59 protein-coding genes and 1 pseudogene (1 of these 60 running past the window's edge) are annotated in these 54,440 nt (G+C 72.0%); 33 read left to right on the top strand and 27 right to left on the bottom strand.

Annotation, left to right across the window (positions count from 1 at the left end):
• Positions 1-17 carry the 3' portion of an N-acetyltransferase family protein gene (locus AB0O48_RS15490; RefSeq protein WP_357239633.1) on the top strand. The gene continues 481 nt to the left of window position 1, outside the view, so only the last 17 of its 498 coding nucleotides appear in the window; its start codon lies off the left edge, out of view; it ends in the stop codon at positions 15-17.
• 47 nt (positions 18-64) lie between these two features.
• The gene (locus AB0O48_RS15485; protein ID WP_357570292.1) at positions 65-1,456 is read left to right on the top strand and encodes an FAD-dependent oxidoreductase; all 1,392 of its coding nucleotides are present in this window, start codon (positions 65-67) and stop codon (positions 1,454-1,456) included.
• Positions 1,457-1,608: 152 nt separating this feature from the next.
• Here the strand turns inward: AB0O48_RS15485 and AB0O48_RS15480 are convergent, their stop codons facing one another.
• On the bottom strand, positions 1,609-1,962 hold the full coding sequence (locus AB0O48_RS15480; protein WP_357570291.1) for a TraR/DksA C4-type zinc finger protein: 354 nt from the start codon (positions 1,960-1,962) through the stop codon (positions 1,609-1,611).
• A 111-nt stretch (positions 1,963-2,073) separates the two neighbouring features.
• On the opposite strand from AB0O48_RS15480, the gene AB0O48_RS15475 reads away from it, so the two are divergent.
• On the top strand, positions 2,074-2,664 hold the full coding sequence (locus AB0O48_RS15475; RefSeq protein ID WP_357570290.1) for a TetR family transcriptional regulator: 591 nt from the start codon (positions 2,074-2,076) through the stop codon (positions 2,662-2,664).
• Between the two features lie 126 nt (positions 2,665-2,790).
• Positions 2,791-3,141, top strand: a complete 351-nt coding sequence (locus AB0O48_RS15470) for a DUF1330 domain-containing protein (RefSeq protein ID WP_357239622.1) — start codon at positions 2,791-2,793, stop codon at positions 3,139-3,141.
• A 64-nt stretch (positions 3,142-3,205) separates the two neighbouring features.
• Here AB0O48_RS15470 and AB0O48_RS15465 read toward each other — a convergent pair whose 3' ends face one another.
• From AB0O48_RS15465 to AB0O48_RS15450, 4 genes are all read right to left on the bottom strand, one after another.
• A complete protein-coding gene (locus tag AB0O48_RS15465; RefSeq protein ID WP_365066029.1) occupies positions 3,206-4,423 on the bottom strand; it encodes a ferritin-like domain-containing protein in 1,218 nt (405 codons plus the stop codon).
• The gene (locus AB0O48_RS15460) at positions 4,420-5,265 is read right to left on the bottom strand and encodes a PhnD/SsuA/transferrin family substrate-binding protein (protein WP_357570289.1); all 846 of its coding nucleotides are present in this window, start codon (positions 5,263-5,265) and stop codon (positions 4,420-4,422) included. Before AB0O48_RS15460 ends, AB0O48_RS15465 begins: the two co-directional genes overlap by 4 nt.
• Positions 5,265-6,434, bottom strand: coding sequence for an acyl-CoA dehydrogenase (locus tag AB0O48_RS15455; RefSeq protein ID WP_365066025.1), 1,170 nt, complete (start codon positions 6,432-6,434; stop codon positions 5,265-5,267). The genes AB0O48_RS15460 and AB0O48_RS15455 overlap by 1 nt, the downstream gene beginning before the upstream one ends.
• A gap of 77 nt (positions 6,435-6,511) precedes the next feature.
• On the bottom strand, positions 6,512-7,459 hold the full coding sequence (locus AB0O48_RS15450) for an ion transporter (protein WP_357239610.1): 948 nt from the start codon (positions 7,457-7,459) through the stop codon (positions 6,512-6,514).
• Positions 7,460-7,715: 256 nt separating this feature from the next.
• On the opposite strand from AB0O48_RS15450, the gene AB0O48_RS15445 reads away from it, so the two are divergent.
• Positions 7,716-8,075, top strand: coding sequence for a hypothetical protein (locus tag AB0O48_RS15445; protein WP_365066021.1), 360 nt, complete (start codon positions 7,716-7,718; stop codon positions 8,073-8,075).
• 66 nt (positions 8,076-8,141) lie between these two features.
• On the opposite strand, the gene AB0O48_RS15440 is transcribed toward AB0O48_RS15445, so the two are convergent.
• Together AB0O48_RS15440 and AB0O48_RS15435 are read right to left on the bottom strand one after the other, a co-directional pair.
• On the bottom strand, positions 8,142-8,801 hold the full coding sequence (locus AB0O48_RS15440; protein ID WP_365066018.1) for a DUF6624 domain-containing protein: 660 nt from the start codon (positions 8,799-8,801) through the stop codon (positions 8,142-8,144).
• A 51-nt stretch (positions 8,802-8,852) separates the two neighbouring features.
• The gene (locus tag AB0O48_RS15435; RefSeq protein ID WP_365066015.1) at positions 8,853-9,815 is read right to left on the bottom strand and encodes an AraC family transcriptional regulator; all 963 of its coding nucleotides are present in this window, start codon (positions 9,813-9,815) and stop codon (positions 8,853-8,855) included.
• 428 nt (positions 9,816-10,243) lie between these two features.
• Between AB0O48_RS15435 and AB0O48_RS15430 the strand changes: the two genes are divergently transcribed.
• From AB0O48_RS15430 to AB0O48_RS15420, 3 genes are all read left to right on the top strand, one after another.
• Positions 10,244-10,906 carry a hypothetical protein gene (locus AB0O48_RS15430; RefSeq protein ID WP_365066013.1) on the top strand — a complete coding sequence of 221 codons (663 nt, stop codon included), beginning with the start codon at positions 10,244-10,246 and terminating at the stop codon, positions 10,904-10,906.
• 128 nt (positions 10,907-11,034) lie between these two features.
• The gene (locus tag AB0O48_RS15425; RefSeq protein ID WP_365066011.1) at positions 11,035-13,032 is read left to right on the top strand and encodes a Xaa-Pro dipeptidyl-peptidase; all 1,998 of its coding nucleotides are present in this window, start codon (positions 11,035-11,037) and stop codon (positions 13,030-13,032) included.
• 184 nt (positions 13,033-13,216) lie between these two features.
• Positions 13,217-14,725 carry a phosphoesterase gene (locus AB0O48_RS15420; protein WP_357570281.1) on the top strand — a complete coding sequence of 503 codons (1,509 nt, stop codon included), beginning with the start codon at positions 13,217-13,219 and terminating at the stop codon, positions 14,723-14,725.
• A gap of 108 nt (positions 14,726-14,833) precedes the next feature.
• Here the strand turns inward: AB0O48_RS15420 and AB0O48_RS15415 are convergent, their stop codons facing one another.
• Entirely contained in the window at positions 14,834-15,412 is a 579-nt protein-coding gene (locus tag AB0O48_RS15415) for a MarR family winged helix-turn-helix transcriptional regulator (protein ID WP_365066008.1), read from the bottom strand.
• 114 nt (positions 15,413-15,526) lie between these two features.
• On the opposite strand from AB0O48_RS15415, the gene AB0O48_RS15410 reads away from it, so the two are divergent.
• The 3 genes from AB0O48_RS15410 (at position 15,527) to AB0O48_RS15400 (ending at position 19,188) form a co-directional block, all read left to right on the top strand.
• Complete coding sequence (locus tag AB0O48_RS15410; protein ID WP_357570280.1) at positions 15,527-17,176, top strand: LLM class flavin-dependent oxidoreductase; 1,650 nt, start codon at positions 15,527-15,529, stop codon at positions 17,174-17,176.
• A 93-nt stretch (positions 17,177-17,269) separates the two neighbouring features.
• Positions 17,270-17,887, top strand: a complete 618-nt coding sequence (locus AB0O48_RS15405) for a helix-turn-helix domain-containing protein (RefSeq protein ID WP_365066005.1) — start codon at positions 17,270-17,272, stop codon at positions 17,885-17,887.
• The gene (locus AB0O48_RS15400; RefSeq protein WP_365066002.1) at positions 17,884-19,188 is read left to right on the top strand and encodes an MFS transporter; all 1,305 of its coding nucleotides are present in this window, start codon (positions 17,884-17,886) and stop codon (positions 19,186-19,188) included. The genes AB0O48_RS15405 and AB0O48_RS15400 overlap by 4 nt, the downstream gene beginning before the upstream one ends.
• Positions 19,189-19,258: 70 nt before the next feature.
• On the opposite strand, the gene AB0O48_RS15395 is transcribed toward AB0O48_RS15400, so the two are convergent.
• The 4 genes from AB0O48_RS15395 to AB0O48_RS15380 all read right to left on the bottom strand — a co-directional run bounded on the left by AB0O48_RS15395 (position 19,259) and on the right by AB0O48_RS15380 (position 21,609).
• Positions 19,259-19,954: an alpha/beta hydrolase gene (locus AB0O48_RS15395; protein WP_357239577.1), complete on the bottom strand. Its 696-nt coding sequence runs from the start codon at positions 19,952-19,954 to the stop codon at positions 19,259-19,261.
• A gap of 37 nt (positions 19,955-19,991) precedes the next feature.
• Complete coding sequence (locus AB0O48_RS15390) at positions 19,992-20,372, bottom strand: VOC family protein (protein ID WP_357239573.1); 381 nt, start codon at positions 20,370-20,372, stop codon at positions 19,992-19,994.
• A 78-nt stretch (positions 20,373-20,450) separates the two neighbouring features.
• On the bottom strand, positions 20,451-21,050 hold the full coding sequence (locus tag AB0O48_RS15385) for a DUF4291 domain-containing protein (protein WP_357239570.1): 600 nt from the start codon (positions 21,048-21,050) through the stop codon (positions 20,451-20,453).
• A gap of 136 nt (positions 21,051-21,186) precedes the next feature.
• Positions 21,187-21,609, bottom strand: a complete 423-nt coding sequence (locus tag AB0O48_RS15380; RefSeq protein ID WP_357239567.1) for an MmcQ/YjbR family DNA-binding protein — start codon at positions 21,607-21,609, stop codon at positions 21,187-21,189.
• A gap of 154 nt (positions 21,610-21,763) precedes the next feature.
• Between AB0O48_RS15380 and AB0O48_RS15375 the strand changes: the two genes are divergently transcribed.
• A complete protein-coding gene (locus tag AB0O48_RS15375; protein WP_357239564.1) occupies positions 21,764-23,566 on the top strand; it encodes an acyl-CoA dehydrogenase in 1,803 nt (600 codons plus the stop codon).
• Between the two features lie 12 nt (positions 23,567-23,578).
• Here the strand turns inward: AB0O48_RS15375 and AB0O48_RS15370 are convergent, their stop codons facing one another.
• Both AB0O48_RS15370 and AB0O48_RS15365 read right to left on the bottom strand, forming a co-directional pair.
• On the bottom strand, positions 23,579-23,755 hold the full coding sequence (locus AB0O48_RS15370; protein WP_238644885.1) for a hypothetical protein: 177 nt from the start codon (positions 23,753-23,755) through the stop codon (positions 23,579-23,581).
• Positions 23,756-23,971: 216 nt separating this feature from the next.
• Positions 23,972-24,691, bottom strand: a complete 720-nt coding sequence (locus tag AB0O48_RS15365; protein WP_357570276.1) for a spermidine synthase — start codon at positions 24,689-24,691, stop codon at positions 23,972-23,974.
• 126 nt (positions 24,692-24,817) lie between these two features.
• On the opposite strand from AB0O48_RS15365, the gene eccB reads away from it, so the two are divergent.
• Positions 24,818-26,194 (top strand): type VII secretion protein EccB, encoded by a 1,377-nt coding sequence (gene eccB / locus AB0O48_RS15360; protein ID WP_365065994.1) that lies wholly within the window; start codon positions 24,818-24,820, stop codon positions 26,192-26,194.
• Between the two features lie 123 nt (positions 26,195-26,317).
• Here eccB and AB0O48_RS15355 read toward each other — a convergent pair whose 3' ends face one another.
• From AB0O48_RS15355 to AB0O48_RS15340, 4 genes are read right to left on the bottom strand one after another with little or no spacing between them, the layout of a single operon-like run.
• Positions 26,318-26,923, bottom strand: coding sequence for a class I SAM-dependent methyltransferase (locus AB0O48_RS15355; RefSeq protein WP_357239555.1), 606 nt, complete (start codon positions 26,921-26,923; stop codon positions 26,318-26,320).
• A gap of 54 nt (positions 26,924-26,977) precedes the next feature.
• Positions 26,978-27,844: a carbohydrate ABC transporter permease gene (locus AB0O48_RS15350; protein ID WP_357239552.1), complete on the bottom strand. Its 867-nt coding sequence runs from the start codon at positions 27,842-27,844 to the stop codon at positions 26,978-26,980.
• Positions 27,844-28,803 carry a sugar ABC transporter permease gene (locus AB0O48_RS15345; RefSeq protein WP_365065989.1) on the bottom strand — a complete coding sequence of 320 codons (960 nt, stop codon included), beginning with the start codon at positions 28,801-28,803 and terminating at the stop codon, positions 27,844-27,846. The genes AB0O48_RS15350 and AB0O48_RS15345 overlap by 1 nt, the downstream gene beginning before the upstream one ends.
• Positions 28,800-30,194: an extracellular solute-binding protein gene (locus AB0O48_RS15340; RefSeq protein WP_357570273.1), complete on the bottom strand. Its 1,395-nt coding sequence runs from the start codon at positions 30,192-30,194 to the stop codon at positions 28,800-28,802. The genes AB0O48_RS15345 and AB0O48_RS15340 overlap by 4 nt, the downstream gene beginning before the upstream one ends.
• Positions 30,195-30,309: 115 nt before the next feature.
• On the opposite strand from AB0O48_RS15340, the gene AB0O48_RS15335 reads away from it, so the two are divergent.
• From AB0O48_RS15335 to AB0O48_RS15310, 6 genes are all read left to right on the top strand, one after another.
• Entirely contained in the window at positions 30,310-31,347 is a 1,038-nt protein-coding gene (locus tag AB0O48_RS15335) for a zinc-binding dehydrogenase (RefSeq protein WP_357239544.1), read from the top strand.
• Complete coding sequence (locus AB0O48_RS15330; RefSeq protein ID WP_357239541.1) at positions 31,348-32,169, top strand: sugar phosphate isomerase/epimerase family protein; 822 nt, start codon at positions 31,348-31,350, stop codon at positions 32,167-32,169.
• Positions 32,170-32,234: 65 nt separating this feature from the next.
• Positions 32,235-33,521 carry a hypothetical protein gene (locus AB0O48_RS15325; protein WP_365066679.1) on the top strand — a complete coding sequence of 429 codons (1,287 nt, stop codon included), beginning with the start codon at positions 32,235-32,237 and terminating at the stop codon, positions 33,519-33,521.
• Positions 33,522-33,576: 55 nt separating this feature from the next.
• Positions 33,577-33,975 carry an NUDIX domain-containing protein gene (locus AB0O48_RS15320; protein WP_357239538.1) on the top strand — a complete coding sequence of 133 codons (399 nt, stop codon included), beginning with the start codon at positions 33,577-33,579 and terminating at the stop codon, positions 33,973-33,975.
• Between the two features lie 42 nt (positions 33,976-34,017).
• Positions 34,018-34,533, top strand: coding sequence for a DUF2267 domain-containing protein (locus AB0O48_RS15315; protein WP_357239535.1), 516 nt, complete (start codon positions 34,018-34,020; stop codon positions 34,531-34,533).
• A 180-nt stretch (positions 34,534-34,713) separates the two neighbouring features.
• Positions 34,714-35,913, top strand: coding sequence for an FUSC family protein (locus AB0O48_RS15310; RefSeq protein ID WP_357239532.1), 1,200 nt, complete (start codon positions 34,714-34,716; stop codon positions 35,911-35,913).
• Here AB0O48_RS15310 and AB0O48_RS15305 read toward each other — a convergent pair whose 3' ends face one another.
• Positions 35,914-36,564, bottom strand: coding sequence for a helix-turn-helix domain-containing protein (locus tag AB0O48_RS15305; RefSeq protein ID WP_365065981.1), 651 nt, complete (start codon positions 36,562-36,564; stop codon positions 35,914-35,916).
• A 68-nt stretch (positions 36,565-36,632) separates the two neighbouring features.
• Here AB0O48_RS15305 and AB0O48_RS15300 point away from each other — a divergent pair, with 68 nt between their 5' ends.
• Positions 36,633-37,397 carry an SDR family oxidoreductase gene (locus AB0O48_RS15300; protein WP_365065978.1) on the top strand — a complete coding sequence of 255 codons (765 nt, stop codon included), beginning with the start codon at positions 36,633-36,635 and terminating at the stop codon, positions 37,395-37,397.
• A gap of 9 nt (positions 37,398-37,406) precedes the next feature.
• On the opposite strand, the gene AB0O48_RS15295 is transcribed toward AB0O48_RS15300, so the two are convergent.
• Together AB0O48_RS15295 and AB0O48_RS15290 are read right to left on the bottom strand one after the other, a co-directional pair.
• On the bottom strand, positions 37,407-38,636 hold the full coding sequence (locus tag AB0O48_RS15295; protein ID WP_365065976.1) for a hypothetical protein: 1,230 nt from the start codon (positions 38,634-38,636) through the stop codon (positions 37,407-37,409).
• Positions 38,637-38,662: 26 nt separating this feature from the next.
• Positions 38,663-39,178 (bottom strand): NUDIX domain-containing protein, encoded by a 516-nt coding sequence (locus AB0O48_RS15290; protein WP_365065973.1) that lies wholly within the window; start codon positions 39,176-39,178, stop codon positions 38,663-38,665.
• 65 nt (positions 39,179-39,243) lie between these two features.
• Here AB0O48_RS15290 and AB0O48_RS15285 point away from each other — a divergent pair, with 65 nt between their 5' ends.
• Positions 39,244-39,735: a type II toxin-antitoxin system PemK/MazF family toxin gene (locus AB0O48_RS15285; protein ID WP_357239517.1), complete on the top strand. Its 492-nt coding sequence runs from the start codon at positions 39,244-39,246 to the stop codon at positions 39,733-39,735.
• Positions 39,736-39,792: 57 nt separating this feature from the next.
• Here AB0O48_RS15285 and AB0O48_RS15280 read toward each other — a convergent pair whose 3' ends face one another.
• Positions 39,793-40,443, bottom strand: a complete 651-nt coding sequence (locus AB0O48_RS15280) for an NAD(P)H-dependent oxidoreductase (RefSeq protein WP_357239514.1) — start codon at positions 40,441-40,443, stop codon at positions 39,793-39,795.
• 158 nt (positions 40,444-40,601) lie between these two features.
• On the opposite strand from AB0O48_RS15280, the gene AB0O48_RS15275 reads away from it, so the two are divergent.
• From AB0O48_RS15275 to AB0O48_RS15265, 3 genes are read left to right on the top strand one after another with little or no spacing between them, the layout of a single operon-like run.
• On the top strand, positions 40,602-40,946 hold the full coding sequence (locus AB0O48_RS15275) for a metalloregulator ArsR/SmtB family transcription factor (RefSeq protein ID WP_365065969.1): 345 nt from the start codon (positions 40,602-40,604) through the stop codon (positions 40,944-40,946).
• Positions 40,930-41,403: an SRPBCC family protein gene (locus tag AB0O48_RS15270; protein ID WP_365065966.1), complete on the top strand. Its 474-nt coding sequence runs from the start codon at positions 40,930-40,932 to the stop codon at positions 41,401-41,403. Before AB0O48_RS15275 ends, AB0O48_RS15270 begins: the two co-directional genes overlap by 17 nt.
• A 55-nt stretch (positions 41,404-41,458) precedes the next feature.
• Positions 41,459-42,502 carry a phosphotransferase gene (locus AB0O48_RS15265; protein WP_365065963.1) on the top strand — a complete coding sequence of 348 codons (1,044 nt, stop codon included), beginning with the start codon at positions 41,459-41,461 and terminating at the stop codon, positions 42,500-42,502.
• 6 nt (positions 42,503-42,508) lie between these two features.
• Here the strand turns inward: AB0O48_RS15265 and AB0O48_RS15260 are convergent.
• Positions 42,509-43,141 (bottom strand): annotated as a pseudogene (locus AB0O48_RS15260) (GGDEF domain-containing protein); the annotation flags it as partial.
• A 266-nt stretch (positions 43,142-43,407) separates the two neighbouring features.
• Here AB0O48_RS15260 and AB0O48_RS15255 point away from each other — a divergent pair.
• The 8 genes from AB0O48_RS15255 to AB0O48_RS15220 all read left to right on the top strand — a co-directional run bounded on the left by AB0O48_RS15255 (position 43,408) and on the right by AB0O48_RS15220 (position 50,287).
• Positions 43,408-43,647, top strand: a complete 240-nt coding sequence (locus tag AB0O48_RS15255; protein WP_355031495.1) for a DUF397 domain-containing protein — start codon at positions 43,408-43,410, stop codon at positions 43,645-43,647.
• 143 nt (positions 43,648-43,790) lie between these two features.
• Positions 43,791-44,678: a helix-turn-helix transcriptional regulator gene (locus AB0O48_RS15250; protein WP_357239501.1), complete on the top strand. Its 888-nt coding sequence runs from the start codon at positions 43,791-43,793 to the stop codon at positions 44,676-44,678.
• Positions 44,679-44,764: 86 nt separating this feature from the next.
• Positions 44,765-45,625 carry an SAM-dependent methyltransferase gene (locus AB0O48_RS15245; RefSeq protein ID WP_357239498.1) on the top strand — a complete coding sequence of 287 codons (861 nt, stop codon included), beginning with the start codon at positions 44,765-44,767 and terminating at the stop codon, positions 45,623-45,625.
• A gap of 182 nt (positions 45,626-45,807) precedes the next feature.
• Positions 45,808-46,872 carry a LacI family DNA-binding transcriptional regulator gene (locus AB0O48_RS15240; RefSeq protein ID WP_365065958.1) on the top strand — a complete coding sequence of 355 codons (1,065 nt, stop codon included), beginning with the start codon at positions 45,808-45,810 and terminating at the stop codon, positions 46,870-46,872.
• 2 nt (positions 46,873-46,874) lie between these two features.
• Positions 46,875-47,078 (top strand): hypothetical protein, encoded by a 204-nt coding sequence (locus AB0O48_RS15235; RefSeq protein ID WP_357239492.1) that lies wholly within the window; start codon positions 46,875-46,877, stop codon positions 47,076-47,078.
• A gap of 98 nt (positions 47,079-47,176) precedes the next feature.
• Positions 47,177-48,631 carry a serine/threonine-protein kinase gene (locus AB0O48_RS15230; RefSeq protein WP_357239489.1) on the top strand — a complete coding sequence of 485 codons (1,455 nt, stop codon included), beginning with the start codon at positions 47,177-47,179 and terminating at the stop codon, positions 48,629-48,631.
• Positions 48,632-48,664: 33 nt separating this feature from the next.
• Entirely contained in the window at positions 48,665-49,306 is a 642-nt protein-coding gene (locus AB0O48_RS15225; RefSeq protein WP_365065955.1) for a histidine phosphatase family protein, read from the top strand.
• 105 nt (positions 49,307-49,411) lie between these two features.
• A complete protein-coding gene (locus AB0O48_RS15220) occupies positions 49,412-50,287 on the top strand; it encodes an alpha/beta hydrolase (protein WP_365065952.1) in 876 nt (291 codons plus the stop codon).
• Positions 50,288-50,296: 9 nt separating this feature from the next.
• Here the strand turns inward: AB0O48_RS15220 and AB0O48_RS15215 are convergent, their stop codons facing one another.
• The 4 genes from AB0O48_RS15215 to AB0O48_RS15200 form a co-directional block, all read right to left on the bottom strand.
• Positions 50,297-50,797: a DinB family protein gene (locus AB0O48_RS15215; protein WP_357239480.1), complete on the bottom strand. Its 501-nt coding sequence runs from the start codon at positions 50,795-50,797 to the stop codon at positions 50,297-50,299.
• 45 nt (positions 50,798-50,842) lie between these two features.
• Positions 50,843-51,283, bottom strand: coding sequence for a VOC family protein (locus AB0O48_RS15210; protein WP_357570264.1), 441 nt, complete (start codon positions 51,281-51,283; stop codon positions 50,843-50,845).
• 39 nt (positions 51,284-51,322) lie between these two features.
• Positions 51,323-52,126, bottom strand: a complete 804-nt coding sequence (locus tag AB0O48_RS15205; RefSeq protein ID WP_365065947.1) for an alpha/beta hydrolase — start codon at positions 52,124-52,126, stop codon at positions 51,323-51,325.
• A 65-nt stretch (positions 52,127-52,191) separates the two neighbouring features.
• Positions 52,192-52,872, bottom strand: coding sequence for a carbon-nitrogen hydrolase family protein (locus tag AB0O48_RS15200; protein WP_365066676.1), 681 nt, complete (start codon positions 52,870-52,872; stop codon positions 52,192-52,194).
• Between the two features lie 100 nt (positions 52,873-52,972).
• Between AB0O48_RS15200 and AB0O48_RS15195 the strand changes: the two genes are divergently transcribed.
• Positions 52,973-53,767: a DedA family protein gene (locus AB0O48_RS15195; RefSeq protein WP_357239469.1), complete on the top strand. Its 795-nt coding sequence runs from the start codon at positions 52,973-52,975 to the stop codon at positions 53,765-53,767.
• The last annotated feature ends 673 nt before the right edge of the window (positions 53,768-54,440 follow it).

Raw genomic sequence — 54,440 nt, 5'->3', positions numbered from 1 at the left:
GCCCCGTCATCACCTGATGAGCCCACGCCGCTCCGACCCGACCACCACCACGAGGAGTCACCTGATGAACGCCCTGGACGGCCTTCCCGTCGTCGTCATCGGCGCCGGCCCGACCGGCCTCGCCGCCGCCGCGCACCTGCACGAGCGGGGCCTGACCTTCGTCGTCCTCGAAGCCGGCGACGCCCCCGGTGCCGCCGTCGCGCAGTGGGGGCACGTACGCGTCTTCTCACCCTGGCGGTACAACATCGACCCGGCCGCCCGTCGGCTCCTCGACGCGGCCGGTTGGGTCGCCCCCGACCTGGATGACCTGCCCACCGGCGCGGAGCTGGTCGGCGACTACCTACGACCCCTCGCGGAGCTGCCGCAGCTCAGGCCGCACGTCCGCTACGGGGCACACGTCGAGGCGATCAGCCGGCTCGGCCTCGACCGGCTGCGCACCGCCGGCCGCGACACCACACCGTTCCTGCTCCGCCTCGCCGACGGCGAGGAACTGTGCGCCCGCGCCGTCATCGACGCCTCGGGCACCTGGCGTACGCCAAACGTCCTCGGTGCGTCAGGCCTGCCCGCGCGGGGCGAAGCCGACGCGACGGCGTACCTGGAACACGCCCTGCCGGACGTGCTCGGCGTCGACCGGGACCGGTTCGTCGGTCGGCACACCCTGGTGGTGGGCGCCGGTCACTCGGCCGCGAACACCCTGCTGTCCCTGGCGGAACTGGCCGCCGCCGAGCCCGGCACCGAGGTGACCTGGGCCATCCGGGCCGCCTCGCCGACGCGTACCTACGGCGGCGGGACCGCCGACGCCCTCCCGGCGCGGGGCGCGCTCGGCTCGCGGCTGCGCGCGCACGTCGACGCCGGCCGGATCCGGCTGCTCACCGGGTTCTCCGTGCAGGCGCTCACCGCGGCGGACGGCCGCGTGAGCGTGGTCGTGCGCGACGCCGCCGGCGCCGACGAGTCGATCACCGTCGACCGCGTTGTCGCCGCCACCGGCTTCCGCCCCGACCACACCATCGCCGCCGAGCTGCGGCTGGACCTGGACCCGATCATGGGAGCCACCCGCGCCCTGGCCCCGCTGATCGACCCCAACGAGCACTCCTGCGGCACCGTTCCACCACACGGCGTGGACGAGCTCGCTCACCCGGAGCGCGGCTACTACGCCGTCGGCATGAAGTCCTACGGTCGGGCGCCGACGTTCCTCATGGCCACCGGCTACGAGCAGGTCCGCTCCGTGGTCGCCGCTCTCGCCGGGGACTGGGCGGCGGCTCGGGACGTCCAGCTCGACCTGCCGGAGACCGGTGTGTGCAACAGCAGCCCCGCCGACGCGGTGAACGGCGACAACTGCTGCGGGCCGGACCCGACGGGGCGTGGAGAGTCCACCGGCATCTCCGCAGGGCTGCGGTCCGCACCGATCAGCCTCATCGCCCTCGCGGCCGTGCCCGCAGGAGACTGTTGCAGCTGATCAACCGGGTACGACGGTGCCCGGCGCGGGCGCGGCTCCCGGAGTCATCAGGGCGAGGCGCCGGGCAGCCGGGGCAGAACGGCCCCGGACGTGAGCCTTCCTCCGGCCGGGGCATCGTGGGGCGGACCACCGCCCCGGCCGGCGGGCACCCGTCACCGCCGGCTGGCGCAGGCGACACACGTCCGCGCCGACGGGCGGGCGAGGAGTCGTTCGGCGGGAATCGGTCGGGAGCATCGTTCGCAGATGCCGTAGCTGCCGTCGTCGATCCCCCGGAGCGCGACGTCCAGCTCGGCCAGCCGTCGGCGGGTGGCGTCCAGGACGGCGGTGAGCTGGGCGCGTTCGAAGGCGATAGTGCTGCCCTCCGGGTCGTGCTCGTCGTCGGCGTTCGACGACCGGGACGCCTCGAAGAGGCTGCGCAGGTCGCCCTCCAGGGCGGCGGCCTGGGAATCGGTCTGCTCACGCAGCCGCAGCAGTGCCTCGCGGGTCGTGCTGGGGTCGCTGGTCATGGTCCTCCACGGTACTGCCGGGATGACCGTGGTCACATCACTGGCATTCCGAGACGACCGGTCATATTGTGGTGGACGTCAGCCAGCACCCGAGCGAAGGAGCGTCACGACATGCCACGACCCAAGTCGCCGGCCTCCGCCGGGACCAGGCAGCGGTTGTCCGACGCCGCGCTGGATCTGTTCCATCTGCGCGGCTACAACGGGACGAGCGTTCAGGACATCGTCGCCGCCGCCGGCGCGCCGAAGGGCACCTTCTACAACCACTTCGCCAGCAAGGAGGATCTCGCCCTCGACTCGGTGGCGAGATACTCGGCGGCGATGGGGCTGGAGATGCTGGACGAGAAGCGGGGCGGGACGCCGCGCGAGCGGATCGTCAACCACCTCCGTTACATCACCGGCCTCGGCGACACCATGGGGGATCGGGGCTGTCTGCTCGGCAACTTCGCCAGTGAGATCCCGGCGCACAGCGACGTTCTGCGCACCGCCGTCGACGCCGGCTTCGGCCGCTGGGTCGCCGCGCTCGCCGTGACGATCGAGCAGGCACGTGCCGCCGGTGAGCTGCACGGTGACGAGCCTGCCGCTGACCTGGCCGGCTTCATCGTCTCCAGCTACGAGGGCGCGGCAGCGCGGGCGAAGGCCTCCGGTGACCTGACCGCCCTCCACGAGTTCCTCACGATCACCCTGACGCGGATCCTCGCCTGATCCACGTCGGTCCCCACCCGCGTTGACGTGCGCGTCAGGCCAGCTGCCGCGGCGTCCACCGGTTCCAAGACGACCGGTCGTACTTATGCGACCGGAGAACCCAACACCCACGTTGAGGAGTGCGACATGAGCACCTACCTGATCAACCACCTGCGTATCCCCGGCGGTGTGCCGACCGAGGAGTCCCTGCGTTACCTGGAGCAGGTGCAGGCCACCACCGAGCCGTACGGCGCCAAGTGGCTCGTCCTGGACGCCGAGGTGCAGGTCATCGAGGGCAGTTGGCCCGGCTCGGTCGTGCTGATCGAGTTCCCGGACGCGGACACCGCCAGGACCTGGTACAACTCGCCCGAATACCAGGCCATCCTGTCGCTGCGCGTCGCGCACACCATCAACGACCTGATCCTGGTGGACTCCGTCGGCCCGGACTTCACGGTGGCCGGCTACGCGGGTCAGATCCGGACCCTGCTCGGCCAGTGACCAGCGCTGCCTGACCTGCCGTACCCCGATCCCCGCGCACGCCGTGGCCGTGCGCGGGGATCGCCTACATGAAGTTGCGGGTGTGCAGGGCGGAGAGGGCGGCGGCCTCGTCGGGCCGGAAGCCCAGCCGTACCAGCCGGCGTTGGCGGCCCTGATCCATCGCGTGTTGCAGGGCCTGCACCCGGTCGTGGCCGGCGGACACCTCGTCCGGGTGCCAGCCACCCGAGGCGAGCACCACGAGCGCGTCGAAGACGTCCGCGTTGAGGCCGGCGGTGTCGACGAGCGCGTCGTGGCGGCGGTGGATGGCCGCCCGCAGTCGATCTCGCAGCAGCGGGTCGAGCTGTGCCTGATGCTCCAGGTGCGCCATGCCGAACACCACGTGCCGGCGTTCGTCCTGCCGGGCGAGCCAACAGATCCGACGTGTCACAGGGTCCGGGGCGTTCTCGTGCAGGAACGAGAGCAGATCCACGAAGCTGCCCTCGCCGAGCACGGAGAGCAGGAAGGACGCCAGGGCGAAGTCCGACTCCGCGACGAGCGTGAACAGCGACTGCCGACCGCCAGCGGAGGACGTACCCAGGTCGGCCCCCCGCAGCAGCGCCCGCCGGCTGAAGACCTCCATGTGCCGGGCCTCGTCGGCCATCTGCACGGCCAGCAGCTGCACCACCTCCCGGAAGTGCGGGTGGATGCGCCCCACGAACCGGGCCGGTACGACGAGCGCGGCCTGCTCGTTCTCCACCAGGTAGGTCATCACCTGCACCACCGCGGCCTCGACGTCGGCCGGCAGCACGAACGGGTCGTCCCACGGCACCGCGGCCTGCGGGTCCCACTGTCGGGCGGCGGCCTGCGCGTACAGGTGGGGGGCGATGTCGGCCCACACCAGGTCGCGGTCGTCCAGGTCGAACCGGGCCTCCGGACCACCGGCTTCGAGGAGGGCGCCCCGGGCGCCGAGCCCCCACCGCGCCGGTGGACGGCTGCTGAGCGCCGACGGGAGGGCCGGCCCGGCCCGCTCCGCGCCGAACCAGCGGTCGTCATCCGCCGATCCGCGGACCACCACCGCGACGAGGCCGCTCCGGTCACCCGGATCCGGCCACTCGACCCGATGACCCCGGCCACGGCACCAGACCGGCAGGTGTACGCGCAGCGCCGGATCACGGCCGTGCACCGCCACCCGGCCTCCCGGTGGCAGGCCGGCCAGAGCACGTTGCACCAGCAGGTGCGCGCCCCGGCCGAAGCCCAGGTCGCCGAGGTGGGCCTCGACGTCGGCGGCCGGTGCTCCGCTCACGGCCGGTAGTCCGTGGCCGTCACCCGCCCGTCGGGAGAGTAGAACCCGCTGACGTCGACCGCCCTGGCGAGCAGCGTGTACCCGATCGTGCGGCCGTCCTTCCAGGCCGTCAGCCCCTCCAGGTCGAGCAGCGGACGCACCTGCGGATCGGCGTACGACATGCCGAGCAGCAGCGTGCCGAAAAGCTGGACCCCGGCGGACTCCGGCCCGCGGACCGTCATGTTGCAGTGGTCGTAGCGCGCGGTCTGCCCGACGATCCGGGTGCCCTCGGGAGGCAGCGTGCCCTCCCGCACGAACGCCAGATGGTTGGCGTCGATCATGCAGACGGCGTCGACCTCCCCGGCCACCAGGGCGCGGGCTGCGTCGCGCTCCCCGCCGATGTGGTCGCCGTGCAGGCCGACACCGACGTCGAACCGGCGCACGTCGACCTCGACGCCGGCGCTCGCGAGGTGCTCCAGCGGAATCAGGGTCGCCTGCGGACTGTCGACCGCGCCGACAGCCACCCGTTTTCCGGCGAGATCCTCGACCTGCCGCACCGGTGAGTCGGCGCGCACCACCACGACCGAGGTGAGGTCCTGGTCGGTGTCGCGCATGGTCAGCGCGTGGACGGCGGTGCCGGTGGCCGCCGCCAGGCGTTCGGCCCGCAACCAGGCCAGGGGCGAGTTCCAGGCCGCGTCGATCCGGCCGGCGACGAGATCCTCGACCTGCCGCTCGTAGTGCGAGTAGAGGACGAAGTCGAAGTCCAGGCCGCGCCCGCGCAGCCAGGCCCGGAAGCCCTCCCAGATGGTCACCACCTTGGGGTCGTACGCGACCGCGCCCATCAGGACGGCCGGCGCCGGCATCAGCGGTTGGCCCCGTCGAAGAGGGGCAGCCCGGTGGCGACCCGACCGACGAAGTCGAGCAGGGCGTCGGTGGTCGGTGCCATCACCCGGGCCGCGCGCGCGTCGCGGAAACGGCGCTCGAGGCCCAACTCCCTGCGGAACGCGCTGCCGCCGCAGAGCTGCATCGCGCCGTCGGTCACGTCGGCGACGGTCTCGCCGGCGAGGGCTTTGACCTGGAGCACCCGCAGCATGGCGTCGTCGCGGCCGGTCTCCAGCGCGGAGACGGTGTCACCCAGGAAGGCACGCAGGGCATCGGTGCGGATCATCAGTCGGGCGAGGTCGCGGCGGGTGACGGGCGCGTCGCGCAGGGCGGCGCCGGTGTGGGTGAGCGTCGTCGCGGTGAGATGTCGGCCAGCCTCGGCGACCGCGCTGTCGGCGAGACCGAGACAGAACGCGGCATTGAGCACCAGGAACCAGGGCAGCCCCGCGCCCAGCGCGGTGTCCAGCCCCGCGCCGTCGGTCGCCATCATCGCTGTCGACGGGACGCGGAGCCCCTCGGCGGTCATCGGTCGGGAGCCGTTGCCGCGCAGGCCCAGCCCGTCGAAATCGCCGGTCACGGTCAGGCCGGGACTGTCGGCGGGAACGAGCCAGAGCGTCATCGGGCCGGCGTCGGGGGCCACCGGGAGGCTCGACCAGACGTAGCTGTTGGCCTCGCCGGCCGAGGTGACCCAGCTCTTGCGGGCGTCGAGGCGGATCGTGCCGTCGTCGGTGGTGCGCGCGGTGCCGGTCGGCGACCAGAAGTGGCTGCGGGAGCCGTACTCGGAGAAGGCCAACGTGGCGAGATGACCGCCGGTGGCGATGGCCGCGCGGACCTCGCGCGGGCCGTGCGCCTCGATGACGGCGGTCGCCGCGTAGTGCATCAGCACCACCATCGCGGTGGACCCGCACTCGGCGGCCAGCCGCTCGACGACCTCGGCGACCACGCGCATGCCGTGACCGCCGCCACCGACCTCGGTCGAGGAGGCAAGGCCGAGCAGGCCGGCCGCGGCGAGGGCGTCGACACCCGAGCGGGGGAAGGTCCCCTCCCGGTCGACGATCGTCGCCTGCGGTCGGATCACGTCGTCGATGACGGTGCCGAGGGTGCTCGCGACGTCGGTGCGGGAATGGGCATTGTCGACAGTGCTCGCCATGCTGGTGCCCCTTCGGCCGAAGCGGTGGGACCGTCGTCGACACTATCCGAACGGGAGCACGTAGCGCGAGCGTCGGATCACCGTCTGGCGCGGGCGCCGTCCCGGTGCGGCCGGCCGTGCCCGTCGTCCCGGTCGATCCGCAACTCGCGCTCCAACTCGGCGATGACCGCCCGCAGGTCGTCCAGCCGTTGGGTGAGCGCGATGCGGTCCACCTCGTCCGGTACGCCGTCGCCGTCCTCGTCGTAGTCGGGGGCCAGTCGTTCGGTCATCTCCAACCGGCGGGCCTCCTCCATCGAGTTGACGATGACGGCGATGAGGATGTTGAGCAGCAGGTTGACGGTGATGACCACATAGCTGACGTAGTAGAGCAGCGTCCACGGCGAGATGGCCATGCCCTGCTCGATGAGGTCCGGCAGCGTCTCCAGCGACAACAGCACGAACAACGTGAGCAGCGACTTGCCGATGTCGCCGTACTCCTCCGGATAGCGGTTACCGAAGATCAGCCAGCCGGCCATGCCGTAGACGTAGAGGGTCACCACGGCCAGGGCGAGGAAGCCGGTGACGCCCGGGAGGCTGCGCCACAGCGCGGAGACGATGGTCCGCAGGCCCGGCGAGAACCGCACCAACCGGACCATCCGGGCGACCCGCACGACGCGCAGCAGCGCGGGGTCGCCGTGCAGGCCCGGTATGAAGATCGCCGCGATCACCACGAAGTCGAAGACGTTCCAGCCGTGTCGGAAGAAGTCCTGGGGACGCCTGCCGTACGCCGCCAGCCGGACGCCGATCTCGACGACGAAGACGGCCCGGAAGAGCAGCTCCAGCCAGTGCAGTGCGGTGCCCGCCGGCGTCAGGTCGTCGTACGTCTCCAGGCCGAGGACGACCCCGTTGGCGAGGATGACCACCACAATGACGATCTCGAAGGGGCGTGACCCGGCGAGTCGGGCACACTGCTCGACCCAACGGGACCGGGGCTGATCGGGTGGGGTCGACTCACGCCGCTGGGCCGGCACCGATGCGCCACTCACTGGTCCGCCGGCTCGATCGTGGATGCCACGACCACCGTCTGACCCCGTCCCCGGGCGTCGTCGTGACGGTGCGGGCGGGGTGCGGACATGCCGACCAGCCTAGCCAAGATCAATGATCGGGGGAGCGCACGACCCGCTCGGGCGCTCGTGGTGTCGGACGTTCCACCATCCGCCGTGGCGTCGACTGGTCTAGGTTCCGGTGGTGGGTGGAACCGGCTGGCCGTACAGCCGGAGATGCGGTGACGGGAGGTGTGCGATGACAAATTCTGATCTTGCCGAACTGCGGGAACGGGCCGCTAACGGTGACCGGGACGCGGTCGACCAGCTCGTCGAGCTTGCCGGCGAACGAGGTGACCTGGCGGAGCTGCGTCAGCTCGCGGAGAGCGGCAACGCCGACGCGGCGGCGCAACTCGTCGAGCTCGCCAGTGAACTCGGCGACGTGGGCGAGCTGCGGCGTCTGGCCGATCGGGGTGACCGGGACGCGGTCGACCAGCTCGTCGAGTTGGCAGCGGAGCGGGCCGACGTCGGTGAGCTTCGACGGCTCGCCGACGCGGGCAGTCGCGACGCCGACGACGTGTTGGCCGAGCTCACCGACCAGGAGGACGAGGCAGAGTAGACGCCGTACGCCGGGCGGGTGCTGGGGAAGCGCACCCCGCGGCGGGTGGCGACGGTGGTCGGCGCTCTAGTTGGCGTCCTGCGCACAGATCGTGGTCATCTCGCTCAGGTAGCTGGCCAGCGTGGGAAGTCCGGCGTCGGCCCGGCGTCGCTCGACGCCCGGCTCGTCCCGGATCGGAGTCGCCGGCACGGGGCCGTCCGGACCGCAGCGGACCTGTGTCCCGTACACCTGGGGCTCGCCCTTGCCCGCCGCGACCCGGTCCTCCAGGTAGGCCAGGTTGCCCGGCGACGCCTGTCGGTCGGCCACCGCCGTGCGCAGCAGGTCCAGTGCCTGCTGCTGGAAGGCCGGATCCAGGTCGGAGTGCTGGGCGATCGCCCACGCGGCGTTGCCGCCGTCCTCGCCGACCAGCGCGAAGGTCGGCCAGCCGTGCGTACCGATGATGTCCTTCAAGCGGGCGGTGCGGGCCTGGTCCGACTCGCTCTGCGGCGTGCCCTCGCGGTCGGCCTGGTCGCGGTGCAGCATCGCGATCAACTCGTCGTGCAGCGCCCGGTCGTAGGCGACGAGGGAGCGGACGACGGGGGAGCGGACCGACGCGGACGGGGTCGCGGTGGGAGTTGCCGGCGGAGCGCTGCTCGGCGGGTCGCCGGCCGACCCGGGCGAGGTGCCGCAGGCGGCGAGGGTCAGCAACGCCACCAGCGACACCGCGACCGGCGACGGAAGCTTCACGTCGCCGATTGTCGTCGCGTCGTGGTGGTCCCACAAGGCACGAGCCGGGCCTCAGGCATGGAGCGTCTCGCGGGGCGGCACGCCGTAGCTGGCGTGGTACCGGGCGGTGAACCTGCTGTGGCTGGCGAACCCCCATCGACTGGCGATGGCCGAGACGGTCTCCTGCCGGGGGTCGGCGCGCAGCAGGTCGCGGTGTGCCCGAGCGAGCCGGATCCGACGCAGGTACGCCATCGGGGTGGTGCCGCGATGACGGCGGAAGGCCAGTTGCACCGCCCGCAGCGAGACGCCGGCGGCAGCGGCGATGTCGGCCGCGCTGATGTCCCGGTCGGCGAAGTCCTCCATGAAACTGATCGCCCGTCGCAACGTGGCGGTGCTGGCGTCGTGTCGGTCGGCGGCGGTCGGCTCGGTGAACGCGGTGTTCGGGAAGACCGCGAGCGCCGCCGCGGCGAGCATCCGCGCGGCGTTGCCGATCACCAGCGGTTGCGCGCTGACTGACGGGTTGTTCAGTACGACGTCGCTGACGTAGCTGGTGGTGGTGCGCCACTGCCGGGCGAGGGCCTTGTCGGCGGGACCCAGGTCGGTGAATCGGATCCGACCGGGCCGGCGGGCCGGCGCGGTGGTGGCCACCTGCTCCAGAACCGCCAGATCCAGCACACAGAGCTCCACCTCGCCGGGATGCCACCGTACGGTGCAGGGCTCCTCCGGCTTGGTGACGAGGAAGACGTCGCCGGGGCCGAACCGGTTGACCGGTCCGTTGCAGACGCGGTCGACGCGGGCGGTGCGGGTGTGCCCGAGGACCAGCCCGTCGAGGGTGCTGGCGCCGATGTCGAGGTGCCCGGTCTGCCGCGTGGTCGCGATGGCGAAGGGGCCGGCGTCGACGCGGTGATGGGTGAGCCGGAACCGGTTCCTGCTGTCCAGGCGTAGCTTCGGGTCGTACGTCGCGGACAGGAACTCGTGGATGGCCACCGGGTCACGGCTGTCGAAGTGTCGGGTCTGCACGGGTGTTGACGTCATCCGCTGTCTCCGTCCGGTGGAGGTGCCGCCGGGAGGTGAACTGGTGCCGACGGCAAGTCGAACGTGCCGAAGTGCTCGGGGTTGTCTCGGCACGGCGGTGGCCGGCGGTGCAGTGAGGTGGAACGTCGCGAGCGGGACGGCAGCGACAGGTCGAGGTGGCGTCGTGAACTGGGCTGGTGGGTGGAGAGATCGCGGTGCGCAATATCTGTCGATGGGAATGTCACCATACGACAATCGTCGTCGGTCGTCCTACCATTCACCGCCGTGTGTCGGCCTGCCGACTTCGCTTTCCGACTAACCCGTCGGCGGGTTCTGCGCCTGTTGTCCTAGCCATCGCCGCAGGCGACAGCGAAATCTTGTTCATGATTCCCCGGCGTCGCGGGCGATCGAGCCGCCGCCGGGCGACCGGCCTACGAAAGGGGTGCGCCTTGGACAGTACTGATCCCGACCGCGTCGTTCGACTGGCCGTGGCGGAGGCGCTGGCCCGGGTGACGGACGAGGACAGCCTGGGGCTGGGCGAGAGCGACGCGGTGCAGCGACTCGGGACCGATCTGCGCGCGGTGCTGCGCCGCGCACTCGACAACCGGGTGCCGCTGACCACGCCGGACTTCGTCGACCTCTGCCGCGACCTTGGTCTGAGCCGTGAGGCGTTCGACCTGCTGGGGCACTACCTGATGACCGCGCTACTGGCCCACCACGTCGGGCCGGACGCCCTGATCCGGGTGGGGGTGCTGCTCGGCACCGTCGGGCGTTACCTGCCGGCCGCCCGCCCGATCGCACCCCGCAACGGACGCCCGATGCCGCGCCGACGCGACGTGCGCGCGGACAACAGCGTCGTCGGCCGGTACCGCCGCACGAAGCTGCCGGAGCACCTCCCCAACCCCCCGAGCTGGACCTGCACCGGATGTGGTCGGGAGTGGCCCTGCGCCACGAAGCAGAGCCAGTTGCTCGCCGAGTTCGGCGGAGCACGCGCCGCCCTCGCGGTCTACCTGGGCTCCTGCCTGGTCGCCGCCGCCCAGGATCTGCCCACCGTGCCGCTGCCCCGGGTCCGGCTCCGATTCCTCGGTTGGCTGCCCCGCGCCCGGATCTGAGCAGTCCGTCAGGCCGCCCGGTCGTCCCAGGACCGTTTGTCCGGCACCGGGGTCCGCCGCAGGCACTAGGCTGGACGAACATCGATTCGATGAAACGCGATACGTGTGTCGCTCCCCGGGAGGACATCATGAGGTCCGCGCCGTTGTCCGTCGGCACCCGTGCACGGGTCGCCGCCGTCCTGGTCGGCCTCCTGGTGGCCGCACTACCCGGGACCCCGGTGGTCGCGTCTCCCCGCGCAGTCGCCCCGACGGCGGCCACGGCGACGGCCCAGCCCCGCCCCCGTCCGCCGCACGTGGTGGGCGACCAGACCGTCCCCGCCTACTCCTACGCCGACGCGATCCGGGAGAGCGTCTGGGTCCAGACCCGCGCCGACAGCGACGGTGACGGGGTGCGCGACCGGGTGGCCGTGGACCTCGTCCGGCCCCGGGAGGCCGCCGTCGCCGGCGTCCGCGTACCGGTCATCATGGACGCCTCGCCCTACTACCTCTGCTGTGGTCGGGGCAACGAGGGGGAGCTGAAGACGTACGACTCGGCCGGCGTGATCGCCAAGGTCCCGCTCTTCTACGACAACTACTTCGTCCCCCGCGGGTACGCCTTCGCCGCCGTGGACCTGGCGGGCACCGCCCGGTCCACGGGCTGCGAGGACGTCGGCGGTCCCGCCGAGGTGGGCAGCGCCACTGCGGTGATCGACTGGCTCAACGGGCGGGCTCGCGCGTACGACGCCGCCGGGCGGCCGGTCAGCGCCGCCTGGAGCACCGGGCAGGTCGGCATGATCGGCAAGTCGTGGGACGGTTCGGTCGCCAACGGGGTCGCCGCCACCGGCGTGGAGGGGCTGGCCACCATCGTGCCGATCTCGGCGATCTCCAGCTGGTACGACTACATGCGCTACCAGGGGGCGTTGGTCGCCACCGACTACCCCGGCTACCTGCACTCCGCCGTCAGCGGTCGCCCCGAGGAGGCCTGCGCGCAGGTGTTGGCCCGGCTGCGGGCGGACAGCGCCGACGAGACCGGTGACTACAACGCGTTCTGGGCGCGGCGCGACTACCGGCCCTCGGCCGACCGGGTTCGGGCCAGCGTCTTCCTGGCACACGGCCTCAACGACCTGAACGTCACGACCAACCAGTTCGGCCGCTGGTGGCAGGAGTTGGCCGAGCAGGGTGTCCCCCGCAAGCTCTGGCTGCACCAGACCGGCCACCAGGACCCGTTCGACGTTCGACGCGCCGAATGGGTGGCCGCCCTGCACCGCTGGTTCGACTACTGGTTGCAGGGGTTGCCCAACGGGGTGATGGACGAGCCGCGGGTCGACCTGGAGACCGCGCCGGGCACGTGGACGACCCAGCGCGACTGGCCCGCTCCCGGCACCCGGGACGTGCGGGTGGCCCTCGGCGTCGGCGACGGTGTGACCGGGACGCTCGGCGGTCGCGGTGCGCGGCCGGGTCAGGAGCAGGAGTACGTCGACGAGTCGTTGTTCGAGGACGAATTGGTCGCCGCGCCGAACACCGCGACCGCCGGTCGGTTGGTCTTCCTCTCCGGCGCGCTGCCCAGCGCGCTGCGGATCTCCGGCAGCCCGTCGGTGCGGCTGCGGATCCGCGTGGATCGGCCGACCACCCAGCTGACCGCCCGGCTCGTCGACTACGGGATCGCCGAGCGGATCCTGCTCACCGGTGCGGGGGGAGTGCGGACACTGGATACCGAGTCCTGCTGGGGCGCCTCCACCGACGTCGACGACGCCTGTTACCGCGACACGGAGGAGGTCACCGCGGTCTCCGACCACGCCGTGCTGACCCGAGGGTGGCTCGACGCCGCGCATCACCGCTCACTGCGGTTCACCACGCCGCTGCGACCCGACCGCTGGTACACGGTGACCGTCCCGATGAACGCGTACGACGCGGTGGTGCCCGCCGGGCACGTGCTCGGGCTGGTGCTCGGCCAGAGCGACCCGCAGTTCACCGAGTCCGCCGACCGGAACGCCACCGTGCAGGTCGATCTCGGTCGCAGCGCGCTGCTCCTTCCGGTCACCGGTTCTGCCGGGCTGCCCGCCGTCGATGTCGCGCCGCCGGTGGTCACCGCGCCGACCGACCCTTCGACCGCGCGGACGCCCCGGAACACCCGGCAGGTGCCCTGACCGGCCGGCCGAGCCGGGCACTACGTGCGGTCGCGGTGTGACCCGCTGCTATCGTCAACAGGTCTTTTGGCAGGTCACGCCTCGGTGTTCATCGTGGACCCGCACTCCGTACGACGGATGTTCACCACGTTCTTCAAGGCTCCTTGATCGAAAGAGCATTCGCTTGATCGAGGAGAGGCCCGCAGTGCGAGACAAGCAACCCGAAGAGACCGAACACGCGCAGCTGTCCCGGCGCAAGCTGGTCAAGTACGCGGGCGTCGGCGCGACGCTGGCCGCGGCCAGCCCGCTGGTCGGCGCCAGCGCGGCGTGGGCTGACGAGGACCGTCGGCCGGGCGACGACACGGGCGACCGGAGCAACTCCAAGAACCGCGTGTGGCGTGCCGGCGACCACCACATCCACTCGGAGTACAGCGGCGAGTTCGACACCACCAAGTCCCCGATCGTCTTCCACAAGGGCGCGGACGCGGTGTACCCGATCGTCACCAACGCCATCATGGCGAAGAACTTTGGTCTGACCTGGGCGATGTGCACCGACCACGGTGGACCGACCCACTCGAAGGTGAACATCGAGCAGGCGTACCCCGACCTGCTGCGGTCCCGCAAGCTGGTCCCCGAGGTGCTCCAGTTCTGGGGCATGGAGTTCGACGCGCCCTCGCTGGACCACCACACGCTGATGATCCCGCGCCACGACGACGAGGCGAAGCAGCTCTTCGAGCTGGAGAGCCGATTCGCCAAGTACGACGCGTTCCCCACCGACCCGGCACGGGACACCGAGGCCAAGATGGTGGAGTTCCTCAAGGTCGCCCGGGGCATGCCGCACAAGCCGCTGGTGATCGCCCACCACGCGTCGCGTTCGGCGCCCGGTCTCGGCGTCTACGGTCAGGACACCCCGCGCGAGTTCCGCAACGGCAACAACGCCGCGCCGGACGTCTACATCGGCTTCGAGGGAGCGCCCGGGCACCAGGCCGGTCCGCTCAACGGCGGCAAGCGGGGCGGGTACGGCAACCACCCCACCTACGGCGGCTTCGACCAGATGACCGCTCGCGTCGGCGGCCTGTGGGACTCCCTGCTCGGCGAGGGCCGGCGCTGGTGGATCACCGCGACCTCCGACTCGCACGTGCACTGGACCCGCGGCGGCTCCGACTTCTGGCCGGGCGAGTACAGCAAGACCTACGTCCACGCCCGCCAGGACTACGGCGACATCATGGACGGTCTGCGCAACGGCCGGATCTGGGTGACCACCGGCGACCTGATCCGCAGTCTCGACGTCACCGCCAGGTCCCAGGGCAGGACCGCCGAGGTGGGCGAGACCATCACGGTCAGCCGTCGTAGCCGCACCGATGTCGAGATCGAGATCACGTTCCGTCCGTTGGGCGGCGTGAACGCGAACGGGGACCGCCCCGAGGTCCGTCGGGTCGACCTGATCGTCGGTCAGATCACCGGCCCGAGCGCCAACCTGGACGCCGACACCAACCCCACCACGAAGGTGGTGGCCCGGTTCGGCCCGCGCGACTGGCGTCGGAAGGGCGAGGACTACGTCATCCGGCACACGCTGCGCAACGTCGAGGCCGACACCTACGCGCGGGTGCGGGGCACCAGCACCGACGAGGCCGAGCCGCTCGCCGACGGGCTGGAGAGCCCGTGGGAAGACCTGTGGTTCTACTCGAACCCGGTGTTCGTGCACGTGCGCTGATCCCACCCGCCAGCGGCACCGCGGGCCCGTCCGGCTGCGCTCGACGTACCACGTCGGGGGAGCCGGGCGGGCCCGCGTCGCGTTTCCAGCCGGCGGCCGTTGTCGGGGTCAGTCGGTGCTGCGGCGCCGGCCCCCGGGGCCGGCGCCGCGCCCGCGGCCGGCCGGGGCCTCGGTCTGGTCCGGCGTGGGTTGCACCTGCGACACCGCCTCGCAGAGGTCACGCAGCGGGTCCATCGCCTGGGCCGAGCAGGCGACCCGCTGGAGCAGTGCCCGCAGCGTCGCCGACTCGGCCGGCGTGAGCGTCCCCAGCAGGTGCGACTCGACGTGTCGTAGCGCCAGACGCCGTTGCTCCCAGGCGCCGCGGCCAACGTCGGTGACGTCGACGAGCCGGTTACGTCGGTCTGCCGGGTCCGCCCGACGGGCGACGAACCCGGGCCGTTCCAGGTCGTCGATCAGGTACGTGAGGACGGTGCGGTCGATGCCAAGCTCCTCCGCGATCGCACCCTGGTTTCGGGCCGGCCCGGTGATCGCCGCAGTGAGCACCTGGTAGCCGCGGGGACCGCCGGGGAAGTCGGTGAGCGCGTGCTCGGCCGCCCGGACGTAGCCGCGGAAGACGATCCCGAGCATCCAGCCCAGGTCGTCGTCGAGCGGATCGGGCCGGTCCGGCCGGTGAGGGGCACCCGTCATTCCCCGACAATAGCGCAGTGACACAGATCTTGTTGGCAGGAGATGTTCTGTGTGACATAAGGTTGTGGTCACGACGCATCGTTCGAGGCGTCGCGTGAATCGGGAGGCTCGCAGATGAGCGACTACGGCCATGACCTGGTCTTCGGATCGTTCGTCACCCCCAGCGGTGACAACCCGGCCCGCACGGTCGACCTCGCCGTCCTGACCGAGCAGGTCGGGCTGGACCTGGTCACCTTCCAGGACCACCCGTACCAGCCCGCGTTCCTCGACACCTGGACCCTGCTGAGCTTCGTCGCGGCCCGGACCAGCCGCGTGCACGTGGCGGCGAACGTGACAAACCTGCCCCTGCGCCCACCGGCGGTGCTCGCCCGCAGTGTGGCCAGCCTGGACCTGCTCAGCGGCGGCCGGGTCGGTCTGGGCCTCGGCGCGGGAGCGTTCTGGGACGCCATCGAGGCGATGGGCGGACGACGCCTGACCCCCGGCCAGGGCGTACGCGCGTTGGAGGAGGCCATCGAGATCATCCGCCAGGTCTGGGACGCCGAGGCGCGCGGCGGCGTCCGTGTCGATGGTGAGTTCTACCGGGTGCGAGGCGCCAAGCGTGGACCGGCGCCGGCCCACGCGGTGCCGATCTGGCTGGGCGCGTACAAGCCCCGGATGCTCCAGCTCACCGGTCGCCGGGCCGACGGATGGCTGCCGTCGCTGACCTATCTCCAGCCGGGCGACCTGACCAAGGGCAACGCGACGATCGACGACGCCGCCCGGGAGGCCGGCCGGTCACCGCAGGACGTCCGCCGGTTGCTCAACATCTCGGGACAGTTCTCGGCCGTCGGGCGCGGAGCACTGAACGGACCCGCCGAGCAGTGGGCGCGGGAACTGGCCGAGTTGGCGCTGGAAGAGGGTGTCAGCACCTTCATCCTCGGCAGCGACGATCCCGACGACCTGCGCCGGTTCGCCGGCGAGGTGGCTCCGGCGGTTCGTGAACTGGTCGCGGCCGAGCGTGATCGCGGTGCGGCACCGGAGTCGGAGCGCGCGCCGGAGTCCTCGCGTGCGCCGGGGTCCTCGTCCGCGTCGGAGTCATCGCGTGCGTCGGAGTCTTCGCGTGCGTCGGAGCCGGAGCGCGAGCCGGAGCCGGCGGTGCGGCCGAGCCGGGCGACCGTGACCGGGGGAGCGTTCGCCGTGGTGCCGACCCCTGACGACGGCGTGCGGCGCAGCGACCAGCAGGTCTGGGACGAGTCGACCCGGCCGACCGGACCCACGCCCGACCCGGACCGCACCTACACCCCGCACGAGCAGGCCACCGGGGCGCACCTGGTGCAGGTCCACGACGGCCTGCGTGCGGAGCTGGCCCAGATTCACGATCTGATCGAGCAGGTGGCGGCCGGTGAGATTGACGCCGGCGCGGCCCGCTCCCACATCAACACCATGACCATGCGCCAGAACCGCTGGACGCTCGGCGTCTACTGCGAGTCGTACTGCCGGATCGTCACCACCCACCACACCATCGAGGACCAGTCGTTGTTTCCTCGGTTGCGGGCGCGCGACCCCCGACTCGGCCCGGTCGTCGACCGGCTGGAGCGGGAGCACCACGTCATCCACGACGTGTTGGAGGGCGTCGACCAGGCCCTGGTCGCGTACGTCGGGTCCCCGGACGGTCTCGCCGAGCTGCGGGCGGCGGTGGACCTGCTGACCGACGCCCTGCTGTCGCACCTGAGCTACGAGGAGCGGGAGCTGGTCGAGCCGTTGGCGCGGTTGGGCATCGCCTGATCGTCACTGGTCCCGTGGCCGTGGCCCGTGTTGTGGGGCCCGCGGCCGGGGCCTGGGGTTGCCGGGCTTGACGTGAGAGACTACTTTCGAAACATGTCTCTCACGAACCCGTACGGGGATTTCGAGATCACCGAGCCGCAGGCGTTGCGGGCACTGGCCCATCCGGTGCGGCTGGCGATCCTCGAACACCTTCAGCGGCACGGCCCGGCCACGGCTACCGGGCTGTCGCCGCACGTCGGCGCGACACCGTCGGTGGTCAGTTGGCACCTGCGGCACCTCGCGACGTTCGGGCTGGTCACCGACTGGGACGGCGCCACCAGCAAACGGGAACGCTGGTGGCAGGCCGTCGCCCGGGGCTTCCGTTTCACCGTGCCCGACAGCGTCGAGGGGCAGTCCGCCAGTCACCAGCTGCGCGGCGAGATGTTCGCCCGCAACGCCGACGCGCCACAGCAGTGGCTGTTGCGCGAGGAGGCCCGGCTGGACCCCGAGTGGCGTGCTCTGGCCGGCATCGCCGACACCCGGTTCGTGGCCACCGCCGACGAGTTGCGACAGCTTGAGGAGTCGATCGAGGAGCTGATCGCCCCGTACGTGCGGCGCAAGGAGGAATCCGCCCCGGCCGGCGCGCGGATCGTCCGGATGCTGCGCTACCTCCTGCCCGAGGCCGGCGACGACGACCCGGCCCAGGCCGGCGACGACCCGGCCGCGTCGTGAACACCACCGGCGCCGACACCGAGCGCGCCGCCGGCCCCGAGACCGAGCGCGCCGCCGGCGCGGTGTCCCCGCCGGTGCTGCGACGGGACCGGCGCTTCCGTACCTTCTGGATCGGTCAGACGATCTCCGATTTCGGTGACCGGATCAGCGAACTGGCCCTGCCACTGATCGCCGTCACCCTGCTCACCGCGACGCCCGTGCAGGTCAGCGTCCTCACCGCGTTGATCTGGCTGCCCAACCTGCTGGGCCTGTTCCTCGGCGCCTGGGTGGACCAGCGCACCCACAAGCGGCGACTCCTGATCATCGCGGACCTGATCCGGGGCGCCGTCCTGCTCAGCCTGCCGGTGGCCTACCTGTTCGGTGCGGTGACCCTCGCCCAGCTCTACCTGGTGGCACTGCTCACCGGTACCGGCGCGGTGCTGTTCGCCATGGCGCGTCAGGCGTTCTTCGTGGCCCTGGTGCCGCGATCGGCGTACGTGGACGCGAACAGCAAGCTGAGCATGAGCCGGTCACTCTCGTTCCTCGCCGGTCCGGCCGTCGGCGGTGGACTGGTCCAGGCGCTGAGCGCACCGGCCGCGATAGTCGTCGACGCGGCGTCGTTCCTCGGCTCCGCGCTGCTGCTCAGCCGCATTCCGGTGACCGAGCCACCTCCGCCGCCGCGTCGGACGTCCACTCTCGGCCTGGTCCGCGAGGGGCTCGTGCTGGTGGTGCGGCATCCGGTGCTGCGGGCCGCGCTCGGCTGCACCAGCACCGTCAACTTCTTCACCTTCATCTCCGGCGCGTTGCTGGTGCTCTACGCCAGCCGTGAACTTGACCTGTCGGCCGGCGCGATCGGCGTCGCCCTCGGATTCGGGGCGGTCGGCGGGCTCGCGGGCGCGGCACTCGCACCACGGATCTCGCGTGCCATCGGACTGGGGCGTACCGCCATGATCGGCGTCGTGCTCTTCCCCGCGCCGCTGGCGCTGACCGCGCTGGTGTCCGGCTCCACGTGGACGAAGGTCGCCATGCTGGCGGCCATCGAGTTGGTCTCCAGCTTTGGGGTGATGCTGATGGACGTCAACCTCAACGCCCTCCTCACCGCCGTGACTCCCGACGACGCGCGAGGACGCCGCGCCGGTGCGTACAGCGCGGTCAACTACGGCATCCGACCGCTCGGCGCGCTTGTCGGTGGCGCGTTGGGCACCACCATCGGACTTCGACCGACCCTGGTCGTCGCGGGCCTGGGTGGTGTGCTCGCCATGCTCTGGCTGCTCGCGTCGCCGGTGCGCCACATCAGGACACTCGACGACCAGACGGCCTGACCGGCCCGGCTGGCTCGCCCGGACCGCCGGGGCCGTAATCGGCTGCGGGGGCGGACGTCCGGTGCGCCGGTCAGCTGGTTTGTGCCAGCAACAGCTCGGCCAACTCGGTGGGCTGGGAGATCATCGGCCAGTGACCGGTGGCCATCGTGGCGAGTCGCCACTGGTCGCTGGTCAGCAGCTTGGCCACGGTCTCGTTGGGCTCGGGCCCGTCGAGCAGGCACTTGATGTACGTCGCCGGAAGCTCGCCCAGCGGCCGGGTCAGCACGGCCGGCTCGCTCAGCGTGGCGCCCGGGTGCGGCGTGGAGCCGTCGACCAGGCGGGTGACCTGCTCGTCGGTGAGCCCCTGACCGTCGAAGTCGGCCGCACCGAGCGGCGGCCAACTGCCGCCGTTGTCGGCGAGCACCGACTCCAGCGCCGCCGGCCCCTGCCACCACTCGGACACGAACGACGCGCCGTCGACCGGCACCTCCGAGTCGACGAAGACCACCCTGGTCAGCCGGTCGCCGATCCGCCCGGCGGCCTGACCAACCGGGATGCCCGAGTAGCTGTGCCCGACCAGCACCACGTCGCGCAGGTCGCGGCGCTCGACCTCGTCGACGATGTCGCGTACGTGGGTCTGCTGGCCAGCGGCCACACCCTGCCGCTCGGCGAGGCCGGAGAGCGTCAACGGGTAGGTGTCGTGCCCGGCCGCACGCAGTGGTGGCACCACCTCGTCCCATGCCCACGACCCCAGCCACGCCCCTGCCACCAACACGAAATCAGCCATGGCCGGGACCCTAACGTCGCCCTGTGACAGCCCGGCTTCAGGGCCAGGTGCGGGACTCTGCCGCGAAGACCTCCGGCGGACTCGCCACCGGCAGCACGCACAGGAGGTGCCCACCGGGTGCCCGCAGGACCCGACACTCAAGCCACTGCGACACCTCGGTGGCGCCCAGACCGATCAACCGTGCGGTCTCGGCCGACACGTCGTCGGTCTCGATGTCGAGGTGGAAGCGCGGCGCGTCGTCCACCGCCTGCACGGCGGTGACCAGCCCCGGCAGGGCCTCGTGCAGGTCGACGAACTGTGGTTCCGCCGGATCGGACCGGGTGCTGACGCCGAGTGCCGCCGACCAGAACTCCGCCGCCTGGGTCGCCTCCGCCTCGGGGGCGTCGATCAGCAGTGCGTACACGCGGCTTCGATGCATGGCGGACAGGATATCGAGGACTCCCGCGTGCCGCGCGACGCGGCACCTGGCACCCGACTGCCGGCGACCACCGGGCGATCACCCGCTGGCACCGAGGTGGGCCGCGATCGGCGTCGGCAGTGGATAGCTCCGTTCGACCGGCAGGTGCTCTGTCGCCGCGCGGACGTCAGCTGCCCGAACCAGGTCCCGTACACGGTGGACGGTGGCGGTGATGTCCGTGACGCTGACCGTCCAGTCGTCGACGTAGCGGGCGACAGCTTCGCCGGAGAGTCCCACCTGCAACGACCGGTACGGCAACGCGCTCAGGTGCAGTGTCCGTTCCGGATCCCACTGCACGCGTACCGGGCTGGTCCTGAGGTGTCGCGACCACGCCGTCCGGTCACCGTGCAGGCCCCGGTCGTAGTGACTCAGACAGGCCCGCGCCAGCGCCCACTCGAAGCCCTCTCGGGTGATGTCGATGGACAGCACGCGTTCCTGGCCGGGCTTGGTGGCCCAGCCGCACCGGTACATCATCCACCGGAAGGAGGGCTTGATCCAGGTCATCCGCTCCCGCTTGAAGGGGGCCACGAGCCGACCGGCCGCCACCGCCGGCAGCGCGATCTCCGGTGGGTACGCCTGGTACACGGTGATCGTGTCGGCCGAGTAACGGGCACGGATCTCGCGGATGGGAATGGACACGCCGCGATCGTCGTCCCTCGGACCGCACCCGCTCCACCTGATTTCGTCGTCAGGGCGGGGATCCCGGTCCGGCGGCAGCGCCTCGACCGGCCGGCCCCGATCGGCGAAACCGCTCGCCACCGGGTGCTGCCGGCGCTCAGCCGACCGGCGGCACCGGGGGACCGACCTGGGCGGCGAGCCGCTTCGGGGCCATGATGCGGTAGCTCTCGGTGAGCAACTCGCCCACCTCCTCCCAGTCGGTGTCGTCGCCCAGGATCATGCCCATCACGTTCGGACTCCACTCCGGTTTGTAGAAGGGGTGCCCGGCGCCGAGGAGCCCGGCGATCTCGTCGAGTGGTGACCGGAAGGTCAGCAGGCAGGCGGGCTCGTCGAGTGCGGCGGCAGGTGCGTGGACCGGCTGGCGATCGGGGTCGATGCTGCGCACGTGGGCGATGGTCCGCTTGCGGATCCGCCAGCGGATACCCACCCAGGCGGGCTCCTCGTAGGTCTCCGGCAGCCCCAGGCAGATCGGCCGCAGCCGGTCGAGGACCTCGGGTGGGACGTCTCCAGGTGCGGTCACGGGCACCGACACTAGGCGGTCGGTGTGACAAGTTCCGCTCGTGGAACCCCACCCGCGCCGGTGGTGCGCGCCCGGTCGATCGGCCAGGATGGGCCGGGGCGACCGTGGGCCGTCGCCCCGGCCCGACCCGCCCCCGTGCCCGCTGAGGAGTGCCGTGCCGTCCACCCTGCTCTCCCGCCGTGACCTCGACTTCCTGCTGCACGAGTGGCTGCGGGTGTCCGAACTCGTGGAGCGTCCCCGCTACGCCGAGCACTCCCGGGAGACCTTCGACGACGCCCTCGACCTCGCCGAGCGGGTGGCCACCGAGCAGTTCGCCCCGCACAACCGCGCCGCCGACCTCACCGAACCCACCTTCGACGGGCAGCGGGTGCGGCTGATCCCGCAGGTGCGCGCGGCCCTTGACAGTTTCGCCGAGACCGGCCTGCTCACCGCCGGGCTGGACGCCTCGGTCGGCGGCCTGCAACTGCCGCACGCCGTCGCGGCGGCCTGCTTCACCTGGTTCCAGGCGGCCAACGTGGCCACCTCCGCGTACCCGTTCCTCACCCTGGGCAACGCCAACCTGCTGCTGGCGCACGGCAGTGCCGACCAGGTGGACACGTACGTCCGGCCCATGCTCGACGGCCGGTTCTTCGGCACCATGTGCCTGTCCGAGCCGCACGCGGGCAGCTCACTGGCCGACATCACCACCCGGGCGGAGCCCCAGGCGGACGGCACGTACCGAGTGTTCGGCACCAAGATGTGGATCTCCGGTGGCGATCACGAGCTGGCCGAGAACATCGTGCACCTGGTGCTGGCGCGGATCCCCGGCGGCCCACCCGGCGTCAAGGGCATCTCGCTGTTCATCGTGCCCAAGGTGCTGGTCGGCGCGGACGGGTCGCTCGGCGACCGCAACGACGTCGTGTTGGCCGGGCTCAACCACAAGATGGGTTTCCGGGGCACCACGAACACCCTGCTCAACTTCGGCGACGGCGGGCACACCCCGGGCGGCCGCGCCGGTGCGGTCGGCCACCTGGTCGGTCCGCCGCACCAGGGGCTGGCCCAGATGTTCCACATGATGAACGAGGCCCGGATCGGGGTCGGGGCCGGCGCCACCGCGCTGGGTTACACCGGGTATCTCAAGAGCCTGGCGTACGCCAGGGAGCGACCGCAGGGCCGCCCGGTCGGCGCGAAGGACCCGGCCACGGCGCAGGTACCGATCATCGACCACCCCGACGTACGACGGATGCTGCTGGCGCAGAAGAGCTACGTGGAGGGAGCGCTGGCGCTGGTGCTCTACTGCGCGCGGCTGCTCGACGAGCAGCACACCGCTCCCGCCGAGGCGGACCGCGAGCGCGCGCACCTGCTGCTGGACGTGCTCACCCCGATCACGAAGAGTTGGCCGTCGCAGTGGTGCCTGCATGCCAACGACCTGGCGATCCAGGTGCTCGGGGGCGCCGGGTACACCCGTGATCACGACGTGGAGCAGCACTACCGGGACAACCGGCTCAACCCGATCCACGAGGGCACCCACGGCATCCAGGCGTTGGATCTGCTGGGCCGCAAGATGACCATGCGGGGCGGCGCCGGCCTCGCCGAGCTGACCGCGACGATCGGCGACACGGTCGAGCGGGGCCGAAAGGTCGGCGGCGAGGCGGCCGATCTGGCGGACCGGCTGGCCGCCGCGGTGGACCGGACAACCGCGGTCACCCGTCGGCTGTGGGCCGACGGTGACCCGGTGTCCGCCCTGGCCAACGCCACCGCCTATCTGGAGGCGGTCGGGCACGTCGTGATCGCGTGGATGTGGTTGGAGCAGGTGCTGGCGCTGCCGCCGGAGGAGGCCGGCGACGCGTTCCACGCCGGCAAGCGCCAGGCGGCGCGCTACTTCTTCCGGGTCGAGTTGCCCCGCACCGGTCCGCAGTTCGACCTGCTGGACAGCCGGGACCGCACCACCCTCGACATGCGCCCGGACTGGTTCTGACCGGGTCAGCTGTCAGCGTCGGCGGTTCTGGTGCTGCATCGCCTGCCGGCCCTTGACCACACCCAGGATGATCACGATCACCAGCGCGATCAGACCGATGATGATCAGCCAGCGGACGGCCTCAAGGATCAGCCCGAGCAGGATCAGCACGCCGGCGACCACGCCGACGACCCAGAGCAGCGCACGCATGTCTACCTCCGGTAACCGGCCGCGCCTGGTGCGGCGGGCACGGTGTGACCTTTCCCGATCTGGCCGCCACCATGCCCACGCGAGGTGCGATGCGTTGCTGCCGATCGACTCGGGTTCCGTGCTGTCGGGGTGTCCAGGACGCAGGGATGGCCCGATCGCCGGAAAACCGAGTCGATCAAGGGGGGCTGGGCCGGTGGGCATGTCGGCCCGGCCGGTTCAGCCCTCGGTGCGCGCCACGTAGACCGTGTTCGCGGACTCGCCGCCGGTCAGCGGGTTGGCGAACGGCACGACGTGCGCCTGCACGTCCACGAACACCTCGGCGAGCGCCGCGGTGAACTCGGTGTCCGGCGGGTCGTCCGACCAGAGCGAGAAAATCCCCTCGGGCCGCAGCAGGGCGGCCAGCCGACGCAGCCCGGCCGGCGGGTAGAACGCCGCGTGACTGGGGTGCAGGACGTTGCGCGGGGAGTGGTCGACGTCGAGCAGCACGGCGTCGAACCGCCGCCCGGGTGCCTCGGCGTCGAAGCCGACGTCACCGGCCACCGCGGCGAAGAAGTCGGCCTGCACGAACCGGGTCCGGGGGTCCTCGGCGAGCCCCGCCGCGAACGGCAGCAGACCCCGACGGTGCCAGTCGATCACGTCCTCGATCGCCTCCACCACCAGCAGCGAACGCACCCGTGGGTCGCCCAGCGCCGCGCAGGCGGTGTAGCCCAGCCCGAGACCACCGACCACCACGTCGAGCGAGTCGCCGGCCACCGCGGCGAGACCCAGCCGGGCCAGCTCGATCTCCGCGACCGGGAACAGGCTGGACATCAGGTACTCGTCGTCGAGTTTGACCTCGTACACCTCGACCTGGAGGGCCGGATCCCGGCGTCGGCGCAGGCTGATCGCGCCGATCGGGGTCTCCCGCCAGGCCAGCTCCTCGAAACGCGCGCCCACGGGTGCCCTCTCGCCGCCGGATTCGTCCCCGGATGGTACCGGTTGCCCCGAGCCGGACACGCAGGGTCCCGAGACATCGACGCACCGCATATTCTGTGCCCCGGCCGACCCACCGGAAGGGACCTCATGCCGTCGCGGCAGGACCAGCTGCACTCCTACCAGTTCAGCGTCCAGCGGGCGGTCGCCGCTCTGGTCATGCGCGAGACCGATCCCGCGCAGTCGCCGTTTCGGCGGCTGGCCGGCGCCGGCCTGGCCAGCGTCCTGGTCGCGGCGATCGGGCTCGGCGGCTTCGCGCTCTACGGCCTGTTCGCCGGGGGCGGCAAGGGTTGGCGCGACCCGGGTGCGGTGATCGTGGAGAAGGAGTCCGGCGCGCGGTTCGTCTACCGCGAGCAGAAGCTGCACCCGGTGCTCAACTACGCCTCAGCGCTGCTGATCGTCGGCGCGGACCAGTCCAAGACCGTGCTGGTCTCCCGACGCACGATCGACGGCGTCCCGCGCGGGCTGCCGCTGGGTATCGCCGACGCGCCGGACTCGCTGCCCGCACCCGGTCGGCTGGCCACGGCGGCGTGGACCGTCTGCTCGACGGCCCCGGCGGGCGAGGCGCCCCGCTCCGCTCTGCTGATCGGCACCGAGCCCGACGGCGGCCGACTGCTGGGCGACGAGGCGTTGCTGCTGCGGCACCCCGACGGCGGGCTGCACCTGGTCTGGCACCAGCGGCGCTACCTCGTCCGCGATCCCAGCCGGGTGCTGGCGGCGCTCGCCACCACCCGCGCGCAGGCGGTGGCGGTGGCACCCGCCCTGCTCAACTCCCTGCCCGCCGGCAGCGACCTCGCCCCGCTCGAACTGCCCGGGCTGGGCCAGCCGGCCACCCAGGTGCCGGACGCCGCGATCGGCACGGTCTACCTGGTGAGCAACTCCGGTGGCGGTCGGCAGTACGCGGTGGCCGTCGACGCCGGCCTGGCCGGCATCACCGAGTTGCAGGCCGGGCTGTTGCTGGCGCGCACCGGGCAGGGTGAGCCGGTGCCGATGACGTTGGGTCGTTTCGCCGCGCTGCCCACGGTGCCCGACCTCGCACCGAGTGGCGCGTACGCCCCGCCGCCGACCCCGCCCCGGCTCGCGGCCGGCGACGGGGGGGACCTCTGCGCCCGGGTCGCCGACGACGGCGGGGTTGCCGAGGTGCGCTGGGGCGTACCGCTGCGGGACCTGGCGGCCACGCCGCGGACCGCGCCCGTCGACGGCGCGGTCCTGGCCGACCACGTGGTGGTGGAGCCGGGTCGCGGCGCGGTGGTCGAGGCCGCCGCGGCGCCCGGCGCGTCCGGCGGCGCGGTGTCCGTGGTCACCGACCTGGGCCGACGGTACGTGCTGGCGGACCGGGAGGTGCTCCCGATGCTCGGCTATCGCGGGGTGCGCCCGGTGCGGCTGCCCGCGGGGCTGGTCAGCCTGGTGCCCGCCGGCGCCACCCTGGACCCGGCCGCCGCTCGGGCCGTCGCCGCCCCCGACTGAAAACCCCAAGCCTGCCGGCGGCGTGGCGGCGTGGCGGCGGTGATCAAGAGGTTTGCGTCAGAACCGAGCGTGAGCCTGACGCAAACCTCTTGATCACCGGAAAGCAGCGTGCGGCGGGCGGTGTCAGTCGGCCGGACGGCGCAGGATGCTGACCGCGAACGGCGCGTCGTCGCGCCACGGGCGCAGGTCCCAGGTGGCGAAGCGCTGCTCCACCCGCAGGCCGGCGGCCACCGCGTCGGCGTCGAAGGCGGTGAGGGGGTAGCCACGCTCGGTGCCGAAGCCGACGGTCAGCACACCGTCGGGCCGCAGGTGCAGGGCGACCCGGCGCAGCACCTCCGGTTCGGTGCCGACGGCGACGAAGGCGAGGACGTTGCCGGCCAGCACCGCCGCGTCGAACGGCTCCGCCTCACCCATCGCCGGCAGGTCCAGCTCGGCCAGGTCGGCGACCAGCCAGGTCGGGCCGGGATAGTCGGCGCGGGCGGCAGCCACCAGGGCGGGGTCGGCGTCCACCCCGACCACGGTGTGTCCGCGCTGGGCCAGCGCGGCACCGACCCGGCCCGTGCCGCTGCCGGCGTCGAGGATCCGGGAGCCGGGCGCGACGAGGGTGTCCACCAGTCGGGCCTCGCCGGCCAGGTCGGCGCCCTCGGCCGCGAGTTTCCGAAACCGGTCGATGTACCACTGCGAGTGCTCGGGGCCGGTGTCGGTCGCCCAGCGGGTCGGGTTGGCCATGAGGCCACCGTATCCGGGCCGGTGGGGGCGCGGCCGGTGACCCGGGGGAGACGGTCATCCCTTCTCCGCGCCGCTGGTCAGGCCCTCGGTGAGCAGCCGCTCGCTGGCGAAGAAGAGGATCACGATGGGCAGGGTGAGGACGACCGACCCGGCCATCAGCACCGTCTTGGGCACCTCCACCCCGTCGGAGAGCAGGGACAGCCCCAGCGACACCGTCCACCGGTTGGGTTTGTCGATCAGGAACAGCAGGGCGAAGAGAAACTCGTTCCAGGCGATCATGAAGTCGTAGAGCGCGACCGCCATGATCGACGGCATCGCGAGGGGCAGGCTGACGCGGCGGATGATGCCGAGTCGACCCGCACCGTCGATGGCGGCGGACTCCTCCAGACTGACCGGGATCGTCTCGAAGTAGTTGCGCAGCATGTAGACCGACACCGGCAGCGTCTGCGAGATGTAGACCAGCACCAGGCCGAACAGCGAGCCGCGCAGGTCGACGAGGCTGAACGCCACGAACAGGGGAATCGCGATGACGATCGACGGGAACAGGTAGACCGCCAGGAACAGGAAGTCGACCTGCCGCCGGCCGAAGAACCGCAGCCGGGCCACCGCGTACGCGCCGGGGATCGCCACCAGCAGGGTGAGCACGGTCGCCGCGACCGCGACCAGTCCGCTGTTGCGGATGAAGGTGAGGAACCCCTGGCCCCCGTCGGCGGTGGCCTTGAGGACCTCGGCGTACGTGGCCACGGTCAGTTCACCGAAGCCGACGAGCAGCGCGCCGGGGTCGAGCAGCAACTGCTCGATGGGGCGTACCGAGAGCACCAGCATGTAGTAGAAGGGGAAGACGGTGACCACCAGGAACACGGCGATCACCAGGCGGCGAAGCCAACGCAGGCTGACCGTCTCGACCATGTCCCGGTCCATCAACTCACCCTCCGTCCGAAGAAGCGCAGATAGATCACCACGAACACGATGAGCACCACGGCCAGCACGACCGCCTGCGCGGAGGCCGCGCCGATGTCGGTGCGCGCGGTGAGGAACTCGTACACCCGGACGCTGACCACCTCGGTGCCGGCGGCGCCACCGGTGAGCAGGTAGACGTCGTCGAACTTGTTGAACGTCATGATGAAACGCAGCACGCCCAGCAGGGCGATCACCGGCAGCAGTTGGGGCAGCAGGATGTGGCGGAACCGCTGGGTGGGGGTCGCGCCGTCGACCCGGGCGGCCTCCTCCAACTCACCGGGCACCGCCTGGAGCCGGGCCAGCAGGAACAGGAACGCGAACGGGAAGTACCGCCACGCCTCGAAGGCGATGACGGTGGTCAGGGCGGTCGACTCCTGCGACAGGAACGGAACCGGAGCGTCCCAGCCCAGCAGGCGTTGGCCCCACGCGTTGACGATGCCGAGCTGCGGGTCGAGCATCACCTGCCACACGAACGTCACCGCGACGACCGGTGCCACGTACGGCAGCAGCATGGATGCCCGGACCAGCGTGCGGCCCCGGAACGGTCGGCGGACGACAAGCGCGGCCACCAGTCCGAGCAGGATCGACCCGACGGTGCCGCCGATGCTGTAGATCAGCGTGACCCACAGCGTCTCGGCGAAGCCGGGGGTGTGCAGCACCCGGTCGAAGTTGTCCATGCTGAACTCGCCGAACAGGCCGGTCTTGCGCAACGTGGCGAGCCGGACCCGCTGGAAGGCGAGCACCACGGTCCACACGATCGGGATACCGATGACCGTGAGGGTGACGAGCAGTGTCGGTGCGACGAGCGCGAGCCCGGCACGGGACTCGCGGCGGCGCAGGGTCAGTGGGCGACGGCGGCCGGCCCGTCCCGGCCGCTCCCGGTTGGGGGAGCGGCCGGTCTCGGGCGCGGTGGTGGTCAATTGACGCCCGCCTTGATGGCTTCCACGTCCTTCTTGGCCCGGCCGGCGGCGGCCGCGGCGTCGGACTTGCCGGAGTAGACGTCGGTCAGCGCCTTGGGCACCGGTAGCTCACCGAGCATGGCGCCGACCAGCTTGCCCTGCCCCTGGGTGAGCCCCCACCGCTGGAAGGTGTCCGGACTGCGGCGCAGGGTGGCGAGCACCTCCTCGCCGAACACGTCGGCGAGGGGCTTCTTCGCGTCCACACCGGCCTGGCTGGTGTTCCAGGCCGTCAGGTACGCCTCGGGCTCGGCCGTGGTGCCCTTGCGCACCGGGAAGCGCCCCTCGGGGGACATGCCGAACCATCGCGGGTAGCCGTCGCTGAGCATGTACTCCACGAAGGACTTCGCCGGGTCGGTCACCGCGCCGTCGAGCACCGCCCACGAGCTGATCTCGCCGTACTGCGCCGGCTCGGTGCCGTTCGGACCCTTGATCGCGGTCACGAACCCGCTGTTCTTCGCGAGGAACGCAGGGTCGGTCTGACACTGTGGGCAGGTCGGCTTGGCGTCGTTGCGCAGCCCGGCCAACTCGTCGAGGATGAAGGGCGACCAGATGACCATGGCCGCCTTACCGGCGAAGTAGGTGGCCCGGGTGGTGTCCACGTCCTGGGCGCCCTTCACCGAGCTGGTGCGGATCAGGTCGCCGTAGAAGCGGATCGCCTCGACGCACTGGGGCGAGTCGAGGGTGACCTTTCCGGAGTCGTCGGTGAGCTGGCAGCCGTTGGCCAGTGCCAGGTGCTCGAAGGTCTGCTGGGTGAACACGTCGCTGGCGGAGGTCGCCGCGGTGATCCCGGCGACGCCGCCGGTGTTGAGTTTCGTCGCGGCGTCGGTGATCCGCTCGTAGGTGTCCGGGGCGGGCAGGCCGGCGGCGGCGAACAGGTCCTTGCGGTAGACGAGCAGCTGACCCCACCCGTCACTGGGGACGGAGAGCTGCTTGCCGTCGTCGGAGGTCAGCTCCAACGCCCGGGGGGAGAACGTCTGCTTGCCCAGCTTGTCGACGACCTCCGCGTTCGCCGAGGCGTGCAGCAGCTCGTTGCCGGCGAGCGTACGGATGCCGGCCAGGGAGACCGACCCGACCACGTCGGGCAGGTCGCCGGCGGCGGCGTTGGCGGCGATCAGGGAGGGGAACTGGTCCTCGTTGACGGTCACGAGGTCGACCTGGATCCCGGTCTTGGCGGTGAAGTCGGCGATGATCGCCTTGGTGGCGGTGACCCGGTCGGCGACGTCTTCCAGGCTCCAGACGGTGATCTTTTTGCTGTTGCTGTCTGATTGGTCGTCGCCGCAGGCCAGCAGGGTGGACGCAGTCAGTGCCATGATCAGGGTGGTGGCGAGTATCCGCCTCGGAGGTGCTGACATCGGTGGCACTCCTCTCGAAGGGTACATGACTGATTCAACACGATCGATAGATTAATGACAAGACATATGGCGATTTTTTGCTATCCTGGAGCCCAGTGCAACCGGGATGTGACACATGGGCAACTGGGTCGTCTCACTCGCCGGGCCTCGACGGATCAGCCTCGAGCCCTGCCCACCAGATCCGCTCGGCCCCGGTCAGGTCCGGGTCCGCACCCGCTACTCGGGCATCTCCGCCGGCACCGAGCTGACCCTCTACCGGGGCAGCAATCCCCGGCTCAGCAAGGACTGGGACGACACCGCCCGGATGTTCGTCCCCCGGCAGACCCCGGTTCCCTACCCGCTGATCGGCTTCGGCTACGAAGAGGTCGGCGAGATCGTCGAGGTCGCCCCGGAGGTCACCGACCGGCGCCCGGGGCAACTCGTGTGGGGCATCTGGGGTCACCGGGCCGAGGCGGTGCTCGCCGCCGGCGCGGTCCGTCCACTCCCCACCGGGCTGGACCCGCTCGCCGCCGTCTTCGCCCGGCCCGGCGCCATCGCGCTGACCGCCGTACTCGCCGGTGACCTGCACCTCGGCGACTGGGTCGGCGTCTTCGGGCAGGGAGTCATCGGGCTGCTCGCCACCCGACTCGCCGTGCTCTCCGGCGCCCGGGTGGTGGCCGTCGACCCGGTGCCCAGCCGGCTGACACACGCCACCGACTACGGGGCGCGATCCACGGTGGACGCCCGCACCGAATCCGCGGCGGCAGTGCTACGTCTGGCCACCGACGGTCGGGGCGCGGACGTCTGCCTGGAGTTGTCCGGCGCGTACCCGGCGTTGCACGAGGCGATCCGGTCCACCGCGCACGCCGGCCGGGTGGTGGCCGCCGGGTTCTACCAGGGCCAGGCCGACGCGCTCGGCCTCGGCGAGGAGTTCCACCACAACCGCATCCAGTTGGTGGCCGCCCAGGTCTCCGGTCCCACCCCCGCGCCGAGCATGGCCGGCCGGTGGACCGGTGACCGGGTCGCGCAGACCTTCATGGATCTGGTGGCTGAGCACAGCCTCGACCCGATGCCGCTGGTCAGCCACATCGTCGACGCCAGCGCCGTCGCCGACGCCCTCGCGCTGCTCGATCGCGGCGCCGGTGACGTCCTCCAAGTGGTGCTGAGGTTCTAGATGACCGCCATCGCGCTGGCCTGTCAGGAACAACTCCTGCCGGGCACCGACCTGACCCAGAAGTTCGCACTCGCGACCGCCCTCGGTTACCAGGGCATCGAGCTACGCGGACGCGGAGACCTCGCGTTCGCCCACCGGCTGCCGGAGCTGCGCCGGGCCCGCGCCGACGGGGTCGTGCTGCCCACCGTCTGCGTCGAGATGGATCACTTCATCGGCGACTTCGACCCGGCCCGTTCCGCCGACGCCGTCCGTAACCTGCGCTCGCAGCTCTCGGTGATCGCCGAGCTGGGCGGCGTCGGGGTGATGACCCCGGCGGCCTGGGGGATGTTCTCCCGACGGCTGCCACCGTTCGAGCCACCGCGTCCGCGCGCCGGCGACCGGCAGGTCCTCCTCGACACCCTCGGCCAGTTGGGCGAGCACGCCAGGGCCGAGGGGGTCACCCTCTTCCTCGAACCCCTCAACCGGTACGAGGACCACATGGTCAACCGTCTCGACGAGGCGGTCGCGCTCTGCGCCGCCGTCGGGATGCCGTCGGTCCGGGTGGTCGCCGACACCTTCCACATGAACATCGAGGAGGACGACATGCACCGCGCGCTGCGGGGCGCCGCGCCGTACCTCGGGCACGTGCAGGTCAGCGACTCGAACAGGTTCCAGCCCGGTGCCGGGCACCTGGACTGGCCGGCACTGGTGCGGACCCTGCTGGAGCTGGACTACCGGGGCTGGCTGGCGTTGGAGTGTCGGCTGCGCGGCGACCCGGTCCGTGCCCTGCAACAGGCCGCGACGGTCCTGCGACACGCGCTGCCCCGCGAGGCCGCCGCGTGACCGCCGGAGGTGTGACGGCCGATGCCGACCCCGCCCGCACCGGTGGGCCGGCCGACGTCGCCGGGCTGCGCCAACTCGCCGTCGACACCCTCGACGCCAACTGGGAACGGGACCACACCGTGCCCTCACGCACCCTCTACCCGCACCAGTGGAGCTGGGATTCCGCGTTCATCGCGATCGGGCTGGCCCAGGTGCGCCCCGAGCGCGCCTGGCGGGAGCTGACGAGCCTCTTCCGGGCGCAGTGGGTCGACGGGAGGGTGCCGCACATCGTGTTCAACCCGGCGATGCGGGTCGGCACCTACTTCCCCGGCCCGGAGCTGTGGCGCTCGGTGAGTGTCGAGGGCACCCCCACCGTGGACACCTCCGGTCTGGTCCAGCCACCGGTGCACGCGCTCGCGGCGTGGCTGACGTACCAGCGGGCGCCCGACCCCACCGGCCTGGCCGCGCTGCGCCGGCTCTATCCCGCGCTTGTCGCCCAACAGCGTTACCTGGCGACGCGACGGGACGTGGCCGGTGACGGGCTGGTCTGCATCGTGCACCCGTGGGAGTCCGGGTTGGACAACAGCCCGGCCTGGGACGAGCCAATGGCCGCGGTCACGGCGGAGGCGGCCGTCATGCGGGCGTACCGTCGGCACGACACCGCGCACGCCGACGCCGCGCACCGCCCCACGGACCTGGACTACGCGCGCTACCTGGCGATCGTCGCGGCCTACCGGGACCACGGGTACGCCGACCGCCGGCTGGCCGACGACCACCCGTTCCTGGTGGAGTGCCCGCTGTTCAACGCGGCGTTCGGGTCCGCCGAGCATGCCCTCGCCGAGATCGCCGTGCTCGTCGGCGCCGACCCGGGGCCGCACCGGTCCCGCGCGGCCCAGATCACCGAGGCGCTGCTCCGACGGCTCTACGACCACGGCACCGGGACGTTCCAGCCCCGTGACCTGCGCACCGACCGGTTGGTCGGCGCCCGTACCGTGCTCGGGTTGACGCCGCTGATCCTGCCGGACCTGCCCGCGCGGCAGGCCGACGCGTTGGTCGTCGAGGCCCGGTCGGCGCGGTTCGGGGTTGCCCAGCGCATGGACCGGCCGTTGCCCACCTACGACCGCACCGCGCGTGACTTCGAGCCCCTGCGCTACTGGCGCGGGCCGAGTTGGCTGAACATCGGCTGGCTGGTCCGGCGCGGGCTGCTCGCGCACGGGCACCCGGAGCTGGCCGCCGGGCTGCGTCGCTCGATGATCGACCTGGTCGGCGGGGCGGGCTGCCACGAGTACTTCCACCCGGACACCGGCGCCGGGCTGGGCTCGCCGGCGTTCAGCTGGACCGCCGCGCTGCTGCTCGACCTGCTGGCCGAGTGATCGCACGGCGGCCACCTGCTGGTAGCGTGCCCGATCTTCGACCGGGAGGGGTGGCGTGCGCGAGATCGACAAGGTGGCCTGGATCCTCATCGAGGACGGGCGGGTACTGAGCACCCGGTCGGCGGGCAAGGACGTCTGGTACCTGCCGGGCGGCAAGCGGGAACCGGGAGAGAGCGACCTGGAGACCCTGCGCCGGGAGATCGACGAGGAGTTGAGCGTCGAGGTGGACGTGCGCCACGCGGTGCACCTGGGTACCTTCACCGCTCAGGCGCACGGGCACGCGGGTGGTGTCACCGTGCGGATGACCTGCTACCGGGCCGGTTACCAGGGACAGCTGAGGCCGGCCAGCGAGATCGCCGAGATGGCCTGGCTCGGCTACGTCGACCGGCACCGCACCTCGCCGGTCGACCACCTCATCTTCGACCACCTGCTGGCGGAGGGCCTCCTCCGCTGACGGCGCCGTTTGTCCCGGCCGGCCGGGGGTAACCGCCCGGACGTGACCGACCCCGACGGGTTCCCGTACTTCACCGACGCGGTGTCCCGCCGGTCCGGCCTGCCGCCCGAGCAGGCCGCCGCCCTCGCCCGCGCCGTACTCCAGACGTTGGCCGAGCGGGTGACCGGCGGCGCGACCGACGACCTCGTCGGGCACCTGCCGAACGAGGTCGACGGCTACCTGACCGGCCCGGCCCCGGACCCGGCGGGGACGGTCGGCCCTGTCCTGGATCCGGCCGGGCTCGGCGGACCGGATGGTGGCGTGGACGGGTTGGACACCGGGGTGGGCCTGGATGTCGGTGGGACCGCCGCGGTTGCGCCGCCGGACGCCGGTCCGGTGGAGTTCCTGCGCCGGGTGGGTGAGCGCGCCGGGGTGGACCCGGCCACCGCCCGAGCGGGCACCGGCGCCGTCTTCGGCACGTTGCGGTCGGCGATGACCGTCCGGGAGTTCCGGCAACTGGTGGCGCGACTGCCACGCGGTGGTGAAGGCGGACTCGCGTCCGACCCCTCCCGGCCCTGAACGGGACCGCCGCCCGGCCGGTCCGGTGCGGCGAGATCCACTCGCGTTCCTTGAAGTCGGGGTATCGCGGCGACCGGGACACCCCGGCTTCCGGTAACCCGAGTCGATCACGGCTCCGCCAGCGCCGCCGGTGTCGGGAATGTCCGGACCGGCCGGGCCGCCGCGTGGTACGAGTGCTCGGTGGATCCCGATGGCCGCCGCCGGCACGACGTCCGCCCACGGCGCGATCGTGTGGGGGAACGGGTCAGGGTCGCCGCTGCCCGGGTCCGTGGTCGAGGTGGCCGGGCGGGTCGGCTGCGGCTGAGTCAACTGGAAGCCGCCCTGGTGATCTCGGTGCAGGCGGGACTCGCCGCGGCTCTGGCCTGGTCTATCGGGCACGATCTGCTGGGCAACCCGGCGCCGATCTTCGCCCCGTCCGCCGCCGTGGGCACGATTGTGGCCGCGCTTGGCCAACGTGCACACCGGACCATCGAACTGCTGGTCGGAGTGGGCCTCGGCATCGCCACCACCGACCTCCTGCTGAGCTTCCTGGGCACCGGGTTCTGGCAGACCGGATTCGTCGTCGGGTGCGCGGTCCTCGCCACGCTCGTGCTGTTCGGGCGCAGCGGAGCGGCCGTTGGCCAGGCCGGCGGTACGGCGGTGCTGCTGGCGACACTGGCTCCGGCTCAGCACGACCTGGAATGGCCGCGGATCGTCGAGGCGATGGTCGGCGGCGCCGTGGGCCTCGTGGTGGTCGCGTTGCTGGTGCCGCTGAACCCGATGCGCATCCTCGATCGGGACGCGGCCCCGATCTACCAGCGGCTCGCCGGTCAACTGCGGGAGGTGTCCGCGGCGCTGGCCACCGGCGACCAGCAACGGGCCGTTCGGGCCCTGGACGCGCTGCGCGGGATGGGCCCGGCCCTGGACCGGATGCACGAGGCCCTCAGCGGCGCCGAGGAGGTGGTGAGCCTCGCCCCTGCCCGCTGGCTGCGCCGGCAGGATGTGGAGCGGTTCGCCAGCGCCAGTCAGCACGTGGAACGCGTCATCGAGCACAGCCGGGGAGTTGCGCGCCGATCGGCGATGGCGTTGCAGTACAACGAGCCGGTACCCCCCGACCTGCCCGCCGGCATCGGACGGTTCGCCGACTCGGTCGAGCTGCTGCGCCGCGAGCATCGCGCTGGGCGTCCCACCGAGAAGACCCGCCACGCGGTACGCGAGGCCGTCTACAAGGCTGGCCGCGCCCGCGCGCTGGGGGTCGACGAGTTCGGCGACGCGGTGGTGACCCAGTTGCGTACTGCCGCCAGCGACCTGCTGCGCGCCACCGGCTACGACCCGACCTCGGCCAACGACGCGGTACGCAAGGCGGCGGAGGAAGGCGAAAACTCGGTCAGCGCGGGATGATCAGGCCCCTGTCTCGAACTGGTCGTCGGGCCGTCCGTGCGATGGGTCGGCGCGCCCCCCGACGTCGTCGCCGAAGGCGGCGGTGAGTGCCGTCGAGATCAGTGCGGGCAGATCGGTTCGTCCGTCGTCCTCGGCCCAGCGCACCACCGCCGTGTGCAGGGCGGCGAGACAGGCGCTCGCCGCCGCCTGGACCCGGAACGCCGCGTCGGGGTCGGCGGCACCGTCCCCGACGGCGGCGACGATGGCCTGCTGGAGGGCGTACTGGTTGTCCAGGTGTTTTGCCCGCAGCGCCGGAGTGGAGATCATGAGGCGGAGTCGGGCCAGCAGGAAGTCCCGGTGGCTCCCACCGGTCAACGCCGCGGCCGATTCGATGAGGGCGCCGCCGATGCGCCGGACCAGAGGCTGGGCGGCCGGTGCCGCGGCGATCCGTTCGGCGACGAGTTGGCCGCGATCATCGAGGAGGACGAGGTCCTCCTTCGTGGGGAAGTGCCGGTAGACGGTCATCGGGGAGACCCCTGCGGCCTCGGCGACGTCGTGCACGGTCGTGGCGTCGTAGCCGCGCTCGCTGAACAGCCGTACCGCCTGCACCTGGATCGCGCGCTGCGTGTCAGCTCGTCGTTGGTCTCGCAGTCTTGAACGTTGGTCGGGCACGTGTTAGACACTACCTTGGTGATAGTCACTACCAGATTGGTGGCGACTACCAGATCTGAGGTGGCGACATGGGTGATCTGACCGGTCGGACGGCTCTCGTGACCGGGGCATCGCGCGGCATCGGCCAGGCGATCGCGGCACTGCTGGCGGCGCGGGGGGCGATGGTCTTCGTGCACTTCGGCACCGACCAGGACGGTGCGACGGCGACGGTCGACGAGATCGGACGTGCCGGCGGCACCGCGCTCGCCGTCCGCGCGGAGTTGGGGGTGGACGACGACGTCGAGACGCTCTTCGCGGGGGTCGAGGCCGGTCTGGCCGGGCGACCACTCGACATCCTCGTCAACAACGCGGCGACCGCGCCGGCCGGTCCGCTCGGTGTCACCTCGCGGGCGGAGTTCGACCACCTCTTCGCGGTGAACGTGCGAGCGCCGTACTTCATCACCCAGCGGGCGCTGTCGCTGCTGCGCGACGGCGGCCGCATAATCACGATCTCGTCCGTGGCGACCCGGATGGCCAACCCCGCGCAGACCTCCTTCGCCATGACGAAGGGCGCGGTCGAGACGATGAGCATGACCCTGGCCAACCAGGTCGGTGTCCGGGGCATCACGGTGAACGCGGTCGCTCCCGGCGCCACCCGGACGGCGACCAACGGGTCGGTCTTCGACACGCCGGGCCTGACCGACCTCATCCGTGGGACGACCGCGCTCGACCGCCTGGGCGAGCCCGACGACGTCGCCGAGGTGGTCGCGTTCCTCGCTTCCGACCGGGCGCGCTGGATCACCGGTCAGGTCATCGACGCGAGTGGCGGCCTGTTCCTCGGACCGCGCGTCTGATCGCGAGGCTCACGTCGCGGAGTCGGACAGCTCCTCCGGGTCGGTGATCCAGGCGGAGAACACCGGCACCCCGTGCCACGGCCCGGCGGTCCCGTCCGGCCGGGCGTCGCTGGCCACGGCCACCACGGCGTACGGGTGGCCGAAGCGTAACTCCGCGGTGCGGGCCACGCCCTCCGGCGGCAGGCTGACCACCCCGAACATCCCGGTCACCGCGGCTGCCTCGAACCCGTACCGGCCGTAGCGGGCCAGCGCCGTCTGTCGTGCCTCGAAGCCCCGCACCGGTTGGTCCAGCGCCTTCGCCAGCGCCACCGTGGCCGCCGGAAAACCCAGCGCCGGAGCGGTCAGGTCGTGCTCGCTGCGGGCCGACCAGCAGGGGAGCACCGCGGTGTGCCGCTCCTCGCGGCCGTCGCGGGCCCGGGTCCGGACCCGTTCCTCCGTCAGGATCCACAGTGGGGTCTCGCCCAGCGGCAGGTCGAACAGCGATCGGCCACCGGCCGGTGGCGTGCCGTCGGCCGCACCGGCGCTGAGGTCGTACGCAACGGCCAACACCTCGGCGGGCGGCACCTGCGGTGCGGCGGCCACCGACAGGACGACCAGCCCCGCACCGTCGCTGCTCGGGGCCGGTGCGGCGTGCACGATCACGTCACCGACCCGTGTGCCGGACACGATGGCGCACCGGTGGCCCTGGCTCGGACTGCGCAGCACCTGGCGTAGCCGGCGCGCCCAGGCGCTGCCGGCACCGAGCGCGCGGGCGTCGGCGCGGTCGAACGGAGTCGCCCAGGAGATGCGGGTGGCCAGCGCGCTGGCCAGGGCGAAGACCACGTCCGGGCCGACCTTCAGGGGGAACGTGTCGATCAGGCCGTCGGTGTGCTCGCGCGCCCAGGCGTCCAACCCGGCCTGGTCGGGCAGCGCGCCGACCTCGGTCGTCGCGGGCAGCGTGGCCCGCCAACCAGGCGACCCGCCGCCGCCCTGGCCCGCCCGGTGCCAGAGCGCGGTGGCGGAGGCGACAAGCGGATGCGGCGCGTCCAGGAGCGTTCGGGCGACCTCCGCCGCGCTGGCCAGGTCGGTGCCCAGAGCACGGACCAGGTCCTCGGCGGCCGGGTCGGAGTCGGCCGCGGTGGCGCAGACCGCGAGCAGCAGCCAGGCGCCGAGCGGGGAGGCGACGTGGTGCCGGTCGCCGATCGTGGCGTGCAACCGCGCGGCGTACGCGGCGAGTGGCCCGTGCAGATCGGTCGTCATGCCCCCACTCTGCCCGCCGGCCCGGCTCACGACCACAACTCGAACGGCTCGTCGATCTCCTCGCCGGCCAGGAAGGGCGTGATCAGCCGGGGGAGTTGCCCGGGGTAGAACCGCTCCGGGCTGGCCACCACCTCCGGCAGCGGCCACCAGCGGAAGTCGAAGTAGTCCTCGCGCTCGTAGTCGAGGCGGTGCGCCTCGTCCACGTCCGGGCCGGGGCCTGCGAGTCGTACCGTGACGACCACCTCGTCCTGCACGTGGCGCACCTGACGGTGCAGGAAGCTTGCCCGCCGACGCCAGATCGGCGCGCCCACCTGGTCGGCGGCGACCACGATGCCGGTCTCCTCGCGCAGCTCGCGCACGGCCGTGTCGCGGTAGGCCTCTCCGGGGTCCATGCCGCCGCCCGGCAGCTCCCACCAGGTGCCCAGCCGGGGATGGTCCGGGTCGTGGGTGTGGAACAGCAACACCCGGTCAGCGTGGTCGATGACCACCACCCGTACCGCACGCCGTTCGAGGATCGGCAGGTCGTCGGGTATGGCACTCATCGGCCCAGTCTGCCGCAGCAACTCCCACGCCGGTGGCTGGTGCGGTGGCGGGTAGGCTGCCCGCCGTGGCTGGTCTGTTGAGGAATGTCGCGGCTCGTATCTCCCGGGTGGGCGCGGTGCTCCCGTCGCCCCGACGTACCGGGCCGGCACCCGCGCAGGTGGCCCGCCGCCGTCAGGTGAGCGCCCTGCAACGGCGGGAGCTGACCTACGCCCCGGAGCGGGACGGTCAGGCCGACCCGGGCGAGATCGTCTGGACGTGGGTGCCGTACGAGGACGACCCCCGGCAGGGCAAGGACCGGCCGGTGCTCGTCGTCGGACGGCACAGCCGGACGTTGTTCGGGCTGATGCTGTCCAGTCAGAGCGAGCGGGACGGGCAGCGGCACTGGTTCGCGCTCGGGCCGGGTGAGTGGGACCGGGACAACCGGCCGAGCTGGGTCCGCCTGGACCGGGTGCTCACCATGCGCGAGGACAGCATCCGCCGCGAGGGCGCCGTGTTGGATCGGCCCCGGTTCGACCGGGTCGGGCAGGCGCTGCGCGCCGGCTACGGCTGGCGCTGACCGCGCGCCCGGCGGGCTGCCCCTGTCGAGGCGGCCCGGGAGTGACGCACCCGGTGCTCATGCCTGCTCGCGGCTCGGCCCGACCGCCGCGCCCCGCGCGTCCGGCGGCGGGTACGGCTGGTCGGCGAGCAGCCGGGCCAGGTGTGCGGTGTTGAGCGCCAGGGCCTTCGTGGTACGACCGGTCGTGTCGGGCTTGGGGCCGACGTCGCGGTAGTCCACCGTGTGCAGTGCCTCGCCCACCCAGTAGGTCGCGGCGGCGGCGGCGAGGGTGAACCCGACCTCGTTGAGCGCCTGCTGCACCTGGCCGATGGTGTGGTGCGCACCATCCTCGTTGCCGACGACGGCGACGCCGGCAACCTTGCCGTAGGTGAGGAGCCGACCCTCGGCGTCGGTCTCGGACAGCTCGGCGTCCAGGCGTTCGAGGACCATCTTGCAGACGCTGGCCGGCTGACCGAGCCAGATCGGCGTGGCGATGATGAGCACCTGGGCGGCCAGCAGCTTGGCGCGGATCGCCGGCCAGCCGTCGCCGCTGCCCTCGTCCGTGGACACCCCGAAGCGCACGCCGTGGTCGACGACCCGGACGAGTTCGCCCTCGACGCCCTGTGCGGCCAACTCGGCGAGCACCTCCCGACCGAGTTGCTCGGAGCTCGACGGCGCCGGTGAGGGCTTGAGGGTGCAGTTGAGCACGAGGGCGCGAATGGTCGCCACGTCGGTTCCTCCGGGTGGTCGGCGGGGATGTGGCTGTCCCATACCCGGACAGTGGCCCCGACATTCCTCTCGCACCAGGCGGCGAAACCATTGACGGGAGGTCGCTGAGCTGTATATTCAACCGGCAGGTTGATTAACTCTCTGGTGGAAAGCGACAGATGACAGCAGATCCTGTCGACGCCGTGTTCGCCGCGCTCGCCGACCCGACCCGCCGCGCCATCCTGGCCCGGCTGGCGACCGGTGCGGCGACGGTCAACGAACTGGCGGCACCGTTCCCGATCAGCGTCCAGGCGGTCTCCAAGCACCTCGCCGTGTTGGAGCGGGCGGGCCTGATCGTGCGGACCCGCGAGGCACAGTGGCGTCGCTGCCGGCTGGACCCGGCGCCGCTGCGGACGCTCGCCGAGTGGCTCGACCAGTACCGCCGGCTCTGGGACGACCGTTACGACACCCTGGACACCTACCTCCGCGACCTGAAGGAGACCCGCCATGAGCACGCTCCCTGACCTGACGGTCGACCTGCCGTCCGACCGGGAGGTCACCCTCACCCGGTCCTTCGACGCCCCGCGCGAGGTGGTCTACGCCGCGCACACCCAGGCCGAGCACCTGACGCAGTGGTGGGGACGGGGCAACCCGCTGGATGTCGACATCGACTTCCGCGCGGGCGGGCACTACCGCTACGTCGAGCACGCCACGGACGGAAACGACTACGCCTTCCGCGGTGAGTTCCGGGAGATCGTCGTGCCGGAGCGGATCGTGCAGACCTTCGAGTTCGAGGGCATGCCCGGCCACGTGGCGGTGGAGACACTGGTCTTCACCGAGCACGAGGGACGCACCACCGTCACCGTCACCGTTCGGTACGACACCACGAAGGAGCGCGACGGCGTGGTCGACTCCGGCATGTCGAAGGGCGCCGCCGAGTCGTACGCCGCGCTGGACCGGCACCTGGCCACCCTGCGCTGAACGTGGGCGCGGCCGGCACACATCGGTGGACCGGGAGGGCTGGCATGCTGTCCGCATGACCGAGGACGTCCCGCGGCAGGTGGCCGAGCAGGTCCGGGCCGCCTTCGGCCTGCCACTGTCCACGATGGAGCAGGTGACCCACGGCGCGGACGAGCGCGCCCGACTGTGGCTGGCGTCCACCGTCGACGGCGCTCGGTACGCGGTCAAGCTGAGCGGCGGCGGCACCGCGGCCGGTCTGGCCGTGACGGCGTACCTGGCCCGACAGGGCGTGCCGGGCATCGCCGCGCCGCTGCGCACCCACGACGGACAGCTGTCCGTCGACCACGGCGGTCACCGCCTCTCGGTGGTGCCGTGGGTCTCCGACCAGCGGGCGCTCGACGGGGCGATGACCGAGGCGCACTGGTACGCGTACGGCGAGGTGCTGGCGGCCGTGCACGCGGTGCCGGTGACCGACGAGCTGAGCCGGCTGCTGCCGCCGGGCGGAGCGGCGTACCCCTCGATCGTCGCCGCGACCCGCGCGATGGCCGAGCGGCTGCGCGACCCGGACCGGTCCGACACCGCCGGTCCGGTGCTCGCCGACCTCGCGGCGGTGTGGTCCACGGTGGCCGACCGGGTGCGCACACTGACCGGCGGGGTGGAGCGCATGGCTGCCGACCTGCGCGATCGCCCCGCGCCGGTCGTCTGTCACGGCGACCCGCACCTGGGCAACCTGTTGCTCGGCGCGGACGGGCAGGTGTGGCTGATCGACTGGGACGACGCCGTGCTCGCGCCGCCCGAGTGTGACCTGATGTTCGTCCGGGGTGGGGTGCTCGCCTTCGCGCCGGTCACTCCCGGGCAGCAGAGGGCCGTGCTCGCCGGTTACGGTCCGGCGGACATCGACCCGGCTCGCCTGGCGTGGTTCCTCGCGGTCCGCGCGCTCGACGACCTCAGCGACTGGACCCGCCAGGCGTTGGACCCGGGCGCCGACCCGGCCGAGCGGGATCGAGCCGCGGTGATCGTGCGGGGGCTGGTGTCACCGGTCGGCCTGGTCACCCTCGCCGACGCGGCGATGCGTGACCTCGCGCCACCGAGCCGTACGCCGCGCTGGACCGACGCCTGACCACGCGGCGCTCTCCACCAGTTGTCGGGGCGACCGGGCGCCGCCGAGGCTCTTCGCCTGGTACATGAGCGCGTCGGCACGGCTGAGCGCGTCGGTGAGCTGGGCCGGTCCGGTCACCGGGGCGAGCCCGACGGACGCGGTGACCCGGACGCTGCATCCGCTCAGCCGGATCGGCGCGGCGACTGTCTCACTGAGGCGGCGGGTGGCGTGCTCGATCCAGCGCCGGTCGACGGTGGGAGTGGAGAGCAGCCCGGCGAACTCGTCGCCGCCGAGGCGGGCGACGAGGTTGTCCCCGGCGAAGCCGGCGAGCCGCTCCGCCACGCTGATCAGCACCTGGTCGCCGGCGGCGTGCCCGTACTGGTCGTTGATCTGTTTGAAGTCGTTCAGGTCGAGGACCACGGCGATCAACGGCTCGCCGGCCGCGTCGGTGAGCAGGGTGGCCGCGAGGCGGTAGAAGGCGCGGCGGTTGGGCAGCCCGGTGAGGGGGTCGTGACTCGCGGCGTGCCGTTCGGCGGCCAGCTCGGCGTGGAGGTGCCCGATCTCGGTCTCGGCGCGCAACGCCCGCCGGCGTAGTTGCCAGGAGGAGAGCAGCGCACCAGCGGCACAGATGCCGGACGCGACACTCATCGGATCGGGCACGATCCCTCCCATCGCCTCGACCGCCTCCTGCCTCGGTCGACGCGGCGTGCCGCGTCGGGGCCACGTTTTGCCTGATGGTTGCCCCTGTGGGGGTAACTCAAAGTGAACGGATGGCCACCGGTCACGTGCGTTATCATGCTCGCCGTCCGGTGCAGATGCAATAGCAGATGCACGTGCATGACCGTCCACCGTCGATATGACACCCCTCTCGCCGTCACCGCTCCTCCCACGGCCACCGGCGGGCTCGTGAGCAGAAAGACGCCTCCATGCAGCAGCCACCCAATGGCGTACCGATCCACCAGTTGCCTCCGTTGAGCTGGCAGAAGAGCCGCCGCAGCAACCCCAGCGGCAACTGTGTCGAACTCGCCGAACTGCCCGAAGGGGCGGGCATCGCGGTCCGCAACTCGCGGCATCCCGAGGGGCCGGCACTGATCTACACGGTGGACGAGATCACCGCCTTCGTGCTCGGCGCGCGCGACGGCGACTTCGACCACCTCATCAACTGACCGTTCGCCAGTGGGAGCGTCCCGGCGACGGGACCGAAACACCGGTCCGGATGAGTTCACCTCACTGTCGGTCCATGGCATGCTTACTCGTCGGCCGGGCTGGGGTGTCTGGCCATCACGGGTTGGTGTCCGGAGGTCTGCACGTGACGATGGTTCCTGCCGAGGGTGGTCCGACGACCGGGCCGACGGTGCTCCGGATGCTGCTCGGCGCCCAGTTGCGCCGCCTGCGGGAGTCCAGCGGGGTGACCCGGGAGGGCGCCGGCTGGGAGATCCGCTCCTCCGAATCCAAGATCAGCCGTATGGAGCTGGGCCGGGTCGGTTTCAAGGAGCGTGACGTCTCCGACCTGCTGACGCTGTACGGCGTCACGGAGGAACACGAGCGTGACGCCCTGCTCAAGCTCGCGCGGGACGCCAACAGCCCCGGCTGGTGGCACCGCTACGGCGACGTGTTGCCGACCTGGTTCCAGTCGTACCTCGGCCTGGAGGCCGCGGCCGCACTGATCCGCAGCTACGAGGTGCAGTTCGTGCCCGGCCTCCTGCAGACCCGGGAGTACGCCAGGGCGGTCGTGCTGCTCGGACACGGCACGGCCGGGCCGGGCGAGATCGACCGACGCGTCGCCCTGCGGATGCAGCGTCAGCAGTTGCTGCACCGGGAGAGCCCGCCACAGTTCTGGGCCGTGGTGGACGAGGCGGCGCTGCGTCGGCCGATCGGTGGCCCCGAGGTCATGCGCGCCCAGCTCACCGCCCTCATCGAGGCGACCAAGTCACCGAACATCCGGCTCCAGGTCATCCCGTTCGCCGCAGGGGGTCACGCCGCCGCCGGGGGCGCCTTCACCATCCTGCGCTTCGGTGACCAGGAGCTGCCCGACATCGTCTACATCGAACAACTGACCAGCGCGATCTACCTCGACAAACGCGACGACCTGGACTACTACGCGGTGGCCATGGAACGGCTCTGTGTCGAGGCCGAGCCACCCGAGCGTACGGCGGAGATTCTCGGCCAACTGCTGGACGACCTCTATCCCGCCTGATCGTCGAGCGGGGCCACGGGGCCACCCGCCCTGGCACTACCATGGTCGACGAACGGCGACAGTGGACAGATCATGCGGGGGCTGCCTTGACCACAGATGCTGCGGGCACGACAGATGCTGCGGGCACGACGGCCGGGTCGCCGAGCGACCGGATCGACACCTCGGTGCCGCACCCGGCCCGCCGCTACAACTACTGGCTGGGCGGCAAGGACAACTTCCAGGCCGACCGGGAGTCCGGCGACGCGATAACCGCCGCCTTTCCGACCGTCCGCACCGCGGCCCTGGAAAACCGCCGCTTCCTGCAGCGGGCGGTGGGATACCTGGCCCGTGAGGCGGGCATCCGGCAGTTCCTCGACATCGGCACCGGCATCCCGACCGCCAACAACACCCACGAGGTCGCCCAGGCCATCGCTCCGGAAACCCGGGTGGTCTACGTGGACAACGACCCGATCGTGCTGGCCCACGCCCGCGCGCTGTTGAGCAGCTCGACGGCGGGCGCCACCGCCTACATCGACGCCGACCTGCGCGACCCGCAGCGGATCCTCGCGCACCCGGAGTTGAGCCGCACCATCGACCTGTCCCAGCCGGTCGCGCTCATGCTGGTCGCGGTCCTGCACTTCCTGCCCGACGAGGACGAGCCGTACGCGTTGGTGCGGCAGTTGCTCGACGCGCTGCCGGCCGGCAGCTACCTGGCCGCCTCGCACGGCACCCACGACTACCTTCCGCCGGCGGTCGCCGCGGACTTCCGGGCGAAGGCCCGAGAAGGTGGCCCGCACGGGCTGATCAACCTACGCGGCCGTGACGAGTTCGCCCGCTTCTTCGCCGATCTCGACATGGTCGAGCCGGGCATCACCTCGGTCGCCGAGTGGCGGGCGGAGAGCGAACCGCCGCCCCGTCCCTCGCCCGTCGAGGTGAGCGTGTTGGGCGCGGTCGCCCGCCTGTCCTGACCCGGCTGGCTCAACCCTGCGGCTGGCCGGACGGCTGCCGCTGAGCGACGTGGCGGCAGGACATCAGCGGCAGCCCTGAGAGGCACCGCCGACCTCCGAGTCGCATCCATGTATTGACCGACGCCGACTGGTCGAGCTAGTCTCTGTATCGATACAGACTGGATCGATACAGAGAGGTGCCGGTGAAGCCGACCCTGCAAGCCGTGGCCGACGCCGTGGGCGTCTCGCGCAGCACCGTGTCCAACGCCTACAGCCGCCCCGACCAGCTCTCCGCCACCCTGCGCGAGCGGATCCTGGACGCCGCCCGGCAACTCGGCTACCCCGGCCCCAACCCCACCGCCCGGTCCCTGCGCCGGGGCTTCGTCGGGTCGATCGGCGTGCTGTTCACCTCGCACCTGTCGTACGCCTTCACCGACCCGTTCGCGGTCCGCTTCCTCGCCGGGGTCGGCGTGGCCGCCGAGCGGCACGGCACCAGCATGCTGCTGGTGCCGCTGCCGCCGGCCGTGACCGACGCCCGGCGGGCGGTGGAGAACGCCGCGGTCGACGGATTCTGCGTCTACTGCGTGGCCGACGAGGAATGGGCGTTGGACGTGATCCGCGCCCGCGGACTGCCGTACGTCAGCACCGCCGCCCGCGACGACGCCGGCCCGGACGAGCGGTTCGTCGGCATCGACGAGCGTGCCGCGGCGCATGGCGTCGCCGCACACGTGGCCGGCCTCGGCCATCGCCGGGTGGCGCTGCTCGCCGATTCCGTCGTCCCCGACGCCCCCGCCGGCCCGCTGCGCCTGACCGGCGTGCACGAGGTGGGGCACCCCACCACCCGGGGCCGGCTCGCCGGATTCGCCGACGCGTTCGCCGAGGTCGGCGTCGAGTGGGCCGAGCTGACCCTGGTCAACGCCCCGGGCAACAGCCGCCAGGCGGCAGCCGCCGCCGTCGCCAGCCTGTTCGACTCACCGACGCCGCCGACCGCCGTGCTGGCCGGCTCGGACGTGCTGGCCCTCGGTGTGCTGGACGCCCTGGAGCAGCGGCCGGACGGCACCCGCTCGCCCGTCTCGGTGACCGGTTTCGACGATGTCCCCGAGGCCGCCGCCGCTGGCCTCACCACGGTCCGGCAGCCCGCCGAGGAGAAGGGCCGGATCGCCGCCGAACTCCTGCTCGACCCGCCCGCGGACGCCGCGGCCGGCCATGTGTTGTTGCCCACCGCACTCGTCGTCCGGACCTCCACCGGACCTGTCCCGAGGAGTTGACCATGGAACTTCCCACCGGATACGTCACCGCGCTCGACGCCATGAACCGGCACGTCAACTCGGCCCGACCGGATGCCCCGGTCCAGGTCGAACGCGTCCGTCCGGCCGTGCTCGCCCCGACCCGGCACGTCGTCGCCGTCGCCCTGCGCCGGCTCGCCGACCGCATCCAGCCGCGACCGCTGCCCGCCGCGCCGCGCTGCTCCTGACCCGACCGAAACTCATTCCGGTACGCACGGGACGAACAGTGTGGGTCCGGGCACGGAGGGTGGTCGAGTGAGGCTCGGCCAGGCAGACTGGTGAGGCCATGTCACCTTTCACGCCCACCCTCCGTCTCCACGACCGCTACGTGCTGCACGAGCGGATCGGGCTCGGTGGCATGTCCGAGGTGTGGCGGGCCGACGACGACGTGCTCGGCCGACCGGTCGCGATCAAGGTCCTTGCCGGGCAACTCGCCGCCGACCCGCAACTGCGGGCCACCATCCAACGCGAGGCCCGCGCGGCCGCCCGGCTGACCCACCCACACGTGACCCAGGTGTACGACTACGCCGAGGCGACACTGGCCGGCGGTGTCGTGGTCCCGTACCTGGTGATGGAACTCGTTGACGGTCACAACCTGGCCGACCGCCTGCGGGGCGGGCCGCTGCCCTGGCCGGAGGCGGTCCGGGTGGCCGGGCAGATCGCCGCCGCGCTCGCCGCCGCGCACCGCATCGGTGTCGTGCACCGCGACGTCAAGCCGGGCAACGTGATGCTCACGGACACCGGGGCCAAGGTGCTCGACTTCGGTATCGCCGCGCTCGGCGGGCTCGACGGCCAGTCCGGCGAGCCGTTGATGGGCACCCCCGCCTACTTCGCCCCGGAGCGGCTGACCGCCGGCCCGCCCGATCCGGCCAGCGACGTGTACGCCCTCGGGGCGCTGCTCTACCGCACCCTCACCGGCCAGGCGCCGCTGCCCGTGCAGAGCTGGGAGGACGCCCTCGAGGTGCACCGACGCGGCACTCCGGTGCCGCCGCTGCGGGTGTCCGGCCTGCCCGCCGACATCGCCGAGCTGACCCTCGCCTGCCTGGCCGCCAACCCCGCCGACCGGCCGAGTGCCGCGCACCTGGCGCGCCGCTTCGGCGCCGGCCAGCCGGTCGAGCCGCCCACCGAACTGCTGCGCGTCCGGCCGGTGGCGCACCCTCCCACCCTGATCGACCGCTCGGCGGCCCGCCCTGCCCCGGTCGCCGCCGCCCCGGCCCGCCGCCGGTCGCGTCGGCCCCTCGTCGTGCTGGTCGCCGCCGGCCTCGCCGTGCTGGTCGGCGTCGGTGCCCTGCTCGCCGAGGGTCCGTGGGGCACTCCGAGTGCGCCCACCTCGCCCCAGGTGGCCGCCGCCCCGCCGTCGTCCTCCGCTCCGAAGCCCGCACCCACGACGCACTCGCCGTCACCGGCGGCACCCTCCTCGCCCCGACCCAGCGCCAGCACCGCGCCCCCGACCACCGGGCAGGTGCCGGTCAGCTTTCGGGAGGTGACAAGCGAGTTCGCCGCCGTCCTCGCCGGGGCGGTCGCCCGCGGCGACGTCGACCCCAGGACCGCCGACGATCTGCGCGACGACCTCGACGACCTGAACCGGCGCACCAGGGACCGGGCCAAGCGGGTCGCCGAACTGCGCGAACACCTCTCCGAGCTGGTGGAACGCGACCGGCTGCCAGCGCAGACGGGCGCCCAACTGGACGCGCTGCTGACCCGGGCCAGCAGCTTCTCCATGGGCCGTACGGACGACTGATACCGCTGACGAACCCGCTGGCATGATGTGCCGATGCGGACACGTCTGATCTTCGTGCGACACGGCGAGTCGCTTCACCAGGTCGAAGGAATCGTGGGCGGGCCGCGTGGCTGCCGGGGCCTCACCGCCCTCGGCCACGAGCAGGCACACGACCTCGCCAACAGGCTCACCCGTGACGTTGCTGCCGACGGACCGGTGGCGGTCTACTCGTCCGTCCTGCGCCGAGCCGTCGAGACCGCGCAACCCATCGGCGCGGCGCTCGGCGTCCGACCGGTGGCCGACTGCGGTCTGTGCACCTGGCACACACCCCCGTACGCCGACGGTCTGCCGACCGCCCGCTTCCGCACCGAACACGCGGTGGCCGGTGGGGGTGTGTTCCGGCCGTTCGAGGAAGGCAACGAGAGCTGGGCCGAACTGGTGGTCCGGGTCAGCCGCGCGATCATGGAGATCGCGCATCGACACCGGGGCGGCACCGTGGTGCTGGTCGGCCACAGCGAGACCGTCGAGGGCGCTTTCCACGCGCTCGCCGCGCAGCCGATCTTCCGGGCGTTCGACCTGGACGTCGCCCCGGCCTCGATCACCGAATGGACCACCGATCACGACCCCGGCGGTTGGCCGCCGGCCCGGTGGACGCTGCGCCGCTTCGCTGACACCGGCGGGTGGGCCAAGGCGTGATCCAGCACCGCCGTGCCGGGGGAGGCGCGTGCCCTGGATGTCCTCCAGGACGCGCCGGCACGGCGTACTCGCCCACCGGTTTGCGCCGGCCGTAGTCTCACCGGCATGACGACAACGCAGACACACACCCTCGCCGTGCCCGGCGTCGACCTGGTCTACGACGTCCGCGGTCCGCTGCCGCCGTCCGGCGGGCACCCCGTGCTGCTCATGATCGGTCAACCGATGACGGCGGAGGGCTTCACCGCGCTCGCCCCGCACTTCACGGACCGTACCGTCGTCACCTACGACCCGCGCGGCCTCGGCCGCAGCGTCCGCACGGACGGCCGCACCGACCACACACCGCAGCAGCAGGCGGCCGACCTGCACCACCTGATCGAGGTGCTCGGCGCCGGTCCGGTCGACCTGTTCGCCAGCAGCGGCGGTGCGGTGACGGCCCTCGAACTCGTCGCGGCCTACCCGGGCGACGTCGTCACACTGGTGGCGCACGAGCCGCCGATCAACGCGGTGCTCCCCGACGCCTCGGCTGCCGAACGCGCTCGGGCCGACTTCTACCAGGCGTACCAGACGAAGGGCGCCGGTGCGGGCATGGCCGCTTTCATCGCGATGACGTCGTGGCAGGGCGAGTTCACCGACGCCTACTTCGCCCAGTCCGCCCCCGATCCGGCGATGTTCGGACTGTCCACCGAGGACGACGGCAGCCGCGACGACCCGCTGCTGTCGGACCTGTCCTGGGCGATCAGCGACTATCGTCCCGACGCGAGCCGGCTCACCTCGGCGCCGACCCGGATCGTGGTCGCCGTCGGCGAGGAGTCGGCCGGCACGTACACCGCGCGGACGGCCCTCGCCCTGGCGGCTCTGCTCGGCCAGGAGGCCGTGGTGTTCCCGAGTCACCACGGCGGCTTCCTCGGTGGCGAGTTCGGCTACGCGGGCAAGCCGGAGGAGTTCGCGGCACGGTTGCGGGAGGTGTTGGACGCCGGCTGACCGCCCGTACTACTCCTCGGCCAGGAGTTGCTCGCGCAGGATGTCGGCGTGCCCGCAGTGCTGGGCCAGCTCGCGCAGCACGTGCAGGTACACCCAGCGCAACGGCAGCGGACCGCGCCGGTTGCCGCGCAGGATGTCGTCCAGGCCCAGCGAGGACGTCGCGCGGCGGGAGGCAACGCACGCCTCGCGGTGTGCGCGCTGGATCGATGCGATCGTGTCGTCGTCGTCGAGGATGAACGACTCGTCCGGTGTGGCGGGGATGCCGATCTCGGCGCGGGACCGGCACGTGATGGCCTCGTCGAACCAGACCTTCTCCACGACGGTGGCGTGCTTCACCAGGCCCAGCAGCGTGGTCCGGGACGGCACCAGCGAGCGGCGCGCCTGCTCCTCGGTCAGCCCGTCCAGACAGCCGTTGAGCGCTCGGCGATGCTCGTCGATGAACGTCTCGATCTGCGTCCGCGCCGGCTGGTCGATGACATCGTCGGCGAAGGTCTCCGGTAAGGAAGTCACCCGCGGAGCATTCCAAGGTCAGGGTCGAGGCGCAAACACAGCCACTCAGCCAAAGGAGAGAAGAGCACCACGCTCGTCGAAGCGGGCCGTGCCCGCCCAGGCAATCTCCCAGCGGTTGCCCTCCGGGTCGGCGATGTAACCGGAGCGCCCACCCCAGGGCCGGCCGGTCGGCGCCGCCACCACCGTCGCACCCGCCTCGACGGCCGCGGCGAAGGCCGTGTCGACCTCGTCGCGGCTGTCGACGTTGCACGCCAGGGTGACGCCGGACCAACCTCCCGCCGGATCGGGCACGTCCGGCGCCGCCTCGGCGGCCAGCTCTGGCAACGGGAAGAGCGCGAACAGGACGCCACCGAGCAGGAAGGCCGCCCAGCCGTCGTCGCTGGCCGGCAGCTCGGGCCACCCCAGGGACCGGTAGAAGGACCGCAGCGCGCCGATGTCACGTGCTCCCAGCGTGACCACGGACAGGCGGGAGGGGACGGTGCTCATCAGCTGATCCTGCCCGAGGCGTACGACACCGGTCGTCGTTCAGTCGGGGCGGCCGGCGAAGTGCTCTGCAAGCACCGGCGCCAGCACCTCGTCCGAAACGCCGTGCCACTCACCGGGCAGCGTGCGGTGCCGCCCGGCGGGCAGCATCTCGGCCACCCCTCGCGCCCAGCCGCGCAGCCGTGCGTCGCTCTGCTCACTGTCGAGCACCATCGTCGGGATCGTGAGCGTGGTCAGTGCCCCGGCCGGCAGGGCCGTGAGCAGGGTGAGGTCGTAGACCAGAGTGTGTGCCAGGGCTTGCAGGGCCGGCCAACCCGGCCTCTCGCGCATGCCGTCGATCATCTCCGCCGGCACTCCGATGCTGCGCTGGAAGTGCAGCACCGCGTCGCCGCGCCGCCCGTCGGCTACCAACCTGGTGATGTCCGCGGCCAGGTCCGGCTCGTCGGGCGACTGCTCCCGCTGCTCGAACGGCGGCTCCAGCACGGCCAGCCGGGTGACCGGCAGGCCACCGGTCGCGGCGAGCAACGCCAGCACCGCGCCGGAGGAGAAGCCGTACAGGGCGGCAGACCCGCCGGCCGCGTCGTCGATCAGAGCCCGCAGATCCTCGACCTCCCGCTGCGGGGCATACGGCGAGGTGTCGGTGCTCTGCCCCCGGCCCCGCCGGTCATAGGTCAGCACGGTGAACTCCTTGGCCAGGTGAGCGGCCAGTGACCTCATCGGACCCATTTCGCGGAATCCGCCCGCCGCGTCCACCAGGATCACCGGCGGGCCGGTGCCGCTGCGCTCGTACGCGATGCTGGTGCCGTCCGCCGAGCGGACCGTGCCGGTCATCACGGCCTCGCCCATGGGGCCTCCTCGTGTCGATGACGTGGCCCCCACGGTAGGCGGTGGGTCCGACGTCGGCGGCCCGTTCAACCGAGGCTCGCGCCGACCGACTCTCCCGGCTCGGTGCCCGCGCGCGCGACGACCTCGCCCTCCGGCGTCCACACCCCGGACCGTCCGGCCGCCTCGGTGAAACCACCGCCGGTCGAGCCGGCGAAACTCGCCACCGCCACCCAGACCCGATGCGCGGTGGCGATCCGGTGCGCCCGCTGGTCCATCACGGCGGCGTCGCGTGCGGACTCCGCGACACCCGCCGCGTAGACGTCGATCCCGAGCGCCGCGGTCCGCTCCGCGTGCGCGGTGACGCCGGTGTCCTTGCAGACCGCCAACCCCACCCGCCAGCCGTCCACATCGAGCACGGCCGGCGCGTCGCCCGGCCGGAACCGGCGGGCCTCGGCGGCACCCAGGCACATCTTCCGGTACGCCAGTGTCACCCCGGCGCCGGTCACCGCCAGCACCGCGATGTGGTCGCCGGCGACCGGTGCGCCGGCCAGGGCCAACGTGCCCGTCTCGGCGCACGCCTCGACCAGAGGCGCCAACCGCGGGTCGTCGACCGGCATGACCGGCGCCTCCAACTCGTACCCCGTCAGGGACAGTTCGGGAAAGACCACCACCCGGGCATCCGCCGCGCGGACCGCGGCGGCGTGCGTCCGCGCGTTCTGCGCGACATCCAGGGGTACGCACAGCGGCTGCGCCACCGCGAGCCGCAGCGGGGTGCGGTTTTCCCCACCTCCACCGGTGTGGTCGATTCGCGCAGCCGGGCGGTCAACCGCATGGTCGGCTCTCAGGTTTACTTCGTACGGTGGGCGCATGATTCGAACGTCCCACGCCCTGCTCGCCACCGGAACCCCCACCGCCGCAGCGGAACCACCGCAGGGCGGCCTCGTCGGTTACGTCAGTGACCTGGTGGAACGACTCGGTGGGCCGGGCGCCGGTCTGGCGGTGGCGCTGGAGAACCTGTTCCCGCCGATCCCCAGCGAGGTGATCCTGCCGCTGGCCGGGTTCGTCGCGGCGCAGGGCCGGATGAGTCTGGTCGGTGCGATCTTCTGGACCACGCTGGGCTCGGCGGTGGGCGCGCTGGCGCTCTACCTGGTCGGCGCAGCGCTGGGCCGCGACCGGATGCGCGCCATCGTGGCCCGGCTGCCGCTGGTGAAGCTCAGCGACGTGGACCGGACCGAGGCGTGGTTCCTCCGGCACGGTGTCAAGGCGGTCTTCTTCGGCCGGATGATCCCGATCTTCCGGAGCCTGATCTCCATCCCGGCCGGGGTGGAGCGCATGCCGGTGGGCACGTTCCTGCTCTACACCACGCTGGGCAGCCTGATCTGGAACACCACATTCGTCCTCGCCGGTTATCTGCTCGGCGACAACTGGCACCTCGTCGAGGGGTACGCGAGCACACTCCAGAAAGTGGTGATCGTGGTTTGCGTGGCGGTGGCCGCCTGGTTCGTCGGGTCCCGCGTGCTGCGCGCCCGCCGTGCCGCCCGCAACCCCGAACCGGCCGGTCCCGGTGCCCCCGCGAGTGACGAGGCGGTCCTCGGAGTGCCTGATCCGGGTGGGCGCGGCACTCTGTACCGAAGCGGTTCGTGGACCTCGAACGCGCGCTGACCCAGCCCGCCGCGATCGGTGCCGTCTCGCACCCTCCGGCGTACAAGATGCTCAACGTTGGGCTTCATATCCCTTGGCCGCGGTTTGGCCGATTCCTGGCTGATCATCGCTAAGTGGGGCGTTCGGTCGGGTGCGCCGGACATGCTCGGGTTGAATGTCCGCTTATGGGTGGTATCTGGCTGTGGTCGGGCGCACCGGTGGGCCGGAATGCTGGCCGGGGCGGCGTCGTTACATACCCTGACGATCGCAGGACCACCGCCCCGCCGCCCCCGCCTCCGGGGGTGGGAATGCGGGACCCGGTCGGGTCGTTGTAGTCCCCACGAACGACCGCGGGCACCGCCTTCACGTGGGTGCCGATGGATGGGCCGCCCCCCGGAATGACCCTGGCCCGCCGGTCGTTACATCTGGACCCCGGCGCCCCGAGCCTCCGCTCGGCAGGTCGCCGACGCCGACGCCCGACAGGGTGTCACCCCTCAGACTTCCCCCTTGTGAACGTGCAGCGCCGGACGAGGTGCTCACACCCTGCCGCCGTTCCCCCCTTTTGGCGGTCGGGGTGTTTCCTACCCCCGAAGGAGCTACCCCATGAACACGATCATGCGTAAGAGTGTCCTGTCCGTTGCTGGTCTGGCGTTCGCCGGTGGTGTGTTCGCCGGTCCGATCGCCGCCCACGCCG

This window comes from Micromonospora sp. NPDC085948 (assembly GCF_040686315.1).
Lineage (GTDB): Bacteria > Actinomycetota > Actinomycetes > Mycobacteriales > Micromonosporaceae > Micromonospora.
Note: the sequence above shows the minus strand (reverse complement) of the source record. Positions and strands in the feature narration are given on the sequence as shown.

Bases quoted from the DNA above. Each gene is read 5' to 3' on its own strand.
- AB0O48_RS15485 (WP_357570292.1), top strand. From the start codon at position 65: ATGAACGCCCTGGACGGCCTTCCCGTCGTCGTCATCGGCGCCGGCCCG.
- AB0O48_RS15235 (WP_357239492.1), top strand. From the start codon at position 46,875: ATGGAACTTCCCACCGGATACGTCACCGCGCTCGACGCCATGAACCGG.
- AB0O48_RS15220 (WP_365065952.1), top strand. From the start codon at position 49,412: ATGACGACAACGCAGACACACACCCTCGCCGTGCCCGGCGTCGACCTG.
- AB0O48_RS15340 (WP_357570273.1), bottom strand. From the start codon at position 30,194: ATGTCAGCACCTCCGAGGCGGATACTCGCCACCACCCTGATCATGGCA.
- AB0O48_RS15350 (WP_357239552.1), bottom strand. From the start codon at position 27,844: ATGGACCGGGACATGGTCGAGACGGTCAGCCTGCGTTGGCTTCGCCGC.
- AB0O48_RS15335 (WP_357239544.1), top strand. From the start codon at position 30,310: ATGGGCAACTGGGTCGTCTCACTCGCCGGGCCTCGACGGATCAGCCTC.
- AB0O48_RS15270 (WP_365065966.1), top strand. From the start codon at position 40,930: ATGAGCACGCTCCCTGACCTGACGGTCGACCTGCCGTCCGACCGGGAG.
- AB0O48_RS15480 (WP_357570291.1), bottom strand. From the start codon at position 1,962: ATGACCAGCGACCCCAGCACGACCCGCGAGGCACTGCTGCGGCTGCGT.
- AB0O48_RS15295 (WP_365065976.1), bottom strand. From the start codon at position 38,636: ATGACGACCGATCTGCACGGGCCACTCGCCGCGTACGCCGCGCGGTTG.
- AB0O48_RS15300 (WP_365065978.1), top strand. From the start codon at position 36,633: ATGGGTGATCTGACCGGTCGGACGGCTCTCGTGACCGGGGCATCGCGC.
- AB0O48_RS15275 (WP_365065969.1), top strand. From the start codon at position 40,602: ATGACAGCAGATCCTGTCGACGCCGTGTTCGCCGCGCTCGCCGACCCG.
- AB0O48_RS15455 (WP_365066025.1), bottom strand. From the start codon at position 6,434: ATGGCGAGCACTGTCGACAATGCCCATTCCCGCACCGACGTCGCGAGC.
- AB0O48_RS15470 (WP_357239622.1), top strand. From the start codon at position 2,791: ATGAGCACCTACCTGATCAACCACCTGCGTATCCCCGGCGGTGTGCCG.
- AB0O48_RS15255 (WP_355031495.1), top strand. From the start codon at position 43,408: ATGCAGCAGCCACCCAATGGCGTACCGATCCACCAGTTGCCTCCGTTG.
- eccB (WP_365065994.1), top strand. From the start codon at position 24,818: ATGCCGTCGCGGCAGGACCAGCTGCACTCCTACCAGTTCAGCGTCCAG.
- AB0O48_RS15445 (WP_365066021.1), top strand. From the start codon at position 7,716: ATGACAAATTCTGATCTTGCCGAACTGCGGGAACGGGCCGCTAACGGT.
- AB0O48_RS15205 (WP_365065947.1), bottom strand. From the start codon at position 52,126: ATGGGCGAGGCCGTGATGACCGGCACGGTCCGCTCGGCGGACGGCACC.
- AB0O48_RS15395 (WP_357239577.1), bottom strand. From the start codon at position 19,954: ATGGCTGATTTCGTGTTGGTGGCAGGGGCGTGGCTGGGGTCGTGGGCA.
- AB0O48_RS15195 (WP_357239469.1), top strand. From the start codon at position 52,973: ATGATTCGAACGTCCCACGCCCTGCTCGCCACCGGAACCCCCACCGCC.
- AB0O48_RS15425 (WP_365066011.1), top strand. From the start codon at position 11,035: ATGAGGTCCGCGCCGTTGTCCGTCGGCACCCGTGCACGGGTCGCCGCC.
- AB0O48_RS15355 (WP_357239555.1), bottom strand. From the start codon at position 26,923: ATGGCCAACCCGACCCGCTGGGCGACCGACACCGGCCCCGAGCACTCG.
- AB0O48_RS15405 (WP_365066005.1), top strand. From the start codon at position 17,270: ATGTCTCTCACGAACCCGTACGGGGATTTCGAGATCACCGAGCCGCAG.
- AB0O48_RS15435 (WP_365066015.1), bottom strand. From the start codon at position 9,815: ATGACGTCAACACCCGTGCAGACCCGACACTTCGACAGCCGTGACCCG.
- AB0O48_RS15370 (WP_238644885.1), bottom strand. From the start codon at position 23,755: ATGCGTGCGCTGCTCTGGGTCGTCGGCGTGGTCGCCGGCGTGCTGATC.
- AB0O48_RS15210 (WP_357570264.1), bottom strand. From the start codon at position 51,283: ATGAGCACCGTCCCCTCCCGCCTGTCCGTGGTCACGCTGGGAGCACGT.
- AB0O48_RS15330 (WP_357239541.1), top strand. From the start codon at position 31,348: ATGACCGCCATCGCGCTGGCCTGTCAGGAACAACTCCTGCCGGGCACC.
- AB0O48_RS15460 (WP_357570289.1), bottom strand. From the start codon at position 5,265: ATGCCGGCGCCGGCCGTCCTGATGGGCGCGGTCGCGTACGACCCCAAG.
- AB0O48_RS15265 (WP_365065963.1), top strand. From the start codon at position 41,459: ATGACCGAGGACGTCCCGCGGCAGGTGGCCGAGCAGGTCCGGGCCGCC.
- AB0O48_RS15225 (WP_365065955.1), top strand. From the start codon at position 48,665: ATGCGGACACGTCTGATCTTCGTGCGACACGGCGAGTCGCTTCACCAG.
- AB0O48_RS15410 (WP_357570280.1), top strand. From the start codon at position 15,527: ATGAGCGACTACGGCCATGACCTGGTCTTCGGATCGTTCGTCACCCCC.
- AB0O48_RS15290 (WP_365065973.1), bottom strand. From the start codon at position 39,178: ATGAGTGCCATACCCGACGACCTGCCGATCCTCGAACGGCGTGCGGTA.
- AB0O48_RS15230 (WP_357239489.1), top strand. From the start codon at position 47,177: ATGTCACCTTTCACGCCCACCCTCCGTCTCCACGACCGCTACGTGCTG.
- AB0O48_RS15415 (WP_365066008.1), bottom strand. From the start codon at position 15,412: ATGACGGGTGCCCCTCACCGGCCGGACCGGCCCGATCCGCTCGACGAC.
- AB0O48_RS15390 (WP_357239573.1), bottom strand. From the start codon at position 20,372: ATGCATCGAAGCCGCGTGTACGCACTGCTGATCGACGCCCCCGAGGCG.
- AB0O48_RS15475 (WP_357570290.1), top strand. From the start codon at position 2,074: ATGCCACGACCCAAGTCGCCGGCCTCCGCCGGGACCAGGCAGCGGTTG.